Consider the following 57,671-nt stretch of genomic DNA (forward strand, 5'->3'; position numbering starts at 1 on the left):
ATCCGTAGCTCAGCTGGATAGAGTACTCGGCTACGAACCGAGCGGTCGGAGGTTCGAATCCTCCCGGATGCACCATACATTTTTCTTCCCTAAATCTATAATCTTTATTAAATAATTCAATTGTTCTGCGTTAACATAGCTTTTTAGTGCCATAGCATCTAAGGTTTACTCATGCCCGCGACAACTGACTAACAATCGGCTAGAGTACAGTTAGACTCATTATTGAATTAAAAAGACTTTCATCAAGGGAGGTGTCAGTGTTACCTGATGTTACTAACGCGTTACGCTGGCTACAACAGCAGCCACAGCTCTTAAGCGGGATTGGGCGAGGAATTGAACGTGAATCTCTGCGTATACGGGCTGATGGCTCATTATCTGAACAAGGCCATCCTACCGCGCTAGGATCAGCACTGACCCACGATTGGATTATTACTGATTTCGCGGAATCGCTAATGGAATTTGTCACGCCAGTTGATCGTGATATTCCCCATCTTCTTACTTTCCTGCGAGACCTTCACCGTTATGTCATCAAAAATCTTGGCGACGAGCGACTTTGGCCCTTTAGTATCCCGGGGAACATCACTGATACGGAAACCATTGCCTTAGCGGATTATGGTAAGTCTAATTTAGGCCAAATGAAGCATATCTATCGTCAAGGGCTAAAGCATCGCTATGGCTCATTGATGCAGGTTATTTCGGGTATTCATTATAACTTCTCGCTGCCGACCGCTTTCTGGGAAGCAAAAGCTTTAGCAAATAATGATACTCGTCCTTTACAAGATATTGCCTCCGACGGTTATCTACATTTAATCCGAAATTATTACCGCTATGGCTGGATTATTCCCTATTTATTTGGTGCGTCACCCGCTGTTTGTGAAAGTTTTCTAGGTCATAATCCCGTTGTCGACACGATGGAAAGTGATGGCCAAGGTGCGCGCTGGTTCCCTTATGCCACATCCTTACGATTAAGTGATCTTGGTTATACCAATAAATCACAAAGCGGATTAGCAATTTCATTTAATTCCCTGGAAGAATATGTGGCAGGATTAAAACAAGCGATTGCCACGCCTTCCGCAGATTATGAAAAAATGGGGCTATTTGACGCACAACAGCAGCGCATTCAGCTCAATACCAATGTGCTACAGATAGAAAATGAGCTCTATGCCCCTATTCGGCCTAAACGTGTAATTCGTCGCGGGGAAGCCCCTTCTGATGCATTGAAGCGTGGGGGAATTGAATATATCGAAGTTCGCTCTCTCGATATTAATCCGTTTTCAGCTACGGGTATTAGTGAAGAGCAAGTTCGATTCCTCGATACGTTCCTGATTTGGTGTGCATTAATAGAGTCGCCGCCGATGGACCAAGAGCAATTACATTTTGTTAAGAGTAATTGGAATACGGTTATTATGCAGGGCCGTAAACCCGGTCTTAGATTAAAAGGCGAATGCGGACAGCGCGACTATTCATTGAAAGACGCTGCATCGGTTCTTTTTGATGGACTCGCGTCTATTGCGGAAATTTTAGATCACAATTCGGATGGCCCATATCAGAGCACTTGCCGTCAGCTGCGTAACATGATTTCAGATCCAGAACTGACTTATTCAGGTAAAATCCTCAATATCATAAAACAAGAAGGTTTTATCGGAAGCGGCGTGACGTTGGCAGAGAACTATCGTCAATCGCTGTTACAAGAACCGCTAGAAATTTTGACAGAGGATATTTTTGTTGAGAAAGCGGCGGAATCCTTCGCAGAACAGCAGAATATAGAGGCAGCCGATACTCTCAGCTTTGAAGAGTATTTAGCTTCTCGGAATGGTTAAGTAGAAAAGAAAAATGGCCACGTCATTGTGGCCGAATAACATCTTAGTTGTCAGGATGATGATAACAATTGCGCGTCTTTCATAGAATAAGACGTCATCCATTGTGAAAAGTTCATCAAACCCAAAATTTTTTTTAATGAGGTGAAATATGCCGTTATTGGATAGCTTTACAGTAGACCACACGCGCATGGCTGCGCCAGCAGTTCGTGTAGCTAAAACCATGAATACTCCGCATGGCGATACCATCACTGTATTCGATCTTCGCTTTTGTATTCCAAACAAGGAAGTGATGCCTGAACGGGGTATCCACACTCTTGAGCACCTTTTTGCTGGTTTTATGCGTAATCATCTTAATGGTAATGGTGTAGAAATTATTGATATTTCACCGATGGGCTGCCGTACCGGTTTTTATATGAGTTTAATTGGCTCGCCTGAAGAGCAGCGAGTTGCGACGGCGTGGAAAGCAGCAATGGAAGATGTTCTAAAAGTACAGGATCAGAAAAAAATCCCTGAACTTAACGAATACCAATGCGGAACTTACGAAATGCACTCATTAACTGAGGCACAGGATATCGCTCGTCATATTATTTCTCATGATGTGCGTGTTAATCGTAATGATGATCTAGCATTACCTGAAGAGACACTGAAAGAACTCGAACTCTAGTATTGAAATCTTTCGAGTAAAAAAACCGTGACCAGTTATCTGTTTTCGCGGTTTTTTTCGTCAGGATAAAAAAAGCGGGCCACTTATCGTAGCCCGCTTTTTCTAGTCAAAGCGATAGGTTAGCGATCAGCTATTTTCTGGCTTATAGCCTTTAAAGCCGTACCAAGCGATATAGAGGTAACAGACGACCGGTACTAAGAAGGAAATTAATAGTGCGAAATGGTCAGCAAAGAACGCTTGTATAACCGGAATGATGGCGCCTCCGACAATACCCATACAGAGAAGTCCAGATGCTTGGCCAGACAAGTTCCCCATTTTTTCCAGAGCAAGCGAGAAGATGGTTGGAAACATGATTGAGTTGAAAAGCCCAATTGCGAGCACAGCCCACATTCCCCAAGATCCTGCAAAAACGATTGCCGAGATTAGGAGTAGGGCAATGATAATCGCATTAAACGTCAGGAGTTTATTTGGCTTAATTTTTCTCATTATGAAACTACCCGCAAAGCGACCAATCATTGCACCGCCCCAGTAAAGAGCAAGATGTTTACTGGCACTGGCTGCAGTGAGACCTGCAACATCAGGACTTTGCATAAAGCTAATGAGGTATGAACCGATGGAAACTTCAGCTCCAACATACGCAAAAATACCAACTACCCCCAAGATAAGATGGCGATGAACAAAAAGACTTTGTTTTACCGTTGATGCCGTCTCAACTTCGCTTTCAACTTTTGGGAGTTTGCTAAAAAAGATAATGACCGCAATCACGACTAACGCAAGAGTCAATACTAGGTAAGGGGATTGTACCGACGCCGCTTCAGTCGCATGGTAGGAATGCAGTTGTTCAGGTGATAACGCCGACTGCTCGGATGCGCTGAGAATCGTAGCAGACAAAATAAACAGGCTACCGATAACCGGTCCGATAGTCGTTCCTAAAGAGTTAAATGCTTGCGTCAAATTCAAACGACTTGCAGCGGTTTCAGGGCTTCCGAGGGAGTTAACATAGGGGTTGGCGGCGACCTGCAATAAGGTAAGGCCTGATGCCAGAATAAATAATGATAAAAGGAATAGCGGATAAGAGCGCATAGCGGCAGAGGGATAAAATAAGATGCATCCAATCGCAGCAATCAAAAGCCCTAAAATGATGCCTACTTTATATCCGAGTTTAGCAACGATTTTACCGGCTGGGTAAGACATCACAAAGTACGCGAAGAAAAAGCAGAATTGAACGAGTGAGGCTTGGAAGTAGCTTAACTCGAAAAGCGCTTTTAGATGGGGTACCAGAATATCATTTAATGAAGTAATTAGCCCCCACATAAAAAAAAGGGCAGTCAGTATGGTCAGTGACCGCGTATAGTTTGTACCCTGAGTAGGCATGCTAACTCTCCTGAAAAATATTGAAATACGTACAAATATTGGTGGTGTTTAGCGCACCATCTGTTGAATGCGATAATGTAGAATATAATATTTCATCCAATGGCGTATATTTAATTTGAATGAAATTAACAGTAATGCATCATAATGGATTCAGGTTTTTAACGCCGTAAAAAATCCCCCGCTAAATAGTGATTAACGAGGGCGTTCGACGAGTTCTACTTGTATATTTTCGTTAACTAATGCTTCTCTTGTTTCAATAGAAAGTCCATCGTCGGTTATCACTTGTTTGAACTTATGCTCCATCGATAGTGGGTAAGGATGCACTAGACCAAATTTCGATGAGTCAGTCAGTGCAACAGTATGGGTTGCCTTACCCATAACCGTATTGACTACATCACAACGCAGCATATCTCTCCCTGTAAACCCAGTCTCCGGATGCCAGCCATCCACGCCAATAAAAGCCTTGTGGAAATGAAGTTGTTGCACACAGTATCGGGTGAGAGGACCGACAACAGATTCACTGCATTTTTGAAATTGCCCGCCTAAAATGACGACTTCGCACTTTGAATCTCTTAAAAGATGAGCAATATAATGACTAACTGTAATAATAGTTAAGTCAGAACGAGAAGACAGGGTTCTTGCAAGCAGGGCATTGGTGCTTCCACCTTCAATAAAAACGGATTCTCCTTCAGAAATTTGCGAAGCAGCAAATTCGGCCAGTGATTGTTTGACCGCGTATCGTGTACGCATGCGTGAACTCACATCATCACTTTCAGGTGCTACTGCAGATCCATGAATACGTTTTACATATCCTCCCCGGTCAAGAATGTTCAGATCTTGACGAATGGTCACTTCAGAAACACCCGTTACTTGAGATAGCTCATTCACAGTGATGCTACCCCTATCATTCACTAACTGAATGATTTTTTCATGTCTATTGTTCATGGATGATACGGCTTGTTAAATAAGAGACTGGGGATGTTATCATATCCGATAGTAACAAACAGTTGCCCCGTCCCTATTAGGACAGGGCAAAATTGTTAACGTTTTTAAGCAATACCAAGACTCTTTTTACCGATCTCATTGAGATCTTGAGTCGTAAAGCGTGATTGCCAATTTTTTTCGTAATCTTCACGCGGGAAATCCTGAGGGGAAGAACCTTCATCTAAAGATTTCGCGACTTTTCTTGCATAGGCAAGATTTTTATCACATAACGGTGCTGCTGGAATATACATAACATTTCCCCATCCTTTTTGATCTTCTACAGGGGCAACAGAGTGAATGACATCGCAATGCCACCAAACAGAATCCCCAGCTTGTAGAGAAGGAATAGAGCAGAGGCCTTCTATCAAATCTGGATGCCATTTCTCAGAAATAGGCAGTACCTTTCCTGGTGCTACGCCGCAAAGCTCATCTTCAGGCACGTCATTAAGTAAAGGACGTAATAGAATATAGGCCATTGCTTCTGGAACTGGAACAACATGTAATACCCCCTGGCCGACTTCCATATCAGACAGTGCAGTCCACCCTTGGAATGTTCTAAATGCTGAACATTTTGTTGTGTTATCAACGGTATATTCGTTAACTTCACTACGATAGGCCGCATCCCAAGGATCATATTTATCGAATTGATTGTTAAAGATATTATGGAAAATCTTTTGATAAGCAGGCAGTAACCAGCGTTCAAGAGCGCCTGAATCAGTGTGCGCGCCAAGGCCTTTAGAAGTGGTGCCCGGTAAGCGGCGGCGAATTCGGTCAGGGTAAATAATATTTACGTCGGGATCGAACCACTTAACGCCATTGGAATCAAATTTCCATAAGCGATTAAGAAAGGATTGAGTAGAAGCCATCGCTTCGCTTTGACGGGCTTCCATCTGAGCATGAGACCAGTAAATAGGATAGATCTCAGGGCGAGAGGCCTCTAAGCTACCAAAAAAGGTATCACCAGGACCTTTATATTGGGCATCAAAGTCATTCAGGTCGAGGTAATCAAGCATTGATTTGTCCCAAGCAATGGTTTGATCACGTGGAAAGTTTTGACGGACAACCAAGCAGCCGCGGCGTTTGATTAACGCGATAACTTCAGGCGAAACTTTGTTTTCTGCAATATCCTTCCAATCTACTTCCGGCCATGCACTTCCGTATTTGGCTTCATCTTCTTTTGCTGAAGCAATAGATTGGCGGATTTTCGCTTTCACTTTCTCAAAAAGACCTTCAACATCGCCAATTTGTTGACGCAGTTGTTGCTTCATCAATTTGATGTTAGCTTTGTGGTTCTCTGGCAGTTCAGTTGATGTAAAATCGCTCATAACAGTTACTCCGAGATAAATTAATTTTCACTTCAAACGAAGGCGATAGCGGCTTTGTTTGTAATTTTAATGTTGAGGATGTTAACAAATGCGAAACATTCAGGAAGTGATACAGCTCACACATTCACTGAGATTTTTTGCGGTAAACATCAGTGCAATAAAAATGACCGATAACACGAATTAACAGTCCCAGTAACATATAAATATAGTTAACGATTAGTGTTTTTAACCCAGGGTCATTGATCTTTAGCTTTTTAAAATAGTTAAGCACTGGCATGAAGAGAAAGAGAGATACTGCACTGGTATTCAAGTCAATAATGACCGAAAAAGATGATGATATTATCGTAGTATTCGGCTTCTCTCTTTAAAAAGAATTTCGATCGAAACATTAAAAAAAATTGAGTGAAACTCGTCTTGTAAGTTAATGTAAATATTTTTCCCATTAGCCCAAAGAAAATAGCCGCTTTAAATCAATCATTTTTTCTAGCGTTAGCCTGTTTCTCGGGCCACAAACGCCTATTACCGCTATAATTTTCCCTTTCTTTAGCAAAGGCAAAGCTAAACAATTAAAGCCAGATATTGTCGTGGCCAGCTCAATAGCATAACCGTCGAGATGGATTTTTTTTAATTCGGCTTCTAGATTTTCCGTCATATTTCCTGATAACCGTAGAGGACGTACAAGGTGTTTGTCGAAGGCGAGCAATACTTTTCCAATAGCGGAGACTGTGAGCGCTTCTTTTTTACCTTGTCGATAAGCAGAGTTTCCGTCAGTGTCCTTTTCGATAGCATCGATATAACTGTATTCTCTTAAACCACAGGCCACGGCTAGGTAGCAGGATTCTTCACTTAGTGTTGCCATCTTATGCAGAGTCTCTGAAAGTAGCTGTCTTTGTTGCTCTTCTTTATTAAGTAAAGAACGAGTAAGATCTTTTAGTCTCAGTCCTAATGTATAGTTCGTCCCCCGACGCTCAATGTAACCTAAGGTGACCAGTGTACTGAGTATGCCGTGAAGGGTGCTTTTACTGATTCCTGTTAAATTAACCATATCTTGAAGCCTAAGGCTTCCACCTTCTGCGGCGATAAGTTCTAACAGGATCATCGCTTTTTCGATAGAGCGAATGGTTTTATCTTTATTTGTCATAAGAATAGGGCGCTAGGCGCCCTGATAGTCGTTAGTCAACGTTCCATTCTACTTCGTGTAGTGTTACGTTTTCACATAACTGGGCAAGTTTGATATTGCCATCGATGAAGTGTTTAGTTTTTTTATGTGCTTCAAATACTGTTCTGTCCTTCCAAATTTCCATTAAGAAAATTTTGGATAGTTCATTACTTGAAATTGCGTAGTCATATTTAATACAACCTTCTTCCGCTTGACTCGGCCCTTGCATTTCTTTAATAGCATCGATGACCGCTTGCTTATTTTTTAATTTAATTTGTACTGCAACAATAAGATTAACATGTGACATAACGATTCCTCTTTAGTTATTTTTGAAATGATTCTTCAGTAAAATAAGTGGAATTTGTGCGAGTAACGCAATCAATACGCTGACCCAAGCAGTTAATTCCATATGATGGTGTGTGACAAATAAACTCCCTGATGCTTCACCGATAGTAATCCCTAAATTAAATGCTGAGATATTCAGGGCAGACGAAAAGTCTACGGATTTAGGTGCAAAAGCATCAGCGGTATCTAACATTCCTGCTTGTAATGAAGGGGATATTCCAAATGCAATAACACCCCAAGCGAAGAGTAGTATAAGCATAGGGATCTTCATGCTCATGGTGACCGCAATTAATCCCATAATGAACAATAAGGAAATTAACAATAATGTTAGTGATTTATGCCAACCAATTTTAACGGATAAATGGCCACCATAGAAATTTCCCACAAAGGTAGCAATACCAAATACAATCAGTAATCCACTGGCTGTATTTTGAGAGAAGCCTGTAATATCAGTAAGAATTGGCGTAATGTACGTGAAGACGCTAAAACTTGCCCCAAACCCCAATACCGTTACTAACATCATAAAGATGATTGGTTTTTTCTTTAATGCTGACAATTGAGTTGACAGATTCTGGGCTTCGTTTTTCGCCATTGAAGGGACTAATATTTTTGTTGCGATCAATCCCAGCACAGCCAACAAGGTCACAGCCCAGAATGGGAAGCGCCAGTTAAATTGATTACCAATAAAACTCCCCAATGGAACACCCACTACCATTGCGAGAGTCAGGCCAGCAAACATCATTGCAATAGATTTTCCTGCTTTCCCGGGAGCAGATAAGCGCGAGGCTACCGTTGCCCCTATTGCAAAGATTGTCCCATGAGCCACCGCGGTAATCATTCGTCCCAATAGCAACATAGGATAGTTTGCTGCCGTGGCGGAGATAAGATTCCCTATGATAAAAAGGGCAATTAACCCGATTAACACTGGTTTTGCCGGCATGCGTGATAGGAAAAGCACGGCAATTGGCGTACCGATTGCAAGCGCTAATGCATAGTAACCGACTAAACTGCCAGCTGTTGCAAGAGAAATATCAAGCTCTCTCGATATCGAGGGGAGTACACCGACAACAATAAATTCAGCTACTCCTATAGCAAAAGCGGTTACCGCGAGTGCCCAAATCCCTCTATGAATTTTTTGATTTTCGGTCATGAACCCTCCGAGACATTGATTGCATGAGTATGTATTCCTCTCTTTTCTGTTCTTCCTGCAGTCCGATCAGTCGCCTGATATTTTCAGTGTATGAAAGTGTGACTATTGCGTCGGCTGACTTCACGAAGCCTTGGGTCTGTATCAAGTAAAATCATCCGGTAGATACTGTCCTATTGAACCAGCACTAGATTTTCTCCCCATCTATACCTAGATAACGAGAATGCTCCCTTTCAATGCTCGTTTATGACGTACGCATAATCTTTTCTATCGGATTTGGCACCCTAAAATACGGGGGGGCGTGGTCTTAATACTTAACTTTCATTTATGGGTTGAAAGTGATGAATCGAAAGTAAATGATTGTCGCTGATCTCATTTCTTGCAACCTATCTGTAATAAAAATTACAAAAGTTCGTCAATGACGAACTCTATACGTAATTATTGTTTTTATTTTGTAAAATTTTGACTGAGACCTAGGTTTTTTTTGTTCATTATGTGAGCTGAATTCGATTGCTTTCTGTCTTAATTAACATATTAAAACAATCAATTTACTTGTATATAGCATTTTTTAACAAAAACCATTAACATGTATTTTATATAAGTTATTGATTTACTTGTTTTTTATATTTTTATGTAAAAATTTTTTCGCCATGAAATCACTTTCAAGTGAATGAATATATGGTTATGATCGCAATCTTTAATTCAGCGTTCGATCAATTTTTAGGTATCTAACGTAACGGCGAATAGTGTTTTCATAACTATCAGGACAGTTAAGTCATGGCAAAATCTATGTGTGATGGGAAAGTAGGTGCCCTCTATCTAAAGATAATCTCAATTATTCTCTTCCTCTTCGGCCTTTCTATGGCCGTGGGCGGAGTGTATTTAGCTTATCTAGGAGGGTCTTGGTATTACTTACTAGCGGGTATTGCGCTAGTCGTCATTTCAATTCAGTTATTCAAAAAAAATCCTCAAAGTTTCAAACTTTTCATTCTCCTGTATATCCTGACGGTTATCTGGACTTCATGGGAAGCTGGATTGCGTTTTTGGGCATGGGTACCGAGACTCGGTGTCTTAACGGTGCTTATGCTGCTTGTCGCCCTCTGTGTTCCAGTTGTTAATTCAAAAGCTAGAAAAAGTCTTTATGTAGGCTGGTCTTTGGTCAGCATTCTTATTTTTGCCATTGCGATGGGGATTGCATTTGTTCCTCATAATGTCACGCCAGTCACCGAAGCGGTTCCGCAAACCCCTCTCGTGCCTGCGGATAAGTCCTTAACGACTGCCGGTGATATGAAAGATGGCGACTGGGGCGTTTACGGTCGTGACTCGAATGCCACGCGTTTTTCCCCTTTAACGCAGATCAACCCTTCAAACGTTGATCAACTCAAGAAAGCCTGGGTCTACCGGACGGGCGCTCTTACGCCGGAAGGTACCGTCAATGTACGGGGAGCCGAAACAACGCCACTTAAAGTGGGTAATGCGGTTTATCTGTGTTCGGCAACGAATGACATGATGCGTCTTGATCCTGCTACGGGTAAAGAAGTTTGGCGCTACCATTCTGGTATCGAATGGAAAAATGTACGTTTTGCTGCAACTTGTCGTGGTGTTGACTATTACGTTTCAAAGACTATTCCTGAAAATCAGTCATGTCATACGCGTATCATCGAATCAACCATTAATGATGGCCGTTGGCGTTTGATTGCTGTTGACGCTGAAACCGGACAACTGTGTAAAGATTTTGGTCAAAATGGTCAAGCTGATCTGTTGGAAGGGATGGGACGTGCGGTCGCAGGTATGGTCGCTGAAGCCTCTCCACCACCGATCATCAACGGCGTGATTGTGACTAACCAAGAAGTGCTTGATGGACAGCGTCGTGATGCCCCATCAGGTGTGATTCGTGGTTACAGTGCAGAAAATGGTCAGTTATTATGGGCATGGGATGTTAAACGTCCTGACCGTACCGGTCTTCCACCGAAAGGAGAAACGTACAGTCGTGGTACGCCAAACTCTTGGGCAGTAATGACGGGCGATGATAAGTTAGGACTTGTTTATGTTCCAACGGGTAACGCTGCTGTCGATTATTACAGTGCATTACGTTCCCCAGAAGAAAATGCCGTCTCTTCCGCAGTGGTTGCATTAGATGTTAATACGGGTAAACCGCGTTGGGTATTCCAAACCGTTCATAAAGATGTATGGGATTACGATATCGGTTCTCAGGCAACACTGTTTGATATGCCGGATGGCCAAGGTAATACAATTCCTGCATTAATTATCCCAACAAAACGTGGACAGCTCTTTGTTCTTGATAGAAGAACGGGGAAACCACTGTCGAAGGTAGAAGAAAAGCCAGCACCAACTTATAACGAAATCAAAGATGATGTTCGCACAGCGACTCAGCCTTGGTCTGTGGATATGCCTCGTATGGGCTTCCCTGATCTTACTGAGAAGAAAATGTGGGGCTTAACACCTCTTGATCAACTGTATTGCCGGATCAAGTTCCGTCAGGCTCGTTACGATGGTGAATTTACTAACCCAACGTTACGTCAGCCGTGGATCGAATATCCAGGTAACAATGGTGGCATTGACTGGGGTAGCCTGTCATACAATCCACAAACCGGTATTCTGATTTCTAACTGGAACTCAGTGCCGATGTATAACCAATTACTTTCTCGTAAAGAAGGTGATGCGTTAGGATTGAAAGCTTTTGATGATCCAACTTGGAAGCCTGGTGGTGGTGGTGCTGAAGGTCCTGGTGCTCAAGTCGGTGCTCCGTATGCAATTTCTGTGAAAGCGTTCGACAATGGTTTCACTGGCGTACTGTGTAATGAACCTCCTTACGGCATGATCACCGCAATCAATATGCATACCAAGAAAGTTCTATGGCAAAAACCACTGGGTACCGCGAGAGCAAATGGTCCATTTGGTCTGCCAACCGGTATGCCGTTTGAATTCGGTGTTCCAAGCAATGGTGGTAGCATTTCTACAGCTAGCGGCCTCACCTTTATTGCCGCAGCGACAGATAACTTGATCCGTGCAATAGATGTTAATACGGGTAAAACAGTCTGGAGTGATGTACTGCCAGCAGGTGGCCAAGCAACGCCTATGACTTATGAGTACAATGGCAAGCAATACCTGATTATTATGGCGGGAGGACACCATTTCATGGGTACACCGCAAGGTGATTATGTGGTTGCTTACGCTTTACCAGATGCTAAATAGTCACTAATTAGTTAAAATATTTACTCAGGGCCACGGTGGTTATCCATTATCCACGTGGCCTTTTTTATTACCGGGATTTTAATCAGAGAGGCGAAACGATTTGTCACCATGAAGGTCGATGACTACCACCTATAATTTTTCCTCGATCGTTGTATCGCCCAGTAACAACCATCTCCCAAAAATAGAAGGTTAATCAATATAGAAAATTAATAAATAATGATAGAGAGTTTTATTAATAATCTACTGAGTTACTTATTTTTCTATCGAAGGGCTAGTCACTGATTTTTTATAATCGATATTTCACTTACCAGCAACAAAATAATTACAAATAACAAAGAAAAACATTTTATTATAAATTAAAAATAATATTTATTTTCTGTTCATAGCAGAAAAATAAATTTATTAAAGTTAATTTAAAATTAAATTATTTTAGTGGTTTTTTATTTCCCTGAATAAATATGGGCTACACTTCTTAAGTATCAAAAATTTCTCTTGAAAATAACGAGGACTCTTAAATGGTAACTAAAGCTCAAATTTTAGATCATGCAGAAGTAGTCGATAAAAATGGTGATTTTGTAGGTGTTGTCGATCACTTTGAAAGTGAAGATCAAATCAAATTAGTCAAAAAAGCGCCCAATGCCGATGGAAGTCATCATCTCATCCCACTGTCTTGGGTCACCAATGTCGAAGACAATAAAGTTATATTGTCTAAGACACTCCAAGACGTAGAGAAAGAGTGGAAAGCAGTATAAGCGGTTTATGCTACCAGCTTGATGGCTGGTAGCAGTCAGGCTATTTACCGGATAGCGGTTGTTTCCCTAAGGCTTGAGCGGCGCAAATTAAGGCCAAGTGACTTAGACCCTGTGGTAAATTCCCTCGCCATTCTCCGGTACGAACATCGAACATCTCATTAAAGGTTTCGACATTGCCTCTGTTGCAGAGCGTCTTTAAGATCTGCTCCATATTGCTTTTTGCCAATTTATTTTCTTTCAATGCTGCTAATGCTTCCACCATCCAGAATGAGCATGCCACAAAAGTACTCTCTTCTTGTTCAACATGACTATAGCGATAAAGATGCGGGCCACCGTGGCCGAGTTCATCGATGATAGCGTGATAGGTGGAAAGCATACGCTTTTTATTCACTCGATCGCCATAGCGGTAAACCAACGTTAATCCGGCATCAAGCTGTCCATTGTCATCCGCATAAAAACGGTATGCTTGTCTTTCCTCTGACCAACAATGCTCTTCAATCCACTGTGCAATTTGGTCACGCTCTGTTGCCCAACGTTGGCGCCATGTCGACTCCAAGTGCCCCGCATCTACTAATTCGACAGCGGCATCTAGCGCTAACCAACAGGCCATTTTTGAGTGAGTATAATGTTCTAAACTGGGGAGTTCCCACATGCCCGAGTCTTTCAAGCGCCAGCGATCAGCACATTGATTTGCAAGACGGCTAAGTAATCGTGAAGTATCGAGATCGAGTATATGTCCTGATTGAACGAAAAGCTGACCGACTGCCAACATGTCACCGTACATACTCAATTGCCGTTGGTGCCGAGCATTATTACCTTTACGTACAGGCAATGAGTCTTTGTAGCCCTGTAAGTCTAAATATTCCTCAGCCGGTACTTCATCGCCTTCAAGGCTGTAGCAGGTGAGAAGTTCTTCTCCGTGTCGCATAATGGTTTTGGATAACCATGAATAGGCAGCTTGGCAATCTTCAAGTGCGCCAATGTATACGAAGGATTTGATCATTAAACATGCATCACGAATCCAAGCGTAACGGTAATCGTAATTCTTCTCACCGCCAATACCTTCAGGAAGAGACGTCGTCGCCGCCGCAGCTAGCGCACCCGTCGGCGAGAACCATAAAAATTTTAGTGCTAATGCTGAGCGAATAACATGTTGCGGGTAGTCACCTTGGTAATGTAGATGGTGAACCCAATATTGCCAGGCTTGATGGCTGGTCTCAATACGGTTATCAATCGCCTCAATGCTGGGGACCGCCAGTGGCTCGCATTGTGAAACCAGTAATGCGCACAATGAGCGAGAAGAGGGCGTCGTGGTGAATTCTGCTTCTACGTAAGAACCTTGGCACGCCACAAGAGTGATATCATCGCTACAACGTAGCATCACGATAAGATCACCTATATGGAAAACGTTACCTTGAGCAGTGGTTTCTAACCAAGGAGAACGCGTAGAGACTTGAGTGCCGAAACGTATAGTTAGTCGGAATTTTACATTTCCCGATTTTCCTTCAATACGCCGTGCAAGCTCATTCCAGGGTAGGGGACCGGCTAAATTACTGTTAATTGATTCGGTGAATAATGCTTTGCCCTCGGCGGTGGTGTATTCCGTTTCTAAGACATTACTCGCTTCACGATAACGACGTTTGACACTATAGTCGCCAACCGGTGTTAGGTTAAAATAGCCACCAATATCGGTATCGAGTAGGCGGTCAAATAACGCTGGAGAATCCATATGCGGAACGCACCACCAATCGATACCTCCATCTGGGGCTATTAGTGCAACGGAACGTCCTTCGCCAATCGCAGCGTAGTCGCCGAGGCCGACAGTCCCCTCATGGCGAAGGGGGGAGTGATATTGACTATTCTTCAAGAGATTCTCCTTGTGATGTGCGGAAGGACTAAATGAAATCTGATTATTAACCAGTTATTTAATCATGGCACAGAATGTAGTTTTGTCTTGAGAACAGGCAGATACTAGGTGATAAATAATAAACACCACTCCATATCGAGTACAGGCGGTAAAAATAACCACTAATAGGTGGTGCTCAAAATAGAACTCGACACGTGTTGAACATCGCCTACGACGCTCCTCACTCTAGGGAAAGGTTTTTCATTCTTCATTCAGCACGCTATTAAAAATCTTCCATTAATAAGTTAATAAGCTATCTCCGTTGCTATTCACTACTTTTTTAAACCATGAATAACTCTTTTTAGGAATACGTTTACCATCGCCAGCGCCTTGATCATCGTAATTGACATAAACCAAACCGTAGCGTTTGGTCATCTGGCTTGAAGAGCAACTGACAAGGTCAATAGGAGACCACATATAATAGCCTTTAACCTCAACACCATCAGCGATAGCTTGGCCTATTGCCTTAATATGACTTGCTAAATAATCGATTCGGTAGTCGTCATCGATCTGACCATTGATGACATGATCAAAATGCCCAAGACCATTTTCAGTAATATAAAGTGGTTTCTGCCAGCGGTCCCAGTAGAAGTTGAGAACATAACGCAGTCCGCTAGGATCTATCGACCAGCCCCACGGATTTGCCGGTAGAGAAGGGTTTCTCACGCTATTCTTAGAAAAATTTTGCGCGATATTCGCATTGCTTAACGTCGTGTTATAATAGGAGAAACTCATAAAATCAGCAGTGTTTTTTAATAATTCGTCGTCATCCGATTGAGTTATAATAGTAATATTCTTTTTTTCAAAGAATCGTTTAATATATCCGGGGTATTGACCGCGGAGTAAAACATCTGCGTAATATATTTCGTATTGGTTGCGTTGATAGGTGGCAAAATTATCTTCAGGCGTACTATTTTCAGGATAGGAGAAGTCACTGTATAACATAACGCCTATTTTAATCTCTTCGCTAAGGTTTTTTGCATATTCCTTTATTTTTGCAGAGGCAATTAGCTCATGATGGATACCTTGGAATTTATCTTGTTCAAGATTATTATTATCTTCCTGGAAGATACCTAAGTGATTAAAGGATTCATATTTTATCAAATTAATCTGATTAAAGGGGATCCATAGTTTTACTCTATCATGGTAACGGTCCAAACACGTTTTGGCGAAAATAAAAAAGAAATCGATTAGTTTTCTATTCTTCCATCCATTATAGGAGAATGCTAAATTTAAGGGCATTTCATAATGCGATAACGTTATCAATGGAACCATATCGTTACGAACAATTTCATCAATAAGCGTATCATAAAACAATAACCCCTCCTCACAAGCTTGGCTCTCATCGCCATTAGGAAATAGACGAGGCCAACTAATGGATGTTCTAAACGACTTAAGTCCTGCCGCTTTCAGCAGTGCAAGATCTTGCTTAAAGCTATGATAAAAATCGATACCGTTACGTTTAGGATAAATACCGTTAGAATCTTGTAAAGCGAACAGTGCTTTTTCGCGAGTCATTTCTTTATTTGACATGGAGGCAAGATCCTTGTGCGGCACAAATTCATTGATATCAGCAACACTCGCCCCTTTTCCGCCTTCTTTCCATGCTCCCTCCGCTTGGTTAGCAGCAATAGCGCCGCCCCATAGAAAATCTTTTGGGAAGGATACTTTATCGATACTCATTTTTTGTCTCCTGAAACGTCAGAGTTAGATTCATAACCAAAAATTATTACCAACAATGCTCCGGTTAGTAAGGTGGCAAAAAGAGCAACGGTATAAACCAGAATATTTTGGGCAGAGGGAATAGAGAGAAGGCTTGCAAAAATGATTTCGTTGATCTTAACACCATAAAAACCAATAATTCCTCCTCCGACAGCCCCTGATATAAACATAAAAGGCAGGGTTCTCTTATTAGGAATAATAAGTCCATACAAAATGGGTTCGGTAATACCACTAATTAGTGCAGGGAAGAAGGCGCTGCCTGCGAGTTGACGTGTTTTACTATCTCTCGATTTAATTAAAATGCCTAAAGCAATACCCATTTGTGCAATGGCTGACATTCCCCCTATTGCATAGATTGGGTCACCACCATGAGCGAGGTTTGTAAAAGTGATAGGGGTTAAGGCCCAATGCAGACCGAACATAACGATTATAGAATAAAAGGCACCGATAAATATCCCGGATAAAAGTCCGCTAAGATTGATGACATAAAGAATGCCTTTTGCCATATATTCGCCAAGAATTGCGCCAAAAGGACCGAGGAAAATGAGGGTAACAGGGATAACGGTGACTAAAATAGCTAAGGGAACAATCATCAGCTGTAACGAGTTAGGCACAACTCTCTTTAGTAATTTTTCCAAAAATGCGGCAGTGATAACTGCGAAAAATATGGGAAAAACGGTACCCGAGTAATCTGCAATCGTGATAGGAATACCCGAGAAATGTAAGGTTTGGCCTGCGAGTTTGGTAAACTCTGGATAAAGTAATGCTGCCCCAATCGCTGCGCCGACCAACTCGTTCGATTTGAGCTTTCTTGCGATACTGAACCCGAGTATGACGGGGAGATAATGAAAGGGAACATTGGCAATCAGAGTAATTACTTTCAGTGTCTCACTGCCATGAAAATAGGAAAATCCCCCTAGTACTGTCGTCACTGCACGAAGTAATCCTGCCGCAGAAATGATGCCGATAATAGGAAGGAAACTTCCGGATATAAATCCAAAAACGATATTGATTTTACTTTCTTTGGTCGCTTCAGTGTGATCGATTTCATTCTCACTAGAGTTATCAATCGTTTTACTTGCATCGATATTTTTGATGAATTTATTGACTTCTTGATAAACGTTTTCCACTCCGTTACCGATAATAAGCTGGCATTGTCCACTTGCAATAATAACTGTTAGTACCGAGGGTTGAGACTTGAGCTTTTCTTGATCAATTAAAGAATAATCATAGAGGCTAAAACGAAGACGAGTGGCGCAATGGAAATAATCTTTGATATTTTCTCTGCCACCTAGCCCATCAATTATAGTATCTATTTCGGCTCTGCTGGACATGTTAAATCCCCGAACGTTAATATTAGTTCTTCGGAATCTAAGATAGAGGGGGAAACTAAGCAAATCTTTTCGTTTTCCAAATTTAGAAAACTATTATGCGATCTCAATAAACTTTTTAACGATAATATAAGCAACACTTTCCATGAATTTATGAGAGTGGTAATTAGACGTCATCAAATCAGGATAACCATTAATGGGTACCCATATATCTGTCTGGCCAGCAATAATAGACGGAATTCTCGTCGAGATGAGGAACAAAGAGGTATTATCAGGGATCAATGAGCACCATCTCTTTTTTTTCATCCAATCGCCGTTAAAGGTTAATATAACTACACAATCGACGATACCATATAGGGAGTGAATCAGCTCGTCGTTTTGACGATTGGCGAGGTAGACGGTTCGGGTAACGCTGCTCAATGTTTCTCTAAAAATATTAGCAATATTGAAGGTGAAATCGTTGGTGATGATGAGGATTTTATTTTCATTCACCATTAATTTAGCCATCTGTTCACACTTTTCTATTGGCAGATATTTATAAATATCATTAATTATTTCTCGCTCATCGCTTAATGTTAAATAAGTTTTTGAGTTATTATAGTGGGTGATGTTATTACGTAGTTCCGAAAAACTATCATAGCCGATTATTTTACAGAATTTCGTTATGCTGGAAGGCGTAGTCGTGCAATATAATGCCAGCACTTCTATATTGATATGGGGAAATTCCTCAATCTTTTCAATGATACCTGCTGCAATTCGTGTGAAGACGGTTGCCTTGCTTGAATGGAATAAATATTCTGAAACTTTAACATATAATGGGCTATGAAAAATATTGGGTTTATAATTTCCTTTCACGTAAGTGTCTCCAGCTTGATATTATTCATTATGGTATTTTATTATTTTTACCCCGGATAATTACGTAATATCCTTATCAAGCCTGATAATAGGCATGGAAGACATTGATCTGCGTCGCTTATCAATGCTATCCGCGTTGTACTGCTAGATTATCGAGACTGGCCTACTGCTCGGTCCGAGTGAATCAACATTATATCCAGTCGAAAGCGGAAGTCATGTGCAGCAAAGGGTAGTGTATACACCCACTTTTGATTTTACACCGACAATCCTCACAAGAATTGAATCCGTTTTTATTTAGGGGTGAAGCCACCTAGTTGCGGTAAGTTTGGTTACGTCATAGTCGGTAGAAAATCACGTATCGCAAGGTAGTGAAAGAGACGCGTTATGAATAAGCCTAATAAGGCGAGTGTCACTGAATGTTAAACTGCGCGATCGCTTCGAGAGGGTCCTTCTGTAAACTAGCTATAGGGGGCAAGCGAATTTGTAGCAGTGAGGTAAATCCTTGACCCTTAGGCCCGGGTGAGTAGTAAAGTCGAATCATAGCGTGTAGTGGTAATTTAGAGTTAACGCGACGTTATAGGCGTCGCGTTTTTATAAGACGGGATTAGCTCTGTTTGAGGGGCTTATTCGGCATAACCCGTACTTGCTTCACCATATTATCTTGTACGTCGAGGATCTCGATGGCGTATTGCCCCAATTTAACTTTACGACTTTTTTCGGGGATCTCTTCAAGAAACTCTAATAGCATTCCGTTAATTGTGCGTGCGCCATCTTCAGGGAGATCCCAGCTGAAGGCTTTATTAATTTCACGAACATTGGCACTGCCTTCAATCAATACTGAGCCGTCATCTTGTGGCATAACTTCCTCAGCCAGAGACGGAGACATTGATGTTGTAAAATCACCAACGATTTCCTCAAGAATATCCTCGATAGTTACCAGTCCTTTGATATCACCGTATTCATCGATGACCAAACCGGTCTTTTTCTTATTCCGTTGGAATTTGACAAGCTGTTGGTTGAGCGCTGTTCCTTCTGGGATAAAGTAGATCTCATCAGCGGCACGTAGCAAGTTCTCTTTGGTGAACTCACGTTTATCGTTCATTATCCGCCAAGCTTCACGAACCCGTAGCATTCCGACGCAGTCTTCAAGGGTATCGCGGTAGAGTACCAAGCGGCCATGTGGCGAGTGTGTCAGCTGACGACTTAGCGTTTTCCAGTCATCATTAACGTTAATCCCTACAATTTCATTACGCGGGATCATAATGTCATCGACGGTAACTTTCTCCAAATCGAGTACGGACAGCAACATATCTTGATTACGACGCGACATTAAATTACGCGATTCATAGACGATAGTTCGCAGCTCCTCTTTGCTCAGGGCAGAGCTCATCGACGTTTCTGTTTTAATTCCAACCAAGCGCATTAAAAAACGAGTAATGGTATTCAATAACCAGACAATAGGAAGCATGATTGTCTGAATCGGACCGAGCAGTAAGCTACTTGGATAAGCGACTTTTTCGGGATAAAGCGCAGCGATTGTTTTCGGTAGCACCTCGGCAAAAATTAATACCACGAAGGTTAATATCCCGGTCGCTATCGCCACGCCAGCATTGCCATAGAGCCGCATTCCAACAATAGTGGCGAGAGACGAAGCGAGTATGTTGACAAGATTGTTGCCAATAAGCACTAGACTTATTAATAAATCAGGGCGTTTTAGCAGTTTTTCGACCCGTTTTGCTGCCCGATTGCCTTGCTTAGCATGGTGACGAAGTTTGTAGCGATTGAGCGTCATCATCCCGGTCTCAGAACCGGCAAACCAAGCAGAAACTAAAACCATAACAACGAGAATAATAATCAACGACGTGGTCGAGACAGAGTCCACTGAAACAATCCTTAATGAGTGAGTAATTGCTGTAGCACACGACTACCAAAATAAGCCATGGTCAATAGCACGGCACCACTACAGTTAAACCAGACGACACGTCGTCCACGCCAACCTTTTTGGTAATGGCCCCACAGTAAAATGAGATAAACAAACCAAGCTAGAAAAGAAAGAATAGCCTTATCCATATTCTCAGCACTAAAAAAATCTTGTAAATAAAAGATTCCACTCGTTAAAACTAAGGTAAGTAAAATAAAGCCAACTTGGGTGATGTGGAACATTTTACGTTCTAAAACCATAAGCGGTGGCATTTCATGATTGAACGTTAATTTTTTATTCTTGAGCTGATAATCAATCCATACTAACTGTAACGCATACAAGGCCGCAATAATCAACGTAGCATAAGCAAAAAGTGCAAAGCCTATATGGATCAAAATACCCGGTGTTGCTTCGAGATGCGTCAAAAACGCATTGGGAACGAAGGTCGCGAAAGCGAGATTGATCAACGCAAAGGTATAAACAAAAGGTAGCAGCAACCAGCCCCGATTACGCGACACCACAATGGTCATGATCGCACAGATAATCAGGCTAATTAGCGAACCGATATTGAGTAAGCTGAAGTTATGGCTATTTTCCAGCGTAAAAATACGCTCTTCGATCGCGACACCATGACAAATCAGCGCCACAATAGCGGAAAACATTGCCATCATTCGCCAGCCATTACTACGCGTCAGTAGGCTTGGTATGATTAAGGCAAGACTTAGGGAATAGGCGAATAACGCCACGATCGCAAACACAGACATAGATGATGGATTCGTTTAAATTTTACCATTAAACGTCCAGTATAACGTTACCTGCAGTCTGCGCCAAACGATCTCAGTACAATTGCAGAGATCTCTGTAACTTCATGCTATGATAGGCACAATATGTCTCACAGGCGGCTTCGCCAACCCACATCTGAGTCGTGAATAATGTTTGATAACTTAACAGATAGATTGTCGCAAACATTGCGAAATATTAGCGGTCGCGGCAGACTGACCGAAGAAAATATCAAAGAAACGCTGCGTGAAGTTCGCATGGCGTTACTGGAGGCGGACGTTGCTCTCCCTGTGGTGCGTGAGTTTATCGCCCGCGTCAAGGAGAGTGCGGTCGGACACGATGTCAACAAAAGCCTGACTCCAGGGCAAGAGTTCATTAAAATTGTCCGTGATGAACTGATTGCCGCAATGGGGGCTGAAAATAATACCCTTAATCTAGCGGCACAACCCCCTGCGGTCATATTAATGGCCGGCCTACAAGGGGCGGGTAAAACAACAAGTGTCGGTAAACTGGGTAAATTTCTGCGCGAAAAGCAGAAGAAAAAAGTCTTGGTTGTTTCTGCAGACGTCTATCGCCCAGCGGCGATTCGCCAGCTTGAAACCTTAGCCGAGCAAGTGAACATCGACTTCTTCCCTTCCGACGTGAGTCAGAAGCCGGTAGATATCGTTAATCACGCTTTAAAAGAAGCTAAGTTAAAATTCTATGACGTATTAATCGTCGATACCGCCGGTCGTCTACACGTTGATGAAGCGATGATGGACGAGATCAAAGACGTCCATGCTGCACTTAATCCGGTTGAAACCCTGTTTGTCGTTGATGCGATGACCGGTCAGGATGCCGCAAATACGGCGAAGGCATTTAATGAAGCCCTGCCGCTTACTGGTGTCGTTTTAACCAAAGTTGACGGCGATGCGCGCGGTGGTGCAGCGCTCTCCATCCGTCATATAACCGGTAAACCTATCAAGTTTATGGGGGTCGGTGAAAAAACCGAAGCCTTAGACCCGTTCTATCCCGATCGTATAGCGTCCCGCATCTTAGGCATGGGCGACATGCTCTCTCTGATCGAAGATATCGAGAGCAAAGTTGACCATAAAGAAGCGGAGAAACTCGCGAAGAAGCTGAAAAGTGGCGATGGTTTCGACTTAGATGACTTCCTGCAGCAGTTAAAGCAGATGCGAAACATGGGTGGACTCACCAGCCTAATGGGTAAATTGCCCGGTATGGGACAGTTGCCAGAGAACATGAAGTCGCAAATGGACGATAAAGTATTAGTCCGTATGGAAGCGATTATTAATTCGATGACACGTCAAGAGCGTGCGAAGCCTGAAATCATTAAAGGTTCTCGTAAACGTCGTATTGCTAATGGATGTGGCTTACAAGTTCAAGACGTTAACCGTCTGCTAAAACAGTTTGATGATATGCAGCGGATGATGAAGAAAATGAAGAAGGGCGGTATGGCCAAGATGATGCGTGGCATGAAAGGAATGATGCCTCCTGGATTCCCTGGGCGTTAAGCCGAAAACGAAAAGACCCGGGCTTTTTACATTAGCGGTTGCTTTTTGCGCCAAAATCAGTAAAATTTTCGGGCTTTTATATTGCAACTGGGCCCCGTTCCTCGATGGGGCCCAGTTGTTTTATTAACTTAAGAGGATGTTATGGTAACAATTCGTTTAGCACGTCACGGCGCAAAAAAGCGTCCGTTCTACCAAGTGGTTGTCACTGATAGCCGCAATGCACGTAACGGTCGTTTCATCGAGCGTGTTGGTTTCTTCAACCCGGTTGCATCTGGCCAGGCTGAAGGTCTGCGTCTTGATTTAGATCGCATTGAACACTGGGTTGGTCAGGGTGCAACTCTGTCTGATCGTGTGAATGCACTGATCAAAGAAGCAAAAAAAGCAGCTTAATCTGTCACGGTGGTGAGCATGACCAAAATTAACTCCGCACAGCCCCCGGCTAACCCACTGGTTTTGGGTAAGTTAGGTGCGCCCTACGGGATTCGCGGTTGGCTCAAAGTGTTTTCCTCCACCGAAAATGCTGAAAGTATTTTTGACTATCAACCTTGGTTTATTCATCACGCCGGTAAATGGCAGTTGATTGAACTGGAGAGTTGGCGTCATCACAATCAGGATCTAATCATCAAGGTCAAAGGTATTGATGATCGTGATGCAGCAGCCCAATTGACGAATGCCGAAATATCGGTTAACGCTGCTGACTTGCCTGCGTTGGATAATGGTGATTACTACTGGAAAGACCTAATGGGTTGTAAGGTAGTTAACCTCCAAGGCTACGAAATGGGAAAAGTCATTGATTTGATGGAAACCGGATCGAACGACGTATTAGTCGTTAAGGCAAACCTGAAAGATGCTTTTGGTGCGAAGGAACGGTTAATCCCGTTTCTTGATGGACAGGTTATCAGAAAAGTCGATCTCGCAACTTCAACAATTGAAGTTGATTGGGATCCTGGTTTTTGATCTCCGGATATCACGGTAACTGAGCGACGAAATATGTGGATTGGTGTTATCACCCTGTTTCCTGAAATGTTTCGTGCGATTACCGAGTACGGGGTAACTGGCCGAGCGGTCAAAAATGGCCTGCTAGACATTCAATGCTGGAGTCCTCGTGATTTCACGCATGACAAGCACCGTACCGTGGACGATCGTCCTTATGGTGGGGGGCCTGGAATGTTAATGATGGTGCAGCCTTTACGGGATGCTATTCATGCAGCACGAGCCGCAGCGGGTGAGAATGCGAAAGTCATTTATCTCTCGCCTCAAGGTCGCAAACTCGATCAACAAGGAGTTTGTGAATTAGCGACACAGCACAAATTAATTTTTGTCTGTGGTCGTTACGAAGGGATTGATGAGCGTGTAATTAATGCCGAAGTTGATGAAGAATGGTCAATTGGCGATTACGTGTTAAGTGGTGGAGAGTTACCGGCCATGACGATGATTGACTCAGTCTCTCGGTTTATTCCTGGAGTATTGGGAAAACAAGCGTCGGCAGATGAGGATTCTTTCTCTGACGGTTTACTCGATTGCCCACATTATACCCGACCTGAGGTGTTAGAAGGCGAAGAGGTCCCAGCAGTACTTCTGTCGGGAAATCATGCTGAGATAAAGCGCTGGCGTATGAAACAGTCGCTAGGACGTACTTGGTTAAGAAGACCTGAACTTCTGGAAAACCTGGCTCTGACTGAAGAGCAAGTAAAATTGTTGAACGCGTTCCGTCAGGAACATCAACAACAACATGATGATGAGGAAGTCTGACTTCCCTTAATATCAGTTTACCCAGGATAAGAGATACAATTATGAGCAACATTATTAAACAAATTGAACAAGAGCAGATGAAACAGGACGTACCTTCCTTCCGTCCAGGTGACAACGTGGAAGTGAAAGTATGGGTCGTTGAAGGTTCTAAAAAACGTCTGCAGGCATTCGAGGGCGTGGTTATCGCTATTCGTAACCGCGGTCTGCACTCTGCATTCACTGTTCGTAAGATTTCAAACGGCGAAGGTGTTGAGCGTGTTTTCCAAACTCACTCACCTGTCATTGACAGCATCACTGTCAAACGTCGTGGTGCTGTACGTCAAGCTAAACTGTACTACCTGCGTGAGCGTACTGGTAAGTCAGCTCGTATCAAAGAGCGTCTTAGCTAAGGTCTCGCTAACGCGACATCGACAAGTTAATAATGAACAAGGGGTTGGCCAATGGTCAGCCCCTTTTTTTTGAAGTGGCAGCAAATTGGCAGCAGGCATAAAAAAACCGCTTTCGCGGGCTTCATCAGTGGAGAAAGTCCAGCCAGATAACCATGATTTCGCGTTGGCTGAAGTTCTGATGATACAGGCGGGCTTCGGAAATGGTTTTGCATTCCCACGCCGAGACGTAGGCAAAGGCACACAGCTGGCAAGCCCGGTCGCCATCGCAAGTGAGTCGAGTCCCGGCACGCGGAGAATTCGCGGCTTCACATTGAGCTGGGTCTTAGCGGCGAGCGTGGACAGCTCAACATGGTTATCAGAAAAGTAACTGGTAAAGATGGGGGTAATAGTGGAGTTTGAGATTCGTTCGGAAGCTCATGCCGACAACGTCCAGGTTAAAGGCAGTTTTGGCCTTGATGAGAGCTATTTCCCCGACATTCTGCTATTAAAAATTTGAATAGAACACTACGGACGTAAAACGAAATTTCTATTCAATTTTTCCGGCAAGCTGATATCTGGTGCATGTGTGATATCTGCAGCCTGCACCGCCTGAATGTATTTTATCCACGACATCAACAGCGCTTTATCTGCATCGGTGATAATGCCGAGTAGCAGCTGCGTCTAAACTCTTGTTTGTATGTGGTGAGAAAATATATTTTTCACAAATTCTTTCTTACCATGCATTACCTTTAACTCTGGATCATTTTTAGTAATTGCCTTCATTAATATTATTTTTAATAAGCTGATAGTTTTAAATATTTTGAAAAAAGTAATGATATCTCTCAGACTAAATAATACATCGTCATCAATATTTATTAAATATTCTCAATAATCCACTGGGTGATAATTGATGTACATCAAATTAATCTATGCGGAAAGGCGTAGAGTAGATATGAATTATTTAACAGCATGGACTGAGAGGAATCGAGATGAAAGCAGCGATAGTCACTCATGATCATCAAGTAAGTGTTGAGGATAAAAGATTAAGAGAGTTGCAGTATGGTGAAGCGCTCCTCACTATGGAGTGTTGTGGGGTATGCCATACTGATCTCCATGTAAAAAATGGTGATTTCGGAGATAAAACCGGCGTTATTCTGGGGCATGAAGGGATTGGTATAGTCAGTAAACTTGGACAAGGCGTAAAATCCTTAAAGATTGGCGATAGGGTGAGTGTTGCATGGTTTTACCAAGGTTGCGGACACTGCGAATATTGTAATACCGGCCGAGAAACCTTATGTCGTTCGGTAAAAAATGCTGGGTATACTGTCGACGGAGGGATGGCGGAACAATGTATCGTCCATGCTGACTATGCGGTTAAAGTGCCTGATGGTCTAGATTCCGCAGCAGCTAGCAGTATTACCTGTGCCGGGGTGACTACTTATAAAGGCCTTAAAGTCAGTGATATTCGACCTGGTGAATGGATAGCTATTTTTGGCTTAGGCGGCTTGGGAAATTTGGCGCTCCAATATGCCAAAAATGTTTTTAATGCCAAAGTTATTGCTGTTGATATTAATGAACAACAACTGGATTTGGCGAGGTCAATGGGCGCCGATATTGTCATCAACTCGCGAGACCAAGATGCGCAAGCCATAATTCAGGAAAAATGTGGAGGTGCTCATGCAGCACTGGTGACAGCGGTGGCTAAATCTGCATTTCACTCTGCAGTTTTCAGTGTCAGAGCTGGGGCAAAAGTGGTGGCAATTGGCTTACCTCCTGAATCGATGGCACTTGATATTCCCCGCTTAGTGCTCGACGGTATTCAAGTCGTAGGGTCTTTAGTCGGTACACGTAAAGATTTGGCTGAAGCTTTCCAATTTGCTGCGGAAGGGAAGGTTACACCCAAAGTCGCTTTACGACCGATTGAGGAAATCAATACCATCTTTGAAGAGATGCAAGCTGGGAAAATTTCAGGTCGCATGGTAATTAACTTCAAAAAATAGTTGGCATCCCTATCCGCGTTGGTGGAAGAACTGGTAAATACTTCTATACTCTAACTGAAAAAACGTACTTTTTTAATGGGAGTAATTATGACGACTCTGAAAAGTGGTTCCGCGCATTGGGAAGGTAATATCAAGCAAGGTAAAGGAACTGTTAGTACAGAAAGTGGTGCACTGACTGCTCAACCTTACGGCTTCAATACCCGTTTTGAAGGTAAGCCTGGTACAAACCCAGAAGAATTATTGGGGGGTGCACACGCAGCCTGTTTCTCAATGGCGCTATCACTGATGCTTGGTAATGCGGGACATACTCCAGAAAGTATTGATACGACGGCGACAGTATCATTAGATAAGGTTGGCGAAGGATTTAAGATCACTAAAGTCGCGCTGAAAAGCCAAGTCAAACTCCCGGGCATTGATGAAAAAGAGTTTGATGAGATTATCCAACAAGCTAAGGCCGGCTGCCCTGTATCCCAGTTATTCGATACTGAAATCACGCTCGACTATACATTAAACGCATAATCCTTAAAGGTGGCACCCTCGGTGCTACCTTACTCTTCGCTTCCTCGCAATTTATACTCTCTTATTCGTGCTACTGTTGCAGTGGTGGTCGCTGAATCCAAGCGCCGTTTTACCACTTTCTTAGGATCTGCGGCAATGTATTCTAAAGTTGGTGAGCAATAAAAAGGGAGCCAACCACCATAACTACTTTCCCACTCCCAATGTACAGGGCATGGCCACAATAATCCCTCTTCGAGTGAGTAGTAAACCCAATGACCAATAGGTCGACGTGGGCGACGAACAACAGGTTTCACGTTATTATCTTCCAGTATACGACGGGCGATGCTTAATTATTACTCGGGACGATCACGATGCACTTCTCCACAAAGCAGCACAACATTGGGTCTCACTTTATGTATACGGGCTTCCATTTGTTGGCAAATGGCCAGAGTAGGATAAATAGTCTCTGTCACCGGTAGCGCGTCACAAGCATCATTCCCACATGCACTCACCAGTAATACAAATCCTATTAACATACCTGACTCCTGTTCGGGTAAAGGGAAGCTCATTGAGAAAATCTGAGTTTAGTTTCTACTATTCTGCCAGAAAAGTAGGAACTGAGTTACACTATCCTTGCCATAAGATTTTAGATAATAAGGTTTACTATGTCGGAAAATACCACTCGTCAGTATGAAAATATTGCTCATCCAGAAAAAAATCCCAAACAAGCCGCATTACAGTTAGTCGTTGAATTAGTCAGAGCGGGTAAGCTAAGCCCGTTGCAGGGCGATGCAAGTAATATGCTCTCGATCTATGAGCAATTTAAAACGCATTTCGAGCAAGATAGTCAGTAAATTTGCCAATCAGCCAATCAGCCAATCAGCCAATCGGGTGTGAATATCCTTAGGAACAACATCCGATTGAATTTCTCGTCTAATTAAGGGATTGAGGAGAATATGAAGCGTATCACCCTATTTTTTTGCTTAACCCTCTGTGCCACTATTACGGCCTGTAGTCATACACAGCCCCCTGCGTCAGCACAATACTTACCGGACGACGACATGTGTAGTGCCTCGCAATTTCAGAACTATGTCGGTAAACCGCTCACGGCAGCAGAGCGTTTACAACTTGATGAGCCAGTGCGGGTCATTCCTGCTTATGCCTCCGTATCTATGGATTTTAATCTTCATCGCATTAATTTCCTAGCAGATAAAACAGGCATTATTTCAAGCGTCTATTGCGGGTAATGAGTAAAAACCGTAACTAATTAGTATGTCTTGCGTTTGATTTTGGTAAGCAACAGTAATTGATTATTAACCCTAATCAGTTGCAGATTTTTCTGGTTCATTCCCGATGTAGAATTGGATCTCTGAGAAAAAGAAGGATGTGCAAATGAAAACATTAATTAAACTCTTAACGGTGCTTGCACTCACCGTCAGCTTAAGTGGTTGTATTCTTCCGCCTTGGGGTGGCCCAGGTGGAGGCGGTGGTGGTGGAGGCGGCGGCGGCGGTGGCTTCGGTGGCGGCCCTGGTGGACCGTAGACTTTTTTGTCAATCACGATAATTAACAAATAGTTTCTTCGTGCCCTTATTAAATGGTTGTATTCTTATAAGTAATTCTACAGGATATCTGAGAATTACCATGTGGACTCATAAGGAGAAGTCGAATGAAACAGATGTTAGTGACCCTTGCATTGGCAACGACATTAGTGGCAGGTTATGCTTCAGCTGCTGAGAAAACACCTCAACAACAAAAGATGACGGTATGTAATCAGAAGGCCAGCTCACAGAGCCTTAAAGGTGATAACCGTAAAAGCTTTATGAGCAACTGCTTGAAGAAAGACAGTAAAGTAGGCGGCCTAACTGCCCAACAACAGAAAATGAAGACCTGTAATGCAACGGCAAAAGATAAGAAGTTGGCGGGTGCAGAGCGTAAGTCATTCATGAGTAGTTGTTTGAAAAAATCATAATACGTATTCACTCAATATTGCTTATTGCCGATATTGAGTGAATTTATTAAGTAAAGCTGTTCTCGATAGAAACGTTAATCTCTACTGAGTTCGTTTATTTTTTGCTTAATGCATCAGATTTTGCAATGCAAGCCTGCATTGCTTGCATAATTGATGAGCGAAAACCCGTCTCTTCAAGTACTGCGACGGCTTCAATAGTCGTACCGCCCGGCGAACAAACGTTATCTTTCAATTCCCCTGGATGTTTACCACTTTCTAGTACCATCTCTGCAGATCCTTTAACCGCTTGAGCCGCAAATTGATACGCCTTTGCTCTTGGCATTCCGCCTAGTACAGCCGCATCGGCCATGGCTTCAATTAAAATGTAGATATAAGCCGGCGCAGAACCACTGACACCTACTACGGCATGGATTAAGGATTCGCTGACTACCTCGGCCTTACCAAAACGGCTGAAAAGGGTGACAACCGTTTCAGTTTCTTCTTCTGTCACTTGGTCATTAGGGGTAATAGAACTCATTCCCTCGCCAACTAAGCAGGGAGTATTGGGCATCACACGAACAATTTTTTGTTGTTGGGGGAGGGCGGAGGCTAGGGTGGCTAGTGTCACGCCCGCGGCAACGGAAACAATCACAGTCTCTTGGCGCAGATGAGCAGAGAGCTTTTTGAGCATGTCCGGTAATACATTTGGTTTAACGGCGGCAATTAAATAGTCGGCAGTTTGTGCGAGTTGTTCTGCACTGCTCATGGCAGTGACGCCAAATTTATCGTGAAGATCACTGTTCGTTTTGGGCTTACGATCGAAGACGAGAATATTTTTTGCCGGAAGTGCCTGACTATTTACTAGGCCACTGATCATTGCACTGGCCATGTTACCACAACCTAAAAAGCCTATTTTCAAATTTTCCATATTGCTATTGAACCTTCTCTATGACAAATCGACTGTAAGTTATTACTATACACAATTAACTATCACCCTGCGTAGAGATGGAGAATAACATGATATGGGTAGATGCTGATGCCTGTCCGGTAGTGATTAAAGAAGTATTATACCGGGCTGCAGAGAGAACCAAAACCGTGGTGACGTTCGTCGCGAATCAATCCTTACGTGTCCCCCCATCGGAATACCTAAAGACGTTACGCGTATCAGCCGGTTTCGACGTTGCAGACAACGAAATTGTGAAGCGTGTTGGAAAAGGCGAATTGGTTATTACCAGTGATATTCCGTTAGCCGCTGAAGTCTTGGAAAAAGGGGGAGAGGCCCTTAATCCGCGTGGTGAACGCTATTCTCGAGATACGATTAGGCAGCGTTTAGTGATGCGGGATTTTATGGAAACGCTGCGCTCCAGTGGTATTCCTTCTGGAGGGCCCGCAGCGTTGAGTCAGAAAGATCGTCAGCTATTTGCTAATGAACTTGATAAGTGGTTTCGTGCTGGTTAAACCTTAGTGAGTCGATTAGAGAAAACTATCGTCGTCATCACCAAAGCTACTGTCGCCAAAGAAGCTACTGCTATCGTCATTTTGCGGCGCATCCCAGCTGTGATCAAAGTTACTCGCATCGGCTTGCTGATTAAACGTATCAAAGTTTGAATCGTAATTAGGCTGTTCTAGCGGTGGCTCGTTGATAATATTTACAATTTCTTCTGGTTGTGAATGATGGAACATACTGGTTAGCATATCCGCCATTACAACCCCGCCTGCAACACCGACAGCGGTTTGCAGTGCGCCACCTAAAAAGCCCGTTCCACGTGCAGCTGGCTGTTGTGGTGCAGGAGCATAGCCTTGCTGAGGTGCTGCACTTTGCGGATTACTACCACCCCAACCACTATTTTGTTGCGGAGCACTTTGTGGACGGCTATTTCCACCACCGAAAAGACCGGAGAGGAACCCACCACTACTTTGTTTAGGTTGTTCTGCGATTTGACGCTCAAGTTGGGCAACACGGTCATTGAGTTTTTTCAGCGCGGCTTCTTGAATAATAATTGCTTGCGTCATGTAATAAGGGGCATCAGGTTGAGCTTGCAGGTGCTGTTTTATGCGTTGCTCTGCGCCGCTGTCTCGTGCACTAGATTGCGTTTCAGCTTGTTGCAGGCGACCAAACAGGTCATCAATAAGTTTTTGTTCATCAGTTTGCATCGAAAACCTCTCTTCTTCGTAATAGCGACAAGGTGCATTGGCACTCCTGTTAAAGCTTGGAACGCTCTGCGTAATAGATGATATGGGGATTATTCCTTTAAAGGGAAGGGGCTGGCCGTAAATAAATGTGTTTTCTTGCGCTTAGCAGGATAGCCGTTGGCCAGTAATCCAGTTATGATGCCTACTGACCCTTACCATGGAGACATCCGCCGACGTGGCGGTAGAGGAAGTTCTGATTATGTCATTTCCAGTATACCTAATCGGTGCCAGAGGCTGCGGTAAAACGACCGTAGGAAAATTACTCGCTCGGCAACTCGATTATCATTTTTGCGATACAGATCAGCAATTACAACAACATTTAGAGCAAAGTATTGCGGATTATGTAGAACAGTACGGTTGGGAAATGTTTCGTCAGCAAGAACATCAAACCTTAACCGCTGTTGCCTCAAACAATACCGTCGTGGCAACAGGGGGAGGGATTATCTTGCGTGAAGATAATCGTCATCATATGTCCCATTCTGGGACGGTTATTTGGTTAAGTGTTGATCACCAAATTCTTGTTGAACGTCTTACTGCGGATCCGGAAATAGGGCAACGTCCTACCTTGACTGGAAGACCTATTACTGAAGAGCTTTATGATGTGCTTCAACAGCGAACTCCACTCTATCAGCAGGCCGCGCATCATGTTATCGATGCTAATCAACCGCCGGAAAAAATAGTGACAGATATTCTAACGGCACTCAGTCATGATGCGTTGACCGCGTAATACGTTGAAATTGTCTAGTAGACGAATCGTCCCTAATATTTCTAAAAGGAAATAGTATGCTTAAAGCGAATGAATATTTTGAAGGTAAAGTAAGATCGATTGGGTTTGAAAATAGCTTATCAGGTCAAGCGAGTGTTGGGGTTATGGACAGTGGCGAATACACTTTTAGCACTGCAAAAGCCGAAGAGATGACCGTAGTCAGTGGCGCACTCAAGGTATTACTCCCCGGAGAAACGGAGTGGCAATGGTTTGAGGCTGGATCAGCGTTTAACGTTCCAGAGCACAGTGAATTTCATTTACAAGTCGCAGAGCCTTCGGCTTATCTTTGCCGATATCTGTAAATATTAAGTCTGCCGAGTCTCGGCAGACTATTATTTTAGTGTTCAGCCTCACCGCCAAGGCTTTCTGTTAGCGAGTCGATAAGTGCAGAAAGTTCACCAGTCATTAAGACGAAATCAGCATCAAACCGTAAATCGGCATCTTCTCGGCTAATATCGTCATTTTGTTCACGTAGCGTGTCGCTAAATTTAACGCGTTTTACTGAGGCATCGTCATTAAGTAAAAATTGCACCCGTTCTTGCCAATCAAGGCCAAGTTTCGTCACGCGTTTTCCTGACTCGATATGATGGGCGATTTCATCGCAAACTAGTTCTTGTTTTTTACAACGAATAACGCCACCTTCTTCCAATGTTGCTTTTAACTCAGCTTCATCGAGTAGAGTGAACCCTGCGCTTGGATTACCGGAACGTACCCATTCAGTAAGCGTAATTTCTACAGGTGTTTGCAATGTAAAAGGGATGACGGGTAACGAGCCCAGACTTTTACGCAAAAGCGCCAATGCATCTTCCGCCTTTTTGGCACTCCCGCTGTCAACAATGATTCGCTGATGTGCGATGTCAATCCATAACCAGGTCTGACTATAGCGGCTAAATGCACGAGGCAGTAAGCTGTGAATAATTTCATCTTTCAGTGACTCTTTCTCGGTCTTTTTCAAACGACGCTGTTGTTCCGTTTCTAACTGATGCACTTTGGCTTCAAGCGCTTGTTTGATAACCGTAGCTGGGAGCATTTTTTCTTCTTTACGTACACACAGTAAGAGCTGTCCTTGGCTGGCATGTACGAGGGTATCACCCTGTGGCCCGAGGGGCGAAACCCATCCCATGGCAACTTTATCTTGGCTGCCACAAGGGTTGAACTGATTAGCAGCGAGTTGAGCATTAATCTCTTCAGCAACTAGAGGGATCTCTCGGGTTAAACGGTAGACCATCATATTTTTAAACCACAACATTTACTTTCCTCTGTTTGCTTTGGGCGGCCCGTATCATACGAAATTTTCGTTGAGTTTTCAGCCTCTATAGCGATCAATTAATGGCTGATTGCTAATGATGAAAAGCCCAATCCATTGACCTTTTTAACATTAATTTGAACAGGAATTCGCTCTTTCATTGCATCAACATGGCTTATTACCCCAATCATTTTTCCTGAGGCATTAAGGCTATCGAGGGCATCTAGCGCGGTATCTAGCGTTGCTGAATCCAGCGTACCAAATCCTTCATCGAGAAATAGTGAGTCGATATGATTTTTATCACTCATGAGATCCGATAGCGCTAAAGCCAGGGCTAAACTGACCAGAAAACTTTCGCCTCCAGAAAGTGTTTTGGTATCGCGACACTCATCGGCCTGCCATTGATCCACTACTTGTAACTCAAGTAAGTCTCGTTCAGTACGCTGTAACCGATAACGGCCATGTAAACGTCCGAGTTGCTGATTGGCTAACCAAACTAAATGTTCCAAGGTTAAGCCTTGAGCGTAACGGCGGAACTTATCGCCATTGGCCGAACCGATCAGCTCATTTAGCTTATCCCAGTTAACCAAATTATCTTGTTGTGTGGCAATGGTCGCAACCAGCGCTGACTGTTCTTGGCGTAGTTTATCATCGGCTTGTAGCTGTTGGGTTACTTCACCTTTTTGTAATAAAGCCTGTTGATAACGCTGTTGGAGTTGATCGCGTTGCTCGATTAATATCGATGAGGGTTCGACCGCTAACATAGGCTGTGTCAGCTTATGCTGTTGAGCCGCATGTTCTGTTTGTTGAAGTCGGATTTTCGCACGATCGCTTTCTTGTGCAGCGTGCTCCAATTGCATTCGATACGCATTGATTGTTGATTCAGGAAGAATAGCATTGAGAAAATCTTGTTGGCTATCGAATACGGATTCGCTTAATTGTGTGCTAAATACATGTAACGACTGTTGAGAATGCGCAGTTAATTCCTGAATATAGGTCGCTATTTGCCGTAATTCGCCACTGATTTGCTGTTGTTGATCTTTGTTTTTTTGCCAACACTGTCGTTGTTGCTGTTCATTAAGACGGTGATGCTCGGCGTGTTCAAGCAGAGCTTGTCGCAAATCATTAATATTGTGATCACCAATCAATGCTCGGCGCTCTGTGAGACAGTGCACTTTGGCTTCATTATTCACTTTGAGTTGCTGTTTATGATGTTCGAGTTCAGTTAACCGCTGCGCTTGTTCCCGCGCTAATGCAGCGATGCGCTCCTTGAGTGTATGAAGCTCGGTACGAGCATCAACCCATTCTTTTTGATGTTGCTGAGATTGACGCCAAACAGCTTGATATTCCCGAAGCGTCTCAATAAGTTGTTCGGGAGTCGATGGCGCTAAACCGTGATTGTCGAGCTGTTGTATTAATGCAGCACGAGCATGTTGCCATTTTTGTTCTGCAACCCTTAGCTGTAGCTGGGTTTCTTCCAACTGTTGCTGGCAAAGCTGATGCTGTTGCGCGATTAACGCGTTCGCATGTTGTTGCCGTTGTCGCTGTTGCTGATGCTGATGTAGGGTTTTCTCCGCCTGATAGCATGCTTCTTGAAACTGCTGCTGCTGCTGGAGAACCTGCTGATAGCGTTCTTGCTGACTGGATTGCGTCGCAAGTTTTTTCTCTAGACCTTGACGATCATCAAGTGGCAACGAAATGGCATGTTGCAACGTGTACTGTTGCCAAGAGAGGTGCAGTGTGGCTAACGATTCATCTAACTGTGCAATATGTTGTTGATGGTGTAATTGTTCTCGTTGGAGATTTGCACGATCTGCCTCGAGACGAACCACGGTCTGTGCAAGTTGTTCGACAGTATGGCGTTGCGTATCACGCGTTGCAAAGTGAGTGGGATGAGGCGTTGTATTATCACTTTTTTGATGCCCTGGATGGCGGGTAGCGCCACATACCGCACAAGGTTCACCGTCGCGCAGACTATCGCGTAATCGTTGTAAATCAGCGACCTGCTGTTCGAGTTCACAGAGTTTTTCTAAAGTCTGTAATTGCGTTTTTTCACTTTTTAACTGTTGCTGCTGGGTACTGAGTTGTTGTTCCACGCCAGTCAACTGCTGCTCACTGTTGTGGTGGGCACTTCGTGCCTGGTTCAGCGCAAGGTCGAGGGTCTGCCACTGATCAGACCAACGCAGTAATTGCTGATAACATGACGTTAAATGTCCTTGCTGATGATACCAGTGGGTTAAGGTATCAACATCGGCGGTGGTATGATGGTGTTGTGATCGCTGTTGGTGATCGGTCAGTGCGACTTCACTTTCTGTGACAAGACGCTGAGCGTCGTTCATTTGTTGCTGCTGCTGGGCCTGTTCACGCGCCAACACCGTCAATTGTATCTTTAGCTGTTCAAATTGCTCATGGAGTGTTTGATAAGCCTGTTTATCGAGTGCCAATTGCTCAGTATTTTGCTGCCACCCGCTGAGTTCAGGCCCCCAAGTCGCGATTGTAGGGTACTGGTTTTGCCATGTTTCGATGGCGGTAATCTGTTGTTGTAGCCTTTCCGCTCGCGGGTTCAATACCGCCAGATCTTGTGTGCTCTGTTGATACGCGTGTTGTAGCGGAGCATGTTGTTGGGCGATCGCACTCTCTTGCTGCATTAAGTATTTGATACGCTCATCAAGGGGAATGACTTTATCGGCCCATAATTGCTGTTGCGCTTGCTGGTGGCGCTGAAACTGTTGCTCGGCTTGAACTGCGATCTGCCAAGAGTGATAACTCGCTTGTTGTTGCTGTTCAGCTAATTGGTGCTGTTGTTGTAAGGTTTCATAGTGAACGCGGGTGGTGTACAGCTTTTCTTCAGCCTCTTGTAGGGTTTGCCAAGTCGGGAGAAGTTGTGCCGCAGGGAGATAAGCCGCAAGTTGGTGACGCAGTGGGGCTAAACGTTCTTCTTGTTCTAGCGTGGTGGCTAATGCTTGCTGGCATTGAGTAACTTGGTTAAGGAGTTGCTGGTCATAATGCTGCCAATGTAAAGCGGCTTGTCGTTGTTCAATGTGTTGTCGCAGCGATTCTTGCTCAAGGCCTAAGGTTTCGTGTTGCTGCTGTAAGGCAATTCGCTGTGTTTCATTGAGTAAGGTCACACCTGAGAGCTTGGCTTGTAGATGATCAAGTTCTATTTTATGTTGCTTATGTCGTTCAAACACGTGTTGTGAGATATGCCCATAAATCGCCGTACCAGTAAGCTCCTCTAACAATTCGGCTCGCTCGGCGACAGGAGCATTAAGAAATGCAGCAAACTGTCCTTGTGACAACATCATAGAACGAGTGAAACGTTGAAAATTTAACCCTGAAAGGGTTTCAATTAGTTTGAGTTTATCTGACACCTTATCGGCAAAAATCTTATTATCACTGCATCGAGCAAGTTCCACTTTGGGTGGCTGCAGTTTTCCGCGGTGGTCGTTTCTTGCGCGATTTTGACTCCAAAAGGCTCGCCATGCTTCACCCTTAATTTCAAATTCAACTTCCGCAAGACAATCGCTGGTACCACGCGTCATTAATTGGTTTTGTGTCGGTGACAGACTGCCTAAACGCGGAGTTTGATGGTAAAGAGCTAAACAAATCGCATCAAGCAAGGTTGTCTTACCCGCGCCCGTTTCTCCGGTAATGGCGAATAAACCATTTTCATTAAACGGGGCTTGGGTAAAATCGACTCGCCACTCACCCCGTAATGAGTTCAAATTTTTAAGTCTTAAGGTTAGTATTTTCATCAGTTACGCCTGCGGGTCGTGGATCTGTGCCGTCACTTGTCGAAACAGTTGCAGTAGGTTCTGTTGTTGATCACTATCTAAGGATTCTTGTGCTAACCGCCGACAAAAAACCTCTTCGGGAGTGAGTTCACTTAATGTTTCTTTTTGTTTGAGTGTGAGCGCTGCAGAGGAGGCAATACGTTTACGTCGTAATAATAAAATTTCGACAGCCAATCCTTCAGCCATTTTCTCAATACGTTGTTGTAGGTCGCTTAAATATTCGTCGTGATGAATCTCAATGTCGAGCCAAATTTTTTGCCCATTTTGCGGAAATACGAGACTCTCTAGTTGCTCTTTAAGTTCAGCCAATGAGCCTTTAAGCATTTGCATCGGTTGAAAGCAGGGAATGTTGTGTGTCGTCAAGCGTAACGGTTCGCCGTCAGTCAGAGTGATCAATGTAATACTCTTTGCAGATCCCAATTCATCAAAACTTAAAGGAATCGGCGAGCCGCAATAACGAATTAGTGTATCACCGTTAATATTTTGTCCGCGATGAATATGGCCTAGTGCAATATAATCGGCCGGGGGAAATGCACTGGCTGGAAAGGCTTCTAATGTACCAATATAAATATCACGCACAGAATCGCTCTTTGTTACGCCTAAAGCAGTAAGATGCCCGGTTGCAATGATCGGCAAATTATCAAGCTGATAGTGCTTTTGATAATCTAATGCTTGCTGATATTGATCTTGATAATAGTTGGTGATTGATTGTAATAAATCTTGCTGCTTCTCTCGACCGGTTAAGCCTGCTTGGCTAATTTGAATATCTCGTGGTCGTAAATAAGGAATGGCACAGAGTAGTGCACAAGTTTTTCCTTGTGCATTTTTTAATGGAAACAACGTTGAAGAGGGCGCTGCTCCTTCTTCTGAAATACCGGTAATAATATGTGTGTGTAGACAAGCGACTAATGCTTTCGACTCATTAAGCGTGGCGACGGAATCATGATTACCGGCGAGAAGGTAGAGGTGGCAGCCAGTCTCTTGTAACGACACAATAAACTGGTTTAAAAGTTCTCGTGCGTAGCTTGCAGGCGTTGCCGTGTCGAAAATATCCCCGGCCACGATAATCGCATCGACGTGCTGTTCAATGACGAATGTTGTTAACCACTGTAAAAAGGCCTGATGTTCTGGCGCGCGGCTCCGAGTATAAAAAAACTGGCCTAAATGCCAATCAGAGGTATGAATTATTTTCATCAGACCCTACGTCTTAAAAGATCAAACGTCGAGTATAGCCTTAACTTGTCGGGCACAAAACCACGCAGTGCCAACTTATAATTAATAATTAGAGATAATTAGTTACATATGCAATTCATAAAAGTGTAATAAAAGTGACAGATAATGCTATACATGCCTAAGTAAGTTATTAATTTTGGAGAAAAAATGGCCAAGCGGATCTTAGTGGTAGAGGATGAAGCACCCATTCGTGAAATGATTTGTTTTGTATTAGAACAGAATGGATATGAAGTAATCGAAGCAGAAGACTATGATCGTGCGGTACGCCAATTAATTGAACCTTGGCCAGATTTAATATTACTGGATTGGATGTTACCCGGTGGAAGTGGTATTCAATATATTCGCCACTTAAAAAAAGAAGCCTTCACTCGAGACATTCCCGTCTTGATGCTGACCGCTAAAGGCGAAGAAGAAGATCGCGTTCGCGGTCTTGATGCAGGGGCGGATGACTACATGCTCAAGCCCTTTTCGCCTAAAGAGCTTATCGCGCGAATTAAAGCTATCATTCGACGTGTATCCCCGTCACCTGAGGATGAAGTCATTAATATCCAAGGATTGATCCTCGATCCTAGTTCACATCGAGTCATGGCCGGTGAAACGCCCATTGATATGGGGCCGACCGAATATCGCTTACTGCACTTTTTTATGACTCATACTGAACGCGTTTATACGCGTGAACACTTACTTAATCAGGTTTGGGGCACTAATGTCTATGTTGAAGATCGCACCGTTGATGTGCATATTAGACGTTTACGTAAAGCATTAGAGACATCAGGCTACGAGAAAATGATTCAAACAGTACGTGGCGCGGGTTATCGATTCTCGGTGCGTTATTAAGGGGAAAATCGGTGCTTGAAAAACTCTCTATTAAAAAATTACTCCTCGAACTGGTTATCGTTTTAATTATAAGTTCGGTCATCGGATTTTTTTTGCATCAAATTAGTATTACTGTAATTATCGGTTTATTAGCGCTATTAGGCTGGCATTTTCGGCAATTACTTCGTCTCTCTCATTGGCTATGGATTGACCGGAGTATGACACCGCCGACAGGACGAGGCAGCTGGGAGCCATTATTTTACGGGTTGCAGTTGATGCAACAGCGTAACAAACGTCGGCGTAGTGAACTGCGCTCTCTGATCCAGCGTTTTCGCAGTGGTGCCGAGTCTCTTCCAGATGCGCTCATATCAGTAACAGAAGAGGGGAATATCTTTTGGTGTAATGGGCTTGCGCAAGATCTTCTTGGCCTGCGTTGGCCAGAAGACAATGGTCAAAATATCCAAAACTTACTGCGTTACCCTGAATTTTCTCGTTATTTACAGCAACGCCAATTTAGCCAACCACTGGTACAAGCACTGAACAATGGGCAGCAAATGGAATTTCGGATTATGCCTTACAGTGAGAAGCAGTGGCTGATTGTCGGCCGAGATATTAGCCAGATTCACCAGTTAGAAAATATGCGTCGTAATTTTTTTGCGAATGTTAGCCATGAACTTCGTACCCCTTTAACCGTTTTGCAAGGCTATCTTGAAATGATGCAAGAAGGAAATATGCCTCTTGCCACTCAACAAAAAGCATTGATGACAATGGAGTCACAGACGCAACGTATGGCGGCGCTGGTTAAACAACTTCTTATTCTATCCAAAATCGAAGCTACGCCCACCTATGAAATGCGTCAGCGCATTGACGTTCCTTCATTACTTGAACAGCTCTATCACGAAGCAATGGCCTTGAGTGATAATCGTCATAAAGTGATTTGTCACATTGATAAGGACCTTCTCGCCCTCGGTAATGAAGAACAGTTACGCAGTGCTATTTCTAATCTAGTGTTTAATGCGATTAATCATACCCCTGCTGGAACCACAGTGATATTGAGCTGGCAGAAAACCTCATTTGGAGCTGAATTTAAAGTGAGTGATGATGGACCGGGGATTGCCGCTGAGCATATCTCAAGGTTGACTGAGCGCTTCTATCGCGTTGATGGTGCGCGGTCTAGTCACTCAGGGGGAAGTGGATTAGGCTTAGCCATTGTTAAACATGCGTTAAGTCACCACGGGAGTAAATTGCGAATCGAAAGTCAGCCTCAACAGCAGACAGTCTTCAGCTTTCAACTCACGAAGGCACATATTTTAACTGAAATACAATAATTCAACTGATGATGAATTAACTTCAATTGTGTTTTATGAGAAGCAGAGTAAATTTTATTTAGACATCTAGATGTCTTTTTCTCTAAAATTATCGTTGGGGGATGAAGATCATGCAGCAAGAGAGTTATCGTGTAGAAGTTGTGGGCAGTTTTTTACGTCCAGAGAATGTTAAGCAAGCTCGCGCTCAATTCGCACAAGGTCAAATAACCGCCGAGCAATTGCGTGAAACGGAAGATCAAGCCATTAGAGAGGTTGTGGCGCTTCAACAACAACATGGGTTACGGGTTGTTACAGATGGTGAGTTTCGTCGTGCTTGGTGGCATTTCGACTTTTTTGATGGTTTAACCGGTGTCGAACAAGTCGTGGTAGAACAAGGCATTCAGTTTAATGGTATTCAGACGAAAGCTCATGGGATCAAGGTCACTGGTAAGATTGATTTTATCTCTCACCCGATGCCGGCTGATTTTGCGTTTTTACAAAAAATTGCGGGTCACAGTATTGCTAAAATGACCATTCCAAGTCCTAGCGTATTACACTTTCGGGGTGGACGAGATGCCATCTCAAAGACGGTATATCCTGATTTAACAGAATATTTTGAAGATATTGCCCTGACTTGGAAAAAAGCAATCCGTGCGTTCTACCAAGTTGGCTGTCGTTATCTGCAACTTGACGATACGGCATGGGCTTATCTCTGTTCTGAAGCTCAACAGCAGCAACTTCGTGCACGGGGTGATGACCCTACTCAACTGGCGAGAACTTATGCATATGTACTCAACCGTGCTTTAGAAGACAAGCCAGCAGATATGCGAATAGGATTGCATGTTTGCCGGGGAAACTTTCGTTCAACCTGGATTTCTGAAGGAGGGTATGAACCGGTTGCTGAAATTCTGTTTGGCCAAGTCAATGTTGATACGTTCTTTCTTGAATATGATAATGATCGCTCCGGCGGATTTGAACCTTTACGCTACATTAAGCCCGGACATCAACAAGTAGTTCTCGGATTGGTGACGACAAAAGTGGGTGATTTGGAATCCGTGGAACAAATTACGGCCAGAGTAAAAGAGGCCACAACATTTATCAGTCTTGATCAAATTTGTATTAGTCCACAATGTGGCTTTGCCTCTACTGAAGAAGGCAATAATCTTTTTGAGGCGCAACAATGGGAAAAAATTGATTTGTTGCAAGAAGTCGCTCATCACATCTGGCCGTAACGTTTTATCACGATGATAACCGCGTAGTCTTTTGTGGTTATCCTCATTTCACATTCTCACTATCACCTGCTCAAAAAAAACGCACATCATTTTCTAAATGTTTCCTCTAATTATTGGCACAATCGCTGATTTAAGGCTGTTTTTTAGAATATTATACTGCTTTGCAGTGACTGTGTTGCCTTTGTTTGTTATAAAAGATTTACTTATACCTTGACGCATCTTGTGGCTTAACGCCCTCTCACTTTTTATCCCCTCTGATAGCGTTATGCAGAACAGGGGAAGTGATCGTCAACAAACTATAATTTATATAAACGGCAGGGTTACTTAGAGTATTTATGATGAAACGTTTAACGACCAGGGATATATTTGCGCTAGGGTTTATGACCTTCGCGTTGTTTGTCGGTGCAGGAAATATTATTTTCCCACCAATGGTAGGTATTCAATCCGGTGAACATGTATGGGTTTCTGCCCTAGGTTTCTTACTCACAGCAGTAGGATTACCGGTTATGACCGTCATTGCATTAGCACGTGTTGGCGGCGGGGTGGATACCTTAAGCAGCCCAATGGGTAAAGCGGCAGGGGTTGTCTTAGCGTTTGTCTGTTATCTCGCAGTAGGACCTTTATTTGCGACACCTCGTACGGCGACAGTCTCCTTTGCAGTTGGTATTGGCCCATTAGTCGGTGACAATGCCCTAGCTTTGCAAATTTATAGCGTGATCTATTTTTGCATAGTGATCTTCGTTTCTCTATTTCCCGGTAAACTACTTGATACCGTCGGTCACTTTTTAGCGCCGATTAAAATCATTGCTCTGGCTGTTCTAGGGATTGCTGCCTTACTTTGGCCTGCGGGAAGCCATTTACCGGCTACTGATGTTTATCAACAAGCCGCTTTTTCTAACGGTTTTGTGAATGGCTATTTGACGATGGATACGCTCGGCGCCCTTGTCTTTGGCATTGTCATTGTTAATGCTGCCCGTTCACGCGGTATTGAAAACTCAAAATTATTAACGCGTTACACTGTTTTAGCAGGGATCATTGCTGGGGTTGGTTTAACTTTAGTGTACCTTTCTTTATTCAAATTAGGTTCAGATAGCGGAAGTCTTGTCAGCCAGTCATCAAATGGTGCAATGATCCTTCATGCTTACGTCCAGCATACCTTTGGTTCAGGGGGCAGCATCTTCTTAGGTGTGCTTATTTTGCTGGCCTGTATGGTTACTGCTATTGGACTGACCTGTGCTTGTGCCGAGTTTTTTGCCCAGTACTTACCGTTATCCTATAAGGCGCTTGTTATCATTTTGAGCCTCTTTGCGATGATAATCTCCAATTTGGGTTTAACACACTTGATTGCCATTTCTATACCTGTATTAACCGCTATCTATCCGCCTTGTATCGTACTGGTTGTCCTAAGTTTTACTTTAGGCTGGTGGCAAGAAGCAGGGCGCATCATTAAGCCTGCGATGGTAGTAAGTTTAGTCTTTGGTATTATTGATGGCTTTAAAGCAAGCAATCTTAAAGATTGGGTACCGGTGAGCTTGCAGCACCTACCGCTATCTGAGCAGAATTTATCGTGGTTACCGCCAGTATTAGTCGTTATTATTATTGCGGCGATTATCGATAGAATGAAAGGTAAGGCTGTTAGCGTGAAAACATCGGCTTAACATGTATTGATGTCACAAACCACGGGCGATTGCTCGTGGTTTTTATTTTTGGGATCGGTAAATTATGCAACAAGAAAATACCCTAAAACGGGGACTGAGTATTCGGCATATCCGTTTTATGGCGCTAGGTTCGGCGGTAGGTACAGGCTTATTCTATGGTTCAGCGGATGCAATCCGTATGGCCGGCCCAAGCGTATTACTGGCTTATATCATCGGCGGATTAGTCGCTTATATTATTATGCGTGCTCTAGGTGAGATGTCGGTGAATAACCCTTCTGCCAGCTCTTTCTCACGCTACGCTAACGACTATTTGGGCCCTTGGGCGGGATATCTTACCGGTTGGACTTACTGTTTTGAAATATTGATTGTGGGTATTGCCGACGTAACCGCGTTTGGTGTTTACATGGGAGTCTGGTTCCCAGATGTACCGCATTGGATATGGGTATTAAGCGTCGTGTTTATTATCGGTGCCATAAACCTAATGAGCGTAAAAACCTTCGGCGAAGTTGAGTTTTGGTTCTCATTTTTCAAAATCGCTACTATCACCTTAATGATTATTGCTGGATTCGCAATGATCATTTGGGGAATGGGTAACGGCGGACAGCCTACGGGTATTTCTAATCTTTGGACCAATGGTGGCTTCTTCGCGCATGGCTTAGTTGGAATGCTGCTTTCACTCCAGATGGTTATGTTTGCCTATGGGGGGATTGAAATAATTGGAATTACAGCGGGAGAGGCTGAAAATCCTGAGAAATCTATCCCTAAAGCGATCAATTCCGTACCATGGCGTATACTGGTTTTTTATGTGGCGACACTTTTCGTTATCATGGCTATCTATCCTTGGAACCAAGTTGGTACTCAAGGGAGCCCCTTCGTTTTAACCTTCCAACATCTGGGTATTGCGGCAGCAGCCTCTATTTTAAATTTTGTGGTGATCACTGCATCATTATCGGCAATCAATAGCGATATTTTCGGTGTCGGTCGTATGTTGCATGGGTTGGCAGAGCAGGGACAAGCCCCGGCTATCTTCCGTAAAGTCTCTTCACGTGGTGCACCTGCAGTGACCGTAATTGTGATGATGGTTGCACTGCTAATTGCTGTACTGCTCAATTATCTAATCCCTGAGAAGGTCTTTTTGGTGATCGCTTCGTTAGCGACTTTTGCTACGGTTTGGGTGTGGATCATGATCCTACTTTCACAAATCGCTTCGCGTATTAAGTTAGGTAAGGAAGCGGCAAAAAGTCTGAAATTTGCTTTACCGGGTGGCATTGTATTATCGAGTTTAGCGGTTGTATTTTTGCTGTTTATTATTGCTTTGATTGGCTATTTCCCTGATACGCGTTTATCACTTTATGCAGGGGTAGTGTGGATGATAGTGTTAATGCTTGGCTATCCTTTAACGCGTCGTTCGCGTCACGCAAGACGAGTATAACGATATTCGCTGCCGGTATCCGGCAGCGAAAGTATTTAGGCTGGAATACGTAATGATTGACCCGGATAAATTTTGTCCGGGTGTGAAAGCATGGGTTTATTCGCTTCAAAAATCTTGTTGTACTGGTTAGCATCACCGTACATTTGTTTCGCGATACCGCTTAAGGTATCACCCGATTTTACCGTATAGAATTTACTCTCGGTGGCAGTTGCCGTGTCGGGGGTAGTAGTCACTTTATCATCGACACTACTAATTCCAGCAACGTTGCCCACCGCGACTAAAATCTTCTCTTTTAATTCTTGGCTTAACCCTTCACCACTCACCGTTGCTTTGTCGCCATCAACACTGACTTGTACTTTATCTGCGCCAGGGATCCCCAGTTTTTGTAGGTGGTCCTGGATCTTGGTCGCGGCGTCATCGTGTGATGAGACTGAATCCCAAATTTTTTCACCTGCTTCTTTTACAAAATCAAATAAGCCCATTACAAACTCCTGTTTTAGGTTGTGAAAATAGTGATTACAACACTCTACAGTATAGCCCATTTCTCCCTTTGTGAGAGATAGCGAGGTTGAACGAAGAAATTTATCGGTAAACGTTTCTGTCCTAAGGGGTTCGCGCTACACTAGCTGCCCCTACTACCTAATACAGGAGTCACTATGTACTGCCCTTTTTGTAACGCCGTCGATACAAAAGTCATTGACTCTCGCTTGGTCAGTGAAGGTTCTTCAGTACGACGTCGCAGACAATGTTTACTCTGTAGCGAGCGATTTACGACATTTGAAATTGCAGAGCTGGTTATGCCACGTGTCATTAAAAGTGATGAGATTCGAGAGCCTTTTGATGAAGAAAAAATGATGCGTGGTCTAATGAAAGCACTAGAAAAGCGCCCAGTAAGTGCTGATGCCTTAGATAATGCGGTACATAGAATTAAAGCACGGTTACGGGCAACCGGAGAGCGTGAATTACCGAGTAAAGTAGTAGGGAATTATGTGATGGATGAGCTAAAACTCTTAGATAAAGTGGCCTACATTCGGTTTGCATCAGTCTATCGTAGTTTTGAAGATGTGCGCGAATTTGGCGAAGAAATCGCAAAACTTGGGAGTGAGTAATGTCTGATCGTGATTTTATGCAACATGCCCTACAACTCGCTGCACGCGGACGTTTTACGACGAGCCCTAATCCAAATGTTGGCTGTGTGATTGTCAAAGACGGTGCCATTATCGGTGAGGGCTTCCATCAAAAGGCAGGGGAAGGGCATGCTGAAGTCCACGCATTACGTGAAGCAGGAACAGCAGCAAAAGGCGCGACCGCTTACGTGACCTTGGAACCTTGCAGTCACTATGGACGAACGCCTCCTTGCTGCGATGCGCTCATTGCGGCGGGGATCACACGTGTGGTTGCCGCGATGCAAGATCCTAACCCCCAAGTCGCGGGTCGGGGATTACATCGTTTACGTGAAGCCGGTATTGAAGTCGAATTTGGTCTGTTAGCCCAAGAGGCAGAGAGCCTTAACCGTGGTTTTCTTAAGCGGATGCGTACAGGGTTCCCTTGGGTACAATTAAAAATGGCTGCCTCGCTGGACGGTCGTACGGCAATGGCGAATGGCGAAAGTCAGTGGATTACTTCAGCGGCAGCGCGTCAAGATGTACAACAGTTTCGTGCCCAGTCTTCCGCGATATTGACGACCAGTCAGACCGTACTGGCAGATAATCCCCAGATGAACGTACGTTGGTCGCAATTAGATGCCGATACACAAGCGCTAATTGGGGAAGCGTCGCAGCTGCGTCAACCTTTACGTGTCGTGTTAGATCGCCATCGTCAAGTCAGTGATAACGCAGCTTTATTTATGCCAGGAGCTCAAACGTGGCGTGCCGTGGTACAACCCTCTGAGCAGATAAATGCTTGGGATAAAGAGTTAGTTCTCCCTGAGCATCACGGCTATATTGACTTAGTAGCATTGATGATGACACTGGGTCAACAGCAGATAAACACCGTTTGGGTTGAAGCGGGTGCGACGCTGGCAGGCCAGCTGTTACATGCTGGGGTGGTTGATGAACTGATCCTTTATACGGCACCCAAATTGTTAGGATCCGATGCACGTAGCTTATGCCAGCTACCGGGTATAGAACATCTCTCCCAAGCAATGGAATTTGAAATCAACGATATTCGACAAATCGGCCGTGACTTACGACTTATTTTGCAGCCAATTGCAGCGTCTGTGTAAAAGCCTAAGCAGACCGTCAAACATTATGCTAGAATTCGCGCCCTGTTGGGCGTCTTACTCTTAACCTGAAGGATATTTATGAAAATTATCGAAGCGCCAGTGGCTACACCAGAAGCCAATATTGCGATTGTTATCGCTCGTTTCAACAACTTCATTAACGATAGTTTGCTTCAAGGTGCGGTTGATGCATTAAAACGCATTGGTCAGGTCAAAGACGAAAACATTACCGTGGTCTGGGTACCGGGAGCTTATGAACTTCCGCTCGCCGCACGGGCCTTAACACGAACAAAAAAATATGATGCAGTGATTGCCTTAGGAACGGTTATTCGTGGTGGCACCGCGCACTTTGAGTTTGTGGCCGGTGAAGCCAGTTCGGGAATTGCGAATGTTGCGATGAATAGCGACATCCCAGTCTCCTTTGGTGTATTAACGACTGAAAATATCGAGCAGGCTATTGAGCGTGCTGGAACTAAAGCGGGTAATAAAGGCGCTGAAGCCGCTCTTACCGCACTTGAAATGATTAACGTAATAAAAGCGATTAACGCCTGATTCTGAGGGAATTTTTGTGAAACCTGCTGCTCGCCGCCGCGCCCGAGAGTGTGCTCTTCAAGCACTCTACTCCTGGCAAATATCGAATAACGACATTGCTGATGTTGAATATCAGTTCCTTGCTGAAAATGACGTCAAAGACGTTGATGTGCTGTACTTTCGGGAGATCCTGACTGGCGTAGCGAACAACAGTGATTATCTTGATAACCTGATGCAACCTCACCTTAGTCGTCGTCTTGATGAACTGGGACAAGTTGAAAAAGCGGCATTACGCATTTCGCTTTATGAGCTGAGTAAGCGTGATGACGTCCCATACAAAGTGGCTATCAACGAAGGTATTGAACTTGCTAAAACCTTCGGTGCTGAAGATAGTCATAAGTTTATTAACGGTGTATTGGACAAAGTCGCTCCACAAATTAGACCACGCCGTAAATAATTATATCAGGCCGGAAATTCCGGCCTTTTTTTTATGGCAAAGTAAGATAAAAAGGTAAACGTGATGGCCTGTGGTGAATTTGAAGTCATTACTCGTTATTTCAATCGCAAAACGACGAATAGACGAGATGTTGAAACTGGGATTGGTGACGATTGTGCATTATTAAATCTTTCCCCTAATCAGACATTAGCCATTAGTGTCGATACATTAGTGGAAGGCACACACTTTTATCCTGATATCGCCCCAGAAGATCTTGCCTATAAAGCCTTAGCCGTTAACCTCAGTGATTTAGCCGCAATGGGAGCCGATCCCGCTTGGCTTACCTTAGCGATTAGTCTACCTCATGTTGATCATCAATGGTTGCAATCCTTCAGCGATGCATTATTTGAGCAATTAGACTACTTCCATATGCAGTTAATTGGGGGAGACACCACTCGTGGTCCACTCTCTATGACGCTGGGTATTCACGGATTAGTACCTGCGGGTAAAGCATTAACACGCAGTGGGGCACAACATGGTGATTGGATCTTCGTCACTGGAACGTTAGGCGATAGTGCTGCGGGATTAGCGATTCTGCAAAATAAACTGACAGTGTCGACAGCACAACAACGTGAGTATTTACTTAAGCGACACCTTCGTCCTACCCCACGCATTTTACCCGGGCAAGCACTGCGAGACCTCGCTACTTCAGCGATAGATATCTCGGATGGATTACTCTCTGATCTAGGACATATTCTGCACGCCAGTCACGTGGGCGCAAAAATAGAGCAAAGTCAATTACCGCTCTCTTCCTACTTACAAGAGGTTGTTGAACGGGAGGTAGCGATTAACTTTGCGTTAAATGGTGGTGAAGATTACGAACTCTGTTTTACCGTACCGGAAGTCAACCGCGAAGCTATCCAACTTGCGCTTGATAATTTAGGGGTAGAGAGTTGCTGTATTGGACAAATATTGCCTTCATCTGAAGGGATTGCGTTGTACGATCAAGGGAAAAAGCTGATTTATCAGCCACAAGGCTTCGATCATTTTTCTGCTTAATTGTACCCAAAAGTTGGATTATCCAACTTTTGGGTACAGATACGGGCTCTTTTTTATTGAGACCATTGCTGGTAGCGTTCAATAATTCCTTTGCTATCCAGCCCTAATGCCTGTCTCACCTCATCTTGCGTACCTTGCGCAATAAATTCGTCAGGGAGACCGAGATTAAGCACTGGACGCATTAAGCGATGAGCCATAAGTAACTCATTAACGCCACTGCCAGCTCCGCCTTTAATCGCCCCTTCTTCAAGGGTAATAAAGGTGTTATGCGTCTGCGCTAAGGAAATGACAAGGGCCTCATCTAGCGGCTTGACAAAGCGCATATCCACCACTGTCGCACCAAGCTGTTCGGCCGCCTGTTGGGCTTCAACAAGGAGAGTGCCAAAGTTTAAAATAGCCACATCACTCCCTTCTTGAACAATCTTACCTTTTCCAATAGGTAATGCGGCGAGAGGGCGTTCTGCCAAGCCAATTCCATTTCCGCGCGGATAACGTACTGCTGAAGGGCCATCGCGATATTGATAGCCAGTGTAGAGCATTTGTCGACACTCATCTTCGTTGCTTGGCGTCATGATCAGCAGATCAGGGATACAGCGTAAGAACGCAATATCGAAGGCTCCTTGGTGTGTTTGTCCATCAGCCCCGACAATACCCCCACGATCGATTGCGAACAAGACGGGAAGCTTCTGGATTGCTACGTCATGGATGAGTTGATCGTAGGCCCGCTGTAAAAAGGTCGAATAAATTGCGACTACTGGATGATAGCCGCCAATCGCCAGTCCTGCTGCAAACGTGACTGCATGTTGTTCAGCAATCGCTACATCAAAATATTGGTCGGGATATTCGCGCGAGAAACGTACCATACCTGAGCCTTCGCGCATGGCAGGAGTAATAGCCATCAGTTTAGGATCTTGAGCGGCGACTTCACAAAGCCAATCCCCAAACACTTTTGAATAAGTGGGAGCCGCACTTTGTTTACTGGTGGGTAATACGCCACTTGCCGGATCAAATTTCGGAACTGCATGCCAACTAATCGGATCTTTTTCCGCGGGAGCATAGCCTTTCCCTTTCTGCGTGATAATGTGCAGAAATTGTGGCCCTTTTAACTGACGCATATTTGATAGGGTACTGACGAGAGTGTGGACATCGTGTCCATCAACGGGACCAATATAATTAAAGCCCAACTCTTCAAACAGCGTACCGGGTGAGACCATCCCTTTGATATGTTCTTCGGTACGCTTTAACAACTCTTTGATGGGCGGAAAATTATCAAAGGCACGTTTTCCGCTCTCACGTAGTTTAGAATAGGTTTTGCCTGAAAGCAGCTGTGCAACACGGTTATTCAGTGCCCCCACGTTTTCAGAAATCGACATATCATTATCGTTAAGGATAACTAGCATATCGGGTTTGATGTCACCTGCGTGATTCATCGCTTCAAAAGCCATACCGGCAGTAATTGCGCCATCACCAATGATACAAGCGACTTTACGCTCTTTCTGTTCTTTTTGCGCGGCTACCGCTAACCCTAAACCAGCACTGATAGAGGTGGATGAGTGACCAACACTTAATACATCGTGTTCACTTTCGGCACGCCAAGGAAAAGGGTGAAGGCCCCCTTTTTGGCGAATAGTCCCGATACGGTCACGGCGACCAGTTAGGATTTTATGGGGATAAGCCTGATGCCCAACATCCCAGATAAGGTGGTCGAAAGGTGTATCATAGACATAATGTAATGCGACCGTAAGTTCAACGACACCGAGGCCAGAGGCAAAGTGCCCACTTGATTGACTCACGCTATTAAGCAAATACGCGCGTAACTCTTCACAAAGCTGTGGCAACTTCTCTTTCGGAAGTTGGCGCAATTGCTGAACAGTTTCAGCGAGGGCCAGAGTAGGATATAAGGTATTGTCAAAACTCATCAGAGACTCATCATAGAATTTATTTATTTCGTTCAACGATATAACTCGCCAACGCCTGTAGCTGCTGTGTATTAAAGCCATGTTTTTCGAGCTGCGCTAGGGCATCGACGGCTTCTTGATAAAGCTCTTTGGCTTTATGACGTGCAGGTTCAAGTCCCAATAGTCCAGGGTATGTGCTCTTCCCTAACGCGAGATCCATTCCCTGCTGTTTCCCCGTGATTTGACTATCGCCTGTCACATCGAGAATATCGTCTTGTACCTGAAAGGCGAGGCCGATTGCCTCAGCATAACGGTCAAGAAGCGGTAAGTACGGGCGACTTCGTTCGCCTGCAGTAAGTGCACCTAGGCGTATAGCCGCTCGTATCAGTGCCCCCGTTTTATGGCGATGAATAGTCTCTAAGTCTTCAACATTTACTGTTTTACCTTCGGCTTGCAAGTCGAGGGCTTGACCTAAAACCATCCCTACCGCGCCGCTAGCCCGTGCAAGTTCGGTAATCATCGCGATACGGGTCGAATCATTGACCCCAGACATCGGCTTTTCACTCAGAATAGAGAAGGCTTGAGTCAGTAAGCCATCCCCCGCCAAAATCGCAGTATCTTCACCAAAAGCGATATGACAAGTCGGTTGCCCACGACGTAAGCTGTCATCGTCCATTGCTGGTAAATCGTCGTGGATCAGCGAGTAGGCATGGATAAATTCGATCGCAGCCGCAGGAACATCAAGTACTTTAGAATCGATGCCAAACATCTCCCCTGTGGCATACACCAGGAAAGGGCGCATTCTTTTTCCACCTAATAATACGCCATGATGCATCGCTTGAAATAACGGATTAGACTGAAAAGTAAGGTTTTCTAAACATTCTTCTAGCACAAGATCGATACGAGTACGGTAGTGCGTTAAAGTCGTAAAATGATCCATTATCAATTTTCCGGGGTGAACGTTGATAATTCAGCATGCTCGTCTTGAGCAAGCAAAATTTGTACTCGTTGTTCGGCTTGCTGTAATTGCTGTTGGCCTTGACGCGCAAGCGTAACCCCACGTTCAAATTCATTAAGAGCATCTTCTAGCGGTAATTGACCGCTTTCTAAGCGCTGCACTATGGATTCTAGCTCAGAAAGTGATTGTTCAAAGCTGATCGTCGACGCAGGTTTTTTAGGCATATACAGTACCGGCTTGGTGAATGAACGAGAATATGGATATATGTTAGCTGACCAGAGAGTTTTCGCAAAATACTCTGTGTAGCACGACTAAAACAAGCTAAAGCAACGTAATGATGATATACTATGCGCGCTTAAATCAGAGGATAGCTCTGAAACCTATTTTAACATATAAACGTTTAATAATTAACGTTTATTCCCACGTAAGTTAGTGCCTATATGAAGTTTATCGTAAAATTATTTCCAGAAATAACGATCAAAAGCCAATCTGTTCGATTACGTTTTATTAAAATTTTATCCAGTAATATACGAAACGTGCTGAAAAGCGTTGATGAAAATATCGCGGTTGTACGCCTTTGGGACCACATCACCGTGCGCACGCGTAAAGAAGAATGCAGTGCTGCCGTCGCCGAAGCACTCACACGGATCCCCGGTATACACCATATACTTGCGGTCGAAGACCGTTCTTTTAGTAGCTTGCACGATATTTTTGAGCAAACGTTAGCGATGTATCAAACACAGCTTATAGGGAAAACCTTCTGTGTGCGTGCTAAACGCCGCGGTAAGCATGAGTTTACTTCACATGAAGTTGAACGTTATGTTGGTGGGGGATTAAATCAACATATTGATTCTGCATCGGTAAAACTCCAAAACCCGGACGTAACCGTACAGCTGGAAATTGATCAAGACCGATTATTGCTGATCACCCAACGCTATGAAGGATTAGGTGGTTTTCCCATCGGTACACAAGAAGATGTTATTTCTCTCATTTCTGGGGGATTCGACTCTGGTGTATCGAGCTATATGCTTATGCGTCGTGGCAGTCGTGTCCATTATTGTTTCTTTAATCTGGGCGGAGCTGCGCACGAAATCGGCGTTCGTCAAGTTGCGCACTATTTATGGAATACCTATGGGCGTTCGCATCGAGTTCGCTTCATCGCCATTGATTTTGAGCCTGTCGTGGGTGAAATTCTAGAAAAAGTGGAGGACGGCCAAATGGGCGTTGTCCTTAAACGAATGATGGTGCGTGCCGCGTCCCAAATTGCTGAGCGTTACGGCGTACAAGCATTGGTTACCGGCGAAGCCTTGGGGCAGGTCTCAAGTCAAACCTTGACCAATTTGCGCTTAATCGACAACGTTACGGATACGTTAGTGCTTCGTCCCCTGATTTCTCATGACAAAGAACATATCATTAAAGTCGCACGGCAGATCGGAACGGAAGATTTTGCCAAAACGATGCCTGAATATTGTGGTGTGATATCAAAAAGTCCAACGGTCAAAGCGGTTAAGGAAAAGATTGAAGAAGAAGAAAATAACTTTGACTTCACTATTCTCGACCGTGTCGTGACTGAAGCTCGCAATATTGATATTCGAGATATTGCAGCTGACACCACACAAGAAGTTACCGAAATTGAGTCGGTCAGCGAGTTGAGCGCACAAGATTCTATTCTGGACATTCGTTCTATCGATGAACAAGATGATGCACCGCTTATCGTCGAGGGTGTCGAAGTTAAATCGATACCTTTCTACAAGCTAAGTACTCAATTTGCTGATCTTGACCGTAAGCGCACATGGCTACTGTATTGTGAGCGGGGGGTAATGAGTCGTTTACAAGCGCTTTATCTGCATGAACAAGGCTTTACCAACGTTAAGGTGTATCGACCTTAATCAAAAGAGGCCTCAATGATGATGAGGCCTTTTTTTATTCTTGATAGTTGTAAATCCCAATAGGTAAAGCGAGGTCATGGGTAATACGATGTGCCTCTTCTTTACTTTTCAGTGTTTCAATAATTTTTAGCGCCATATCGGTTGCACATAATGGCCCTTGCCCCGTGAGTAGAAGATAGCGTGGGTCGCAGACAATTCGTCGCTCTTGCCATTGTGTCTGGAGAAGTAACTCGGATTGATGTGCAAGACAAGTCACATTAGCCCCTTGGTAACGATCAATCTTATCAATAAGTCGAGGGACTGCATGACTCATCACTGCGACGTACCGTTGTGTTGCGTTGAATTGTGCCAGTGATTCTATAAGCAAATCGCTGTCGGCATAAGTCTGGCAACTCGTTTCGCCTCCGAGCAATAGAAGTAAGTCGAAGGCTTGATCCACAGCATGACATAATGGACTTTCTGCACGAAAGCTCAGTCCTTCTGCACTAAGAATATCGAGCTCTCCATTACCCTCAACACTTGCTGTTGTCACAGTGATACCGGCACGTGGCAGTAAACTTAAAAAAGTAGTGATTTCTATTGCATCATTGCCATGAGCGAGGCAGAGCAGGACTGAGGGAGATAGGGGCATATGCGGATTCCTTAGTTTTTATCCATTGATAAAGGGCATGATGGTGTGGGGCCGTCAACCCATAGCCACGGGCACGTTTGAGAAGATACCCATTGATGTAGTCAATTTCAGTAAGACGTTGAGCACGTACATCTTGAAGCATTGAACTCATATTTTGTGATGTATTCTGAATGACAGTGATCACTGAATGATAAAGCGGCTCATATTCAGTATGAATTCCTTCACGATTCATAATAGAGACAAGTTCTCGGCAAAGTATACTGACCTCATTGAGGTGTTCCATCAATTGCCCATTATGGCACTCGTATTTAACCGTAAGAGGATTGATAACGGCATTAACCGCTAATTTTTTCCACGCAGCGACCTTGATGTCGTTATACCACGCGACATCAGGCAGTGCATGGTGAAGAATATCAGCAATATGGCTGATTGATCTCGCTGCATCATTAAGCGGGCCTAGCTGTGTGATCCCCCAAGCCTTATGACAGGTTTGGGTAGCAGTACGATATGCCGCCTGTGTCGTGACGGCATGACATAATGGGTGAGTAACAGCCGGTAGGTCATCGACCACACCTAGGCCGTTGTGCAGCAAAATAATTGGGCAGCTTGCAGGTAGATAGGGAAGTAGCGGCACAAGTGCTGTTTCAATTTGCTGGGCTTTTAACGTCACCAGCAGCAATTCACATTGGGTTAATTGTTGAGGGTTATTTGTAATAACATCATGGGAATAAAGGTTTTGCTCTGGTGTTAACACCGCTATACCCAAATAGGATTGGTGAACTTTGATCCACCCTTGTACCTCATGTCCGGCTTTGATCAATGCTGATAACCACAGTTGCCCTAAAGCACCACAGCCTAATACAGTTATTTTCATGACTATTTCCTCGCAATCCTTTGCCATTTTACGCTGAACTGTTGTGTCGTGTTTACAGTTCGGTATTATGCATGTCAACGTTTTAAGAGGAGAAGAAAAGATGCCATCTTTCGATATCGTTTCAGAAGTTGAGATGCCTGAAGTGAAAAATGCAGTTGAAAATACGAGCCGCGAACTGTCTACGCGTTTTGATTTTAGAAATGTGACGGCTGAGGTCACGCTTAACGAAAAAAATGAAGTAATTACTGTGAGTAGTGAATCTGATTTCCAAGTTCGTCAAATTGTCGATATTCTGCGTGAAAAAATGTTGAAGCGCGGTATTGAAGGCGCGGTGCTTGATGTACCTGAAGAGATTACACACAGTGGAAAAAGCTGGAGTGTTGAAATCAAAATGAAAAAAGGGATTGAAACGGACATTGCTAAGAAAATCGTTAAACTGATCAAGGACGCTAAACTGAAAGTTCAAGCGCAAATTCAAGGCGATTCTTTACGTGTTACAGGCAAATCACGGGATGATCTGCAAACCGCTATGGCGACAGTTAAAGGCGGCAATTTAGGTCAGCCTTTTCAATTCAAGAACTTCCGGGATTAACATATTACCGCCTCTGACCTGAGCTATAGATTCAGGTCAGAGGAGGGGAGGGGATTAACTCGCTGCAATCAGTGCTTCGATTTCTTGACGATTCGTTATTTTACTATCAATTTTAACGTAAGCCGCCCGCTCTTCAGGAATCACTAACACATTGCTGACACCGGGGGCATGACGCAGGCGCTGTTCTAATGAGGAAGTGTTGCATTCATGCTCAATCACCACCCGCAAGCTACTGACGTAGGGTGGTTCTTTCATTGTTAAACTAATAAGTAACCAAACCACAGCCAGTACTGAACCCATCAGAAATACAGCTTGAGCATCAACATGCTGGAATACCCAGCCACCTAAACTGCCACCAATTGCGACACCTAGAAATTGGCTGGTTGAGTAAACACCCATTGCTGTGCCCTTGTAACCAGGGGGGGATTCTTTACTGATCAGCGACGGTAAAATGGCTTCCATCAAATTAAAGGCAAAGAAGAAAAGTTGCACTCCAGCCACTAGCGTCCAAAAGTGAGCCCCTGCTTGCCATAAGACTAATTCAGCCACGATAAGCAGTGCAACGCAACTGACGAAGACTATTTTCATCTTCCGTTTTACTTCAGCAATGATGATAAACGGTACCACCCCGACAAAAGCGATAAGCATAGTCGCTAGGTAAACTTTCCAATGCTCAGAAGGTGGAAAGCCTGCGTGTTCAAACTCACCCGGTAATGCAACAAAACTGGACATTAATAAAATATGCAGAAATAGGATGCCTGCATTGAGTTTAAGAAGTCGCGGATTGGCTAGCACTTGACGAAACGTACCTTTGACCATTCCAGACTCACGGTTTAACACATGTTCGGTGGTCGACGGAACGATGACCAGCGTAATGATAATACCGAGAGTTGCCAGTACAGCTATCATCCAAAACAACGCATGTAAGCCAAGCAAATGTGTCACTATTGGCCCAATGACCATAGCAATAGCAAATGTCACACCAAAGCTAATACCAATAAAAGCCATCGCTTTAGTACGGTTTTGCTCACGGGTGAGATCGGACAGTAACGCCATAACGGCGGCGGCTATTGCCCCAGAACCTTGTAAGGCACGGCCGAGAATAATTCCCCAAATCGACGTCGTGGTGGCCGCAACCACACTGCCGATGACAAAGATCAATAAGCCACCAATGATAAGTGGCTTTCGACCGACACGGTCAGAGATCAAACCAAAGGGAATTTGAAAGATAGCTTGTGCTAGTCCATAAATACCAATAGCCAGCCCAATAAGTCCTTCGGTAGCCCCTTGTAACGCCATTCCATATGTCGTCAGTACGGGAAGTACCATAAACATACCTAGCATGCGAAGAGAAAATACAGTGCCCAATCCCCAGGTTGCTCGCAACTCAAGTGGGGTCATTTTATTATCGTTCATGACAACCTCTAATTTAATTCTATTTACAGTTTAAGGAGTTGTAGGGGTTGGGTAAATGAATAGTTCTTAAGCTTACGTAACAAAAAGAAAAGGCGCGAAATTCGCGC

General features: G+C 43.9%; 57 protein-coding genes and 1 pseudogene. 30 read left to right on the forward strand and 28 right to left on the reverse strand.

The features are described from left to right. Positions 1 to 257 precede the first annotated feature (257 nt). Positions 258 to 1,820 carry a glutamate--cysteine ligase gene (gshA, locus tag HGT73_RS11715; RefSeq protein WP_214215261.1) on the forward strand — a complete coding sequence of 521 codons (1,563 nt, stop codon included), beginning with the start codon at positions 258 to 260 and terminating at the stop codon, positions 1,818 to 1,820. A 148-nt stretch (positions 1,821 to 1,968) separates the two neighbouring features. Then, positions 1,969 to 2,484 carry an S-ribosylhomocysteine lyase gene (gene luxS, locus HGT73_RS11720; RefSeq protein ID WP_214215263.1) on the forward strand — a complete coding sequence of 172 codons (516 nt, stop codon included), beginning with the start codon at positions 1,969 to 1,971 and terminating at the stop codon, positions 2,482 to 2,484. Between the two features lie 126 nt (positions 2,485 to 2,610). Here the strand turns inward: luxS and fucP are convergent, their stop codons facing one another. From fucP to HGT73_RS11750, 6 genes are all read right to left on the reverse strand, one after another. Next, positions 2,611 to 3,858: an L-fucose:H+ symporter permease gene (gene fucP, locus HGT73_RS11725; RefSeq protein WP_214215265.1), complete on the reverse strand. Its 1,248-nt coding sequence runs from the start codon at positions 3,856 to 3,858 to the stop codon at positions 2,611 to 2,613. 192 nt (positions 3,859 to 4,050) lie between these two features. Then, complete coding sequence (locus HGT73_RS11730) at positions 4,051 to 4,803, reverse strand: DeoR/GlpR family DNA-binding transcription regulator (RefSeq protein WP_214215266.1); 753 nt, start codon at positions 4,801 to 4,803, stop codon at positions 4,051 to 4,053. Positions 4,804 to 4,907: 104 nt separating this feature from the next. After that, positions 4,908 to 6,167, reverse strand: a complete 1,260-nt coding sequence (locus HGT73_RS11735; protein ID WP_214215267.1) for a DUF1479 domain-containing protein — start codon at positions 6,165 to 6,167, stop codon at positions 4,908 to 4,910. Between the two features lie 442 nt (positions 6,168 to 6,609). Then, positions 6,610 to 7,308, reverse strand: coding sequence for an IclR family transcriptional regulator (locus HGT73_RS11740; RefSeq protein WP_214215268.1), 699 nt, complete (start codon positions 7,306 to 7,308; stop codon positions 6,610 to 6,612). Between the two features lie 31 nt (positions 7,309 to 7,339). Beyond that, positions 7,340 to 7,633, reverse strand: coding sequence for a putative quinol monooxygenase (locus HGT73_RS11745; RefSeq protein WP_214215269.1), 294 nt, complete (start codon positions 7,631 to 7,633; stop codon positions 7,340 to 7,342). Between the two features lie 12 nt (positions 7,634 to 7,645). Continuing rightward, positions 7,646 to 8,821: an MFS transporter gene (locus HGT73_RS11750; protein ID WP_214215270.1), complete on the reverse strand. Its 1,176-nt coding sequence runs from the start codon at positions 8,819 to 8,821 to the stop codon at positions 7,646 to 7,648. A gap of 774 nt (positions 8,822 to 9,595) precedes the next feature. On the opposite strand from HGT73_RS11750, the gene HGT73_RS11755 reads away from it, so the two are divergent. Further along, positions 9,596 to 12,034, forward strand: coding sequence for a membrane-bound PQQ-dependent dehydrogenase, glucose/quinate/shikimate family (locus HGT73_RS11755; protein ID WP_241607824.1), 2,439 nt, complete (start codon positions 9,596 to 9,598; stop codon positions 12,032 to 12,034). 515 nt (positions 12,035 to 12,549) lie between these two features. Continuing rightward, on the forward strand, positions 12,550 to 12,786 hold the full coding sequence (locus HGT73_RS11760) for a DUF2171 domain-containing protein (RefSeq protein WP_214215271.1): 237 nt from the start codon (positions 12,550 to 12,552) through the stop codon (positions 12,784 to 12,786). 40 nt (positions 12,787 to 12,826) lie between these two features. Here the strand turns inward: HGT73_RS11760 and HGT73_RS11765 are convergent, their stop codons facing one another. The 6 genes from HGT73_RS11765 to HGT73_RS11790 form a co-directional block, all read right to left on the reverse strand. Further along, positions 12,827 to 14,653, reverse strand: a complete 1,827-nt coding sequence (locus HGT73_RS11765) for a glycoside hydrolase family 15 protein (protein ID WP_214215272.1) — start codon at positions 14,651 to 14,653, stop codon at positions 12,827 to 12,829. 276 nt (positions 14,654 to 14,929) lie between these two features. Then, the gene (locus tag HGT73_RS11770; RefSeq protein WP_214215273.1) at positions 14,930 to 16,375 is read right to left on the reverse strand and encodes a glycoside hydrolase family 1 protein; all 1,446 of its coding nucleotides are present in this window, start codon (positions 16,373 to 16,375) and stop codon (positions 14,930 to 14,932) included. Continuing rightward, positions 16,372 to 17,748: a PTS transporter subunit EIIC gene (locus tag HGT73_RS11775; protein ID WP_214215275.1), complete on the reverse strand. Its 1,377-nt coding sequence runs from the start codon at positions 17,746 to 17,748 to the stop codon at positions 16,372 to 16,374. Before HGT73_RS11775 ends, HGT73_RS11770 begins: the two co-directional genes overlap by 4 nt. Positions 17,749 to 17,841: 93 nt before the next feature. Next, positions 17,842 to 18,600, reverse strand: coding sequence for a MurR/RpiR family transcriptional regulator (locus HGT73_RS11780; protein WP_214215277.1), 759 nt, complete (start codon positions 18,598 to 18,600; stop codon positions 17,842 to 17,844). Between the two features lie 604 nt (positions 18,601 to 19,204). Then, positions 19,205 to 20,482 carry an HlyC/CorC family transporter gene (locus HGT73_RS11785; RefSeq protein WP_214215278.1) on the reverse strand — a complete coding sequence of 426 codons (1,278 nt, stop codon included), beginning with the start codon at positions 20,480 to 20,482 and terminating at the stop codon, positions 19,205 to 19,207. Between the two features lie 11 nt (positions 20,483 to 20,493). After that, complete coding sequence (locus HGT73_RS11790) at positions 20,494 to 21,285, reverse strand: cytochrome C assembly family protein (protein WP_214215279.1); 792 nt, start codon at positions 21,283 to 21,285, stop codon at positions 20,494 to 20,496. Positions 21,286 to 21,453: 168 nt separating this feature from the next. On the opposite strand from HGT73_RS11790, the gene ffh reads away from it, so the two are divergent. The 5 genes from ffh (at position 21,454) to rplS (ending at position 24,956) form a co-directional block, all read left to right on the forward strand. Further along, complete coding sequence (gene ffh, locus HGT73_RS11795; protein ID WP_214215280.1) at positions 21,454 to 22,815, forward strand: signal recognition particle protein; 1,362 nt, start codon at positions 21,454 to 21,456, stop codon at positions 22,813 to 22,815. A 141-nt stretch (positions 22,816 to 22,956) separates the two neighbouring features. After that, positions 22,957 to 23,205: a 30S ribosomal protein S16 gene (gene rpsP / locus HGT73_RS11800; RefSeq protein ID WP_214215281.1), complete on the forward strand. Its 249-nt coding sequence runs from the start codon at positions 22,957 to 22,959 to the stop codon at positions 23,203 to 23,205. A gap of 18 nt (positions 23,206 to 23,223) precedes the next feature. After that, complete coding sequence (rimM, locus tag HGT73_RS11805; protein WP_214215284.1) at positions 23,224 to 23,772, forward strand: ribosome maturation factor RimM; 549 nt, start codon at positions 23,224 to 23,226, stop codon at positions 23,770 to 23,772. Positions 23,773 to 23,805: 33 nt separating this feature from the next. Continuing rightward, positions 23,806 to 24,567 (forward strand): tRNA (guanosine(37)-N1)-methyltransferase TrmD, encoded by a 762-nt coding sequence (gene trmD, locus HGT73_RS11810; protein ID WP_214215286.1) that lies wholly within the window; start codon positions 23,806 to 23,808, stop codon positions 24,565 to 24,567. Between the two features lie 41 nt (positions 24,568 to 24,608). Next, positions 24,609 to 24,956, forward strand: coding sequence for a 50S ribosomal protein L19 (rplS, locus tag HGT73_RS11815; RefSeq protein WP_071434367.1), 348 nt, complete (start codon positions 24,609 to 24,611; stop codon positions 24,954 to 24,956). A gap of 130 nt (positions 24,957 to 25,086) precedes the next feature. Here rplS and HGT73_RS11820 read toward each other — a convergent pair. Continuing rightward, positions 25,087 to 25,289, reverse strand: a pseudogene (locus tag HGT73_RS11820) (phage tail protein); the annotation flags it as partial. Positions 25,290 to 25,460: 171 nt separating this feature from the next. After that, positions 25,461 to 25,610 (reverse strand): tail fiber assembly protein, encoded by a 150-nt coding sequence (locus tag HGT73_RS11825; RefSeq protein ID WP_276516247.1) that lies wholly within the window; start codon positions 25,608 to 25,610, stop codon positions 25,461 to 25,463. A gap of 314 nt (positions 25,611 to 25,924) precedes the next feature. Here HGT73_RS11825 and adhP point away from each other — a divergent pair, with 314 nt between their 5' ends. Beyond that, positions 25,925 to 26,935, forward strand: a complete 1,011-nt coding sequence (gene adhP / locus HGT73_RS11830; protein WP_214215287.1) for an alcohol dehydrogenase AdhP — start codon at positions 25,925 to 25,927, stop codon at positions 26,933 to 26,935. Positions 26,936 to 27,022: 87 nt separating this feature from the next. Then, a complete protein-coding gene (locus HGT73_RS11835; RefSeq protein ID WP_214215288.1) occupies positions 27,023 to 27,454 on the forward strand; it encodes an OsmC family protein in 432 nt (143 codons plus the stop codon). Positions 27,455 to 27,483: 29 nt separating this feature from the next. On the opposite strand, the gene HGT73_RS11840 is transcribed toward HGT73_RS11835, so the two are convergent. Both HGT73_RS11840 and HGT73_RS11845 read right to left on the reverse strand, forming a co-directional pair. Next, positions 27,484 to 27,747: a hypothetical protein gene (locus HGT73_RS11840; RefSeq protein WP_214215414.1), complete on the reverse strand. Its 264-nt coding sequence runs from the start codon at positions 27,745 to 27,747 to the stop codon at positions 27,484 to 27,486. 39 nt (positions 27,748 to 27,786) lie between these two features. Continuing rightward, positions 27,787 to 27,969 (reverse strand): hypothetical protein, encoded by a 183-nt coding sequence (locus tag HGT73_RS11845; protein WP_214215289.1) that lies wholly within the window; start codon positions 27,967 to 27,969, stop codon positions 27,787 to 27,789. Between the two features lie 129 nt (positions 27,970 to 28,098). On the opposite strand from HGT73_RS11845, the gene HGT73_RS11850 reads away from it, so the two are divergent. From HGT73_RS11850 to HGT73_RS11865, 4 genes are all read left to right on the forward strand, one after another. Continuing rightward, a complete protein-coding gene (locus HGT73_RS11850) occupies positions 28,099 to 28,287 on the forward strand; it encodes a hypothetical protein (RefSeq protein ID WP_214215290.1) in 189 nt (62 codons plus the stop codon). Between the two features lie 102 nt (positions 28,288 to 28,389). Next, the gene (locus tag HGT73_RS11855; RefSeq protein WP_214215291.1) at positions 28,390 to 28,680 is read left to right on the forward strand and encodes an I78 family peptidase inhibitor; all 291 of its coding nucleotides are present in this window, start codon (positions 28,390 to 28,392) and stop codon (positions 28,678 to 28,680) included. Positions 28,681 to 28,825: 145 nt separating this feature from the next. After that, on the forward strand, positions 28,826 to 28,975 hold the full coding sequence (locus HGT73_RS11860; protein WP_214215292.1) for a hypothetical protein: 150 nt from the start codon (positions 28,826 to 28,828) through the stop codon (positions 28,973 to 28,975). A gap of 125 nt (positions 28,976 to 29,100) precedes the next feature. After that, positions 29,101 to 29,403 (forward strand): PsiF family protein, encoded by a 303-nt coding sequence (locus HGT73_RS11865; RefSeq protein ID WP_214215295.1) that lies wholly within the window; start codon positions 29,101 to 29,103, stop codon positions 29,401 to 29,403. 94 nt (positions 29,404 to 29,497) lie between these two features. On the opposite strand, the gene proC is transcribed toward HGT73_RS11865, so the two are convergent. Further along, entirely contained in the window at positions 29,498 to 30,310 is an 813-nt protein-coding gene (proC, locus tag HGT73_RS11870; RefSeq protein ID WP_214215296.1) for a pyrroline-5-carboxylate reductase, read from the reverse strand. A gap of 89 nt (positions 30,311 to 30,399) precedes the next feature. Between proC and HGT73_RS11875 the strand changes: the two genes are divergently transcribed. After that, positions 30,400 to 30,840 (forward strand): YaiI/YqxD family protein, encoded by a 441-nt coding sequence (locus tag HGT73_RS11875; RefSeq protein WP_214215297.1) that lies wholly within the window; start codon positions 30,400 to 30,402, stop codon positions 30,838 to 30,840. A gap of 15 nt (positions 30,841 to 30,855) precedes the next feature. Here HGT73_RS11875 and HGT73_RS11880 read toward each other — a convergent pair whose 3' ends face one another. Continuing rightward, positions 30,856 to 31,536: a DUF2076 domain-containing protein gene (locus tag HGT73_RS11880; RefSeq protein ID WP_214215298.1), complete on the reverse strand. Its 681-nt coding sequence runs from the start codon at positions 31,534 to 31,536 to the stop codon at positions 30,856 to 30,858. Between the two features lie 238 nt (positions 31,537 to 31,774). On the opposite strand from HGT73_RS11880, the gene aroL reads away from it, so the two are divergent. Both aroL and ppnP read left to right on the forward strand, forming a co-directional pair. Further along, a complete protein-coding gene (gene aroL, locus HGT73_RS11885; RefSeq protein ID WP_214215306.1) occupies positions 31,775 to 32,302 on the forward strand; it encodes a shikimate kinase AroL in 528 nt (175 codons plus the stop codon). Between the two features lie 56 nt (positions 32,303 to 32,358). Continuing rightward, the gene (ppnP, locus tag HGT73_RS11890) at positions 32,359 to 32,643 is read left to right on the forward strand and encodes a pyrimidine/purine nucleoside phosphorylase (RefSeq protein ID WP_214215308.1); all 285 of its coding nucleotides are present in this window, start codon (positions 32,359 to 32,361) and stop codon (positions 32,641 to 32,643) included. A gap of 35 nt (positions 32,644 to 32,678) precedes the next feature. On the opposite strand, the gene rdgC is transcribed toward ppnP, so the two are convergent. The 3 genes from rdgC to sbcD all read right to left on the reverse strand — a co-directional run bounded on the left by rdgC (position 32,679) and on the right by sbcD (position 38,575). After that, the gene (gene rdgC, locus HGT73_RS11895; RefSeq protein ID WP_214215310.1) at positions 32,679 to 33,590 is read right to left on the reverse strand and encodes a recombination-associated protein RdgC; all 912 of its coding nucleotides are present in this window, start codon (positions 33,588 to 33,590) and stop codon (positions 32,679 to 32,681) included. A gap of 77 nt (positions 33,591 to 33,667) precedes the next feature. Further along, entirely contained in the window at positions 33,668 to 37,342 is a 3,675-nt protein-coding gene (locus HGT73_RS11900) for an AAA family ATPase (RefSeq protein ID WP_214215312.1), read from the reverse strand. A gap of 3 nt (positions 37,343 to 37,345) precedes the next feature. Further along, positions 37,346 to 38,575: an exonuclease subunit SbcD gene (gene sbcD / locus HGT73_RS11905; protein ID WP_214215314.1), complete on the reverse strand. Its 1,230-nt coding sequence runs from the start codon at positions 38,573 to 38,575 to the stop codon at positions 37,346 to 37,348. 186 nt (positions 38,576 to 38,761) lie between these two features. On the opposite strand from sbcD, the gene phoB reads away from it, so the two are divergent. The 5 genes from phoB (at position 38,762) to proY (ending at position 45,059) form a co-directional block, all read left to right on the forward strand. Next, complete coding sequence (gene phoB / locus HGT73_RS11910; RefSeq protein ID WP_214215315.1) at positions 38,762 to 39,451, forward strand: phosphate regulon transcriptional regulator PhoB; 690 nt, start codon at positions 38,762 to 38,764, stop codon at positions 39,449 to 39,451. An 11-nt stretch (positions 39,452 to 39,462) separates the two neighbouring features. Continuing rightward, complete coding sequence (gene phoR / locus HGT73_RS11915) at positions 39,463 to 40,758, forward strand: phosphate regulon sensor histidine kinase PhoR (protein WP_214215317.1); 1,296 nt, start codon at positions 39,463 to 39,465, stop codon at positions 40,756 to 40,758. Positions 40,759 to 40,868: 110 nt separating this feature from the next. Further along, the gene (locus HGT73_RS11920) at positions 40,869 to 41,969 is read left to right on the forward strand and encodes a cobalamin-independent methionine synthase II family protein (RefSeq protein WP_214215319.1); all 1,101 of its coding nucleotides are present in this window, start codon (positions 40,869 to 40,871) and stop codon (positions 41,967 to 41,969) included. Between the two features lie 335 nt (positions 41,970 to 42,304). Continuing rightward, positions 42,305 to 43,627 (forward strand): branched-chain amino acid transport system II carrier protein, encoded by a 1,323-nt coding sequence (brnQ, locus tag HGT73_RS11925; protein ID WP_214215321.1) that lies wholly within the window; start codon positions 42,305 to 42,307, stop codon positions 43,625 to 43,627. Positions 43,628 to 43,691: 64 nt separating this feature from the next. Further along, entirely contained in the window at positions 43,692 to 45,059 is a 1,368-nt protein-coding gene (gene proY / locus HGT73_RS11930) for a proline-specific permease ProY (RefSeq protein ID WP_214215323.1), read from the forward strand. Positions 45,060 to 45,094: 35 nt separating this feature from the next. On the opposite strand, the gene lysM is transcribed toward proY, so the two are convergent. Next, positions 45,095 to 45,541: a peptidoglycan-binding protein LysM gene (gene lysM / locus HGT73_RS11935; RefSeq protein WP_214215325.1), complete on the reverse strand. Its 447-nt coding sequence runs from the start codon at positions 45,539 to 45,541 to the stop codon at positions 45,095 to 45,097. A gap of 174 nt (positions 45,542 to 45,715) precedes the next feature. Here lysM and nrdR point away from each other — a divergent pair, with 174 nt between their 5' ends. The 5 genes from nrdR to thiL all read left to right on the forward strand — a co-directional run bounded on the left by nrdR (position 45,716) and on the right by thiL (position 49,306). After that, the gene (nrdR, locus tag HGT73_RS11940) at positions 45,716 to 46,168 is read left to right on the forward strand and encodes a transcriptional regulator NrdR (RefSeq protein ID WP_214215329.1); all 453 of its coding nucleotides are present in this window, start codon (positions 45,716 to 45,718) and stop codon (positions 46,166 to 46,168) included. After that, the gene (gene ribD, locus HGT73_RS11945) at positions 46,168 to 47,283 is read left to right on the forward strand and encodes a bifunctional diaminohydroxyphosphoribosylaminopyrimidine deaminase/5-amino-6-(5-phosphoribosylamino)uracil reductase RibD (protein WP_214215331.1); all 1,116 of its coding nucleotides are present in this window, start codon (positions 46,168 to 46,170) and stop codon (positions 47,281 to 47,283) included. The genes nrdR and ribD overlap by 1 nt, the downstream gene beginning before the upstream one ends. Positions 47,284 to 47,361: 78 nt before the next feature. Further along, positions 47,362 to 47,832, forward strand: a complete 471-nt coding sequence (gene ribH / locus HGT73_RS11950) for a 6,7-dimethyl-8-ribityllumazine synthase (protein WP_214215333.1) — start codon at positions 47,362 to 47,364, stop codon at positions 47,830 to 47,832. A gap of 16 nt (positions 47,833 to 47,848) precedes the next feature. Beyond that, complete coding sequence (gene nusB / locus HGT73_RS11955; protein WP_214215335.1) at positions 47,849 to 48,268, forward strand: transcription antitermination factor NusB; 420 nt, start codon at positions 47,849 to 47,851, stop codon at positions 48,266 to 48,268. A 63-nt stretch (positions 48,269 to 48,331) separates the two neighbouring features. Continuing rightward, complete coding sequence (gene thiL, locus HGT73_RS11960) at positions 48,332 to 49,306, forward strand: thiamine-phosphate kinase (RefSeq protein WP_214215337.1); 975 nt, start codon at positions 48,332 to 48,334, stop codon at positions 49,304 to 49,306. A 53-nt stretch (positions 49,307 to 49,359) separates the two neighbouring features. Here thiL and dxs read toward each other — a convergent pair whose 3' ends face one another. The 3 genes from dxs to xseB are packed head-to-tail and all read right to left on the reverse strand — an operon-like array spanning position 49,360 to position 52,386. Further along, positions 49,360 to 51,225 carry a 1-deoxy-D-xylulose-5-phosphate synthase gene (dxs, locus tag HGT73_RS11965; RefSeq protein ID WP_214215339.1) on the reverse strand — a complete coding sequence of 622 codons (1,866 nt, stop codon included), beginning with the start codon at positions 51,223 to 51,225 and terminating at the stop codon, positions 49,360 to 49,362. Positions 51,226 to 51,244: 19 nt separating this feature from the next. Then, complete coding sequence (gene ispA, locus HGT73_RS11970) at positions 51,245 to 52,144, reverse strand: (2E,6E)-farnesyl diphosphate synthase (RefSeq protein WP_214215341.1); 900 nt, start codon at positions 52,142 to 52,144, stop codon at positions 51,245 to 51,247. 2 nt (positions 52,145 to 52,146) lie between these two features. Beyond that, complete coding sequence (xseB, locus tag HGT73_RS11975) at positions 52,147 to 52,386, reverse strand: exodeoxyribonuclease VII small subunit (protein ID WP_214215342.1); 240 nt, start codon at positions 52,384 to 52,386, stop codon at positions 52,147 to 52,149. 216 nt (positions 52,387 to 52,602) lie between these two features. On the opposite strand from xseB, the gene thiI reads away from it, so the two are divergent. Next, positions 52,603 to 54,051 (forward strand): tRNA uracil 4-sulfurtransferase ThiI, encoded by a 1,449-nt coding sequence (gene thiI, locus HGT73_RS11980; RefSeq protein ID WP_214215343.1) that lies wholly within the window; start codon positions 52,603 to 52,605, stop codon positions 54,049 to 54,051. A gap of 34 nt (positions 54,052 to 54,085) precedes the next feature. On the opposite strand, the gene HGT73_RS11985 is transcribed toward thiI, so the two are convergent. Both HGT73_RS11985 and panE read right to left on the reverse strand, forming a co-directional pair. After that, positions 54,086 to 54,682 (reverse strand): DJ-1/PfpI family protein, encoded by a 597-nt coding sequence (locus tag HGT73_RS11985; RefSeq protein ID WP_214215344.1) that lies wholly within the window; start codon positions 54,680 to 54,682, stop codon positions 54,086 to 54,088. Beyond that, positions 54,636 to 55,556 (reverse strand): 2-dehydropantoate 2-reductase, encoded by a 921-nt coding sequence (panE, locus tag HGT73_RS11990; protein WP_214215345.1) that lies wholly within the window; start codon positions 55,554 to 55,556, stop codon positions 54,636 to 54,638. The genes HGT73_RS11985 and panE overlap by 47 nt, the downstream gene beginning before the upstream one ends. Before the next feature lie 100 nt (positions 55,557 to 55,656). On the opposite strand from panE, the gene HGT73_RS11995 reads away from it, so the two are divergent. Then, positions 55,657 to 56,148, forward strand: a complete 492-nt coding sequence (locus HGT73_RS11995; RefSeq protein ID WP_214215346.1) for a YajQ family cyclic di-GMP-binding protein — start codon at positions 55,657 to 55,659, stop codon at positions 56,146 to 56,148. 54 nt (positions 56,149 to 56,202) lie between these two features. Here HGT73_RS11995 and HGT73_RS12000 read toward each other — a convergent pair whose 3' ends face one another. Continuing rightward, positions 56,203 to 57,564 carry an MFS transporter gene (locus HGT73_RS12000; RefSeq protein WP_214215348.1) on the reverse strand — a complete coding sequence of 454 codons (1,362 nt, stop codon included), beginning with the start codon at positions 57,562 to 57,564 and terminating at the stop codon, positions 56,203 to 56,205. Between the last annotated feature and the right edge of the window lie 107 nt (positions 57,565 to 57,671).

Source organism: Rosenbergiella australiborealis (assembly GCF_018494035.1).
Classification (GTDB): Bacteria; Pseudomonadota; Gammaproteobacteria; order Enterobacterales; family Enterobacteriaceae; genus Rosenbergiella; species Rosenbergiella australiborealis.

Bases quoted from the DNA above. Each gene is read 5' to 3' on its own strand.
- luxS (WP_214215263.1), top strand. From the start codon at position 1,969: ATGCCGTTATTGGATAGCTTTACAGTAGACCACACGCGCATGGCTGCG.
- fucP (WP_214215265.1), bottom strand. From the start codon at position 3,858: ATGCCTACTCAGGGTACAAACTATACGCGGTCACTGACCATACTGACT.
- HGT73_RS11730 (WP_214215266.1), bottom strand. From the start codon at position 4,803: ATGAACAATAGACATGAAAAAATCATTCAGTTAGTGAATGATAGGGGT.
- HGT73_RS11735 (WP_214215267.1), bottom strand. From the start codon at position 6,167: ATGAGCGATTTTACATCAACTGAACTGCCAGAGAACCACAAAGCTAAC.
- HGT73_RS11740 (WP_214215268.1), bottom strand. From the start codon at position 7,308: ATGACAAATAAAGATAAAACCATTCGCTCTATCGAAAAAGCGATGATC.
- HGT73_RS11745 (WP_214215269.1), bottom strand. From the start codon at position 7,633: ATGTCACATGTTAATCTTATTGTTGCAGTACAAATTAAATTAAAAAAT.
- HGT73_RS11750 (WP_214215270.1), bottom strand. From the start codon at position 8,821: ATGACCGAAAATCAAAAAATTCATAGAGGGATTTGGGCACTCGCGGTA.
- HGT73_RS11755 (WP_241607824.1), top strand. From the start codon at position 9,596: ATGGCAAAATCTATGTGTGATGGGAAAGTAGGTGCCCTCTATCTAAAG.
- HGT73_RS11760 (WP_214215271.1), top strand. From the start codon at position 12,550: ATGGTAACTAAAGCTCAAATTTTAGATCATGCAGAAGTAGTCGATAAA.
- HGT73_RS11770 (WP_214215273.1), bottom strand. From the start codon at position 16,375: ATGAGTATCGATAAAGTATCCTTCCCAAAAGATTTTCTATGGGGCGGC.
- HGT73_RS11775 (WP_214215275.1), bottom strand. From the start codon at position 17,748: ATGTCCAGCAGAGCCGAAATAGATACTATAATTGATGGGCTAGGTGGC.
- HGT73_RS11790 (WP_214215279.1), bottom strand. From the start codon at position 21,285: ATGTCTGTGTTTGCGATCGTGGCGTTATTCGCCTATTCCCTAAGTCTT.
- ffh (WP_214215280.1), top strand. From the start codon at position 21,454: ATGTTTGATAACTTAACAGATAGATTGTCGCAAACATTGCGAAATATT.
- rpsP (WP_214215281.1), top strand. From the start codon at position 22,957: ATGGTAACAATTCGTTTAGCACGTCACGGCGCAAAAAAGCGTCCGTTC.
- rimM (WP_214215284.1), top strand. From the start codon at position 23,224: ATGACCAAAATTAACTCCGCACAGCCCCCGGCTAACCCACTGGTTTTG.
- trmD (WP_214215286.1), top strand. From the start codon at position 23,806: ATGTGGATTGGTGTTATCACCCTGTTTCCTGAAATGTTTCGTGCGATT.
- rplS (WP_071434367.1), top strand. From the start codon at position 24,609: ATGAGCAACATTATTAAACAAATTGAACAAGAGCAGATGAAACAGGAC.
- adhP (WP_214215287.1), top strand. From the start codon at position 25,925: ATGAAAGCAGCGATAGTCACTCATGATCATCAAGTAAGTGTTGAGGAT.
- HGT73_RS11835 (WP_214215288.1), top strand. From the start codon at position 27,023: ATGACGACTCTGAAAAGTGGTTCCGCGCATTGGGAAGGTAATATCAAG.
- HGT73_RS11845 (WP_214215289.1), bottom strand. From the start codon at position 27,969: ATGTTAATAGGATTTGTATTACTGGTGAGTGCATGTGGGAATGATGCT.
- HGT73_RS11850 (WP_214215290.1), top strand. From the start codon at position 28,099: ATGTCGGAAAATACCACTCGTCAGTATGAAAATATTGCTCATCCAGAA.
- HGT73_RS11855 (WP_214215291.1), top strand. From the start codon at position 28,390: ATGAAGCGTATCACCCTATTTTTTTGCTTAACCCTCTGTGCCACTATT.
- HGT73_RS11860 (WP_214215292.1), top strand. From the start codon at position 28,826: ATGAAAACATTAATTAAACTCTTAACGGTGCTTGCACTCACCGTCAGC.
- HGT73_RS11865 (WP_214215295.1), top strand. From the start codon at position 29,101: ATGAAACAGATGTTAGTGACCCTTGCATTGGCAACGACATTAGTGGCA.
- proC (WP_214215296.1), bottom strand. From the start codon at position 30,310: ATGGAAAATTTGAAAATAGGCTTTTTAGGTTGTGGTAACATGGCCAGT.
- HGT73_RS11875 (WP_214215297.1), top strand. From the start codon at position 30,400: ATGATATGGGTAGATGCTGATGCCTGTCCGGTAGTGATTAAAGAAGTA.
- HGT73_RS11880 (WP_214215298.1), bottom strand. From the start codon at position 31,536: ATGCAAACTGATGAACAAAAACTTATTGATGACCTGTTTGGTCGCCTG.
- aroL (WP_214215306.1), top strand. From the start codon at position 31,775: ATGTCATTTCCAGTATACCTAATCGGTGCCAGAGGCTGCGGTAAAACG.
- ppnP (WP_214215308.1), top strand. From the start codon at position 32,359: ATGCTTAAAGCGAATGAATATTTTGAAGGTAAAGTAAGATCGATTGGG.
- rdgC (WP_214215310.1), bottom strand. From the start codon at position 33,590: ATGTTGTGGTTTAAAAATATGATGGTCTACCGTTTAACCCGAGAGATC.
- HGT73_RS11900 (WP_214215312.1), bottom strand. From the start codon at position 37,342: ATGAAAATACTAACCTTAAGACTTAAAAATTTGAACTCATTACGGGGT.
- sbcD (WP_214215314.1), bottom strand. From the start codon at position 38,575: ATGAAAATAATTCATACCTCTGATTGGCATTTAGGCCAGTTTTTTTAT.
- phoB (WP_214215315.1), top strand. From the start codon at position 38,762: ATGGCCAAGCGGATCTTAGTGGTAGAGGATGAAGCACCCATTCGTGAA.
- HGT73_RS11920 (WP_214215319.1), top strand. From the start codon at position 40,869: ATGCAGCAAGAGAGTTATCGTGTAGAAGTTGTGGGCAGTTTTTTACGT.
- brnQ (WP_214215321.1), top strand. From the start codon at position 42,305: ATGATGAAACGTTTAACGACCAGGGATATATTTGCGCTAGGGTTTATG.
- proY (WP_214215323.1), top strand. From the start codon at position 43,692: ATGCAACAAGAAAATACCCTAAAACGGGGACTGAGTATTCGGCATATC.
- lysM (WP_214215325.1), bottom strand. From the start codon at position 45,541: ATGGGCTTATTTGATTTTGTAAAAGAAGCAGGTGAAAAAATTTGGGAT.
- nrdR (WP_214215329.1), top strand. From the start codon at position 45,716: ATGTACTGCCCTTTTTGTAACGCCGTCGATACAAAAGTCATTGACTCT.
- ribD (WP_214215331.1), top strand. From the start codon at position 46,168: ATGTCTGATCGTGATTTTATGCAACATGCCCTACAACTCGCTGCACGC.
- ribH (WP_214215333.1), top strand. From the start codon at position 47,362: ATGAAAATTATCGAAGCGCCAGTGGCTACACCAGAAGCCAATATTGCG.
- thiL (WP_214215337.1), top strand. From the start codon at position 48,332: ATGGCCTGTGGTGAATTTGAAGTCATTACTCGTTATTTCAATCGCAAA.
- dxs (WP_214215339.1), bottom strand. From the start codon at position 51,225: ATGAGTTTTGACAATACCTTATATCCTACTCTGGCCCTCGCTGAAACT.
- ispA (WP_214215341.1), bottom strand. From the start codon at position 52,144: ATGGATCATTTTACGACTTTAACGCACTACCGTACTCGTATCGATCTT.
- xseB (WP_214215342.1), bottom strand. From the start codon at position 52,386: ATGCCTAAAAAACCTGCGTCGACGATCAGCTTTGAACAATCACTTTCT.
- thiI (WP_214215343.1), top strand. From the start codon at position 52,603: ATGAAGTTTATCGTAAAATTATTTCCAGAAATAACGATCAAAAGCCAA.
- HGT73_RS11985 (WP_214215344.1), bottom strand. From the start codon at position 54,682: ATGCCCCTATCTCCCTCAGTCCTGCTCTGCCTCGCTCATGGCAATGAT.
- panE (WP_214215345.1), bottom strand. From the start codon at position 55,556: ATGAAAATAACTGTATTAGGCTGTGGTGCTTTAGGGCAACTGTGGTTA.
- HGT73_RS11995 (WP_214215346.1), top strand. From the start codon at position 55,657: ATGCCATCTTTCGATATCGTTTCAGAAGTTGAGATGCCTGAAGTGAAA.
- HGT73_RS12000 (WP_214215348.1), bottom strand. From the start codon at position 57,564: ATGAACGATAATAAAATGACCCCACTTGAGTTGCGAGCAACCTGGGGA.